42 protein-coding genes (1 of these 42 running past the window's edge) are annotated in these 57,671 nt (G+C 49.6%); 27 read left to right on the top strand and 15 right to left on the bottom strand.

From position 1 onward, the window contains the following. Together QEH52_RS13165 and QEH52_RS13160 are read right to left on the bottom strand one after the other, a co-directional pair. Positions 1-925 carry the 5' portion of an extracellular solute-binding protein gene (locus QEH52_RS13165; protein ID WP_308951062.1) on the bottom strand. Its footprint begins 914 nt before the window's first position, so the window shows 925 of its 1,839 coding nt (coding positions 1-925); its start codon is at positions 923-925; its stop codon lies beyond the left edge, outside the window. A gap of 79 nt (positions 926-1,004) precedes the next feature. Next, positions 1,005-1,814: a tetratricopeptide repeat protein gene (locus QEH52_RS13160; RefSeq protein ID WP_308951061.1), complete on the bottom strand. Its 810-nt coding sequence runs from the start codon at positions 1,812-1,814 to the stop codon at positions 1,005-1,007. 441 nt (positions 1,815-2,255) lie between these two features. On the opposite strand from QEH52_RS13160, the gene QEH52_RS13155 reads away from it, so the two are divergent. The 7 genes from QEH52_RS13155 (at position 2,256) to QEH52_RS13125 (ending at position 14,562) form a co-directional block, all read left to right on the top strand. Further along, positions 2,256-2,942 carry a hypothetical protein gene (locus QEH52_RS13155; RefSeq protein WP_308951060.1) on the top strand — a complete coding sequence of 229 codons (687 nt, stop codon included), beginning with the start codon at positions 2,256-2,258 and terminating at the stop codon, positions 2,940-2,942. 346 nt (positions 2,943-3,288) lie between these two features. Continuing rightward, positions 3,289-6,411, top strand: coding sequence for a hypothetical protein (locus QEH52_RS13150; protein ID WP_308951059.1), 3,123 nt, complete (start codon positions 3,289-3,291; stop codon positions 6,409-6,411). A gap of 8 nt (positions 6,412-6,419) precedes the next feature. Next, on the top strand, positions 6,420-7,121 hold the full coding sequence (locus QEH52_RS13145; protein ID WP_308951058.1) for a hypothetical protein: 702 nt from the start codon (positions 6,420-6,422) through the stop codon (positions 7,119-7,121). 442 nt (positions 7,122-7,563) lie between these two features. Continuing rightward, the gene (locus tag QEH52_RS13140) at positions 7,564-10,407 is read left to right on the top strand and encodes a right-handed parallel beta-helix repeat-containing protein (RefSeq protein ID WP_308951056.1); all 2,844 of its coding nucleotides are present in this window, start codon (positions 7,564-7,566) and stop codon (positions 10,405-10,407) included. A gap of 118 nt (positions 10,408-10,525) precedes the next feature. Next, on the top strand, positions 10,526-12,202 hold the full coding sequence (locus tag QEH52_RS13135) for a glycoside hydrolase family 3 protein (RefSeq protein WP_308951054.1): 1,677 nt from the start codon (positions 10,526-10,528) through the stop codon (positions 12,200-12,202). A 14-nt stretch (positions 12,203-12,216) separates the two neighbouring features. After that, positions 12,217-13,101: an HAD family hydrolase gene (locus tag QEH52_RS13130; RefSeq protein WP_308951052.1), complete on the top strand. Its 885-nt coding sequence runs from the start codon at positions 12,217-12,219 to the stop codon at positions 13,099-13,101. Between the two features lie 129 nt (positions 13,102-13,230). Beyond that, entirely contained in the window at positions 13,231-14,562 is a 1,332-nt protein-coding gene (locus tag QEH52_RS13125; RefSeq protein ID WP_308951051.1) for a Gfo/Idh/MocA family protein, read from the top strand. A gap of 41 nt (positions 14,563-14,603) precedes the next feature. On the opposite strand, the gene QEH52_RS13120 is transcribed toward QEH52_RS13125, so the two are convergent. The 3 genes from QEH52_RS13120 to QEH52_RS13110 form a co-directional block, all read right to left on the bottom strand. Next, positions 14,604-17,096, bottom strand: coding sequence for a beta-mannosidase (locus QEH52_RS13120; protein WP_308951050.1), 2,493 nt, complete (start codon positions 17,094-17,096; stop codon positions 14,604-14,606). A 22-nt stretch (positions 17,097-17,118) separates the two neighbouring features. Next, entirely contained in the window at positions 17,119-20,304 is a 3,186-nt protein-coding gene (locus tag QEH52_RS13115; RefSeq protein WP_308951049.1) for a sulfatase-like hydrolase/transferase, read from the bottom strand. Between the two features lie 122 nt (positions 20,305-20,426). After that, positions 20,427-21,140, bottom strand: a complete 714-nt coding sequence (locus QEH52_RS13110; RefSeq protein WP_308951048.1) for a hypothetical protein — start codon at positions 21,138-21,140, stop codon at positions 20,427-20,429. A gap of 98 nt (positions 21,141-21,238) precedes the next feature. Between QEH52_RS13110 and QEH52_RS13105 the strand changes: the two genes are divergently transcribed. Next, positions 21,239-22,276 (top strand): LacI family DNA-binding transcriptional regulator, encoded by a 1,038-nt coding sequence (locus tag QEH52_RS13105; RefSeq protein ID WP_308951064.1) that lies wholly within the window; start codon positions 21,239-21,241, stop codon positions 22,274-22,276. Positions 22,277-22,380: 104 nt separating this feature from the next. After that, positions 22,381-23,826 (top strand): sulfatase family protein, encoded by a 1,446-nt coding sequence (locus tag QEH52_RS13100; protein WP_308951047.1) that lies wholly within the window; start codon positions 22,381-22,383, stop codon positions 23,824-23,826. Between the two features lie 57 nt (positions 23,827-23,883). Here the strand turns inward: QEH52_RS13100 and QEH52_RS13095 are convergent, their stop codons facing one another. Then, positions 23,884-25,392 carry a sulfatase family protein gene (locus tag QEH52_RS13095; RefSeq protein WP_308951045.1) on the bottom strand — a complete coding sequence of 503 codons (1,509 nt, stop codon included), beginning with the start codon at positions 25,390-25,392 and terminating at the stop codon, positions 23,884-23,886. An 85-nt stretch (positions 25,393-25,477) separates the two neighbouring features. Continuing rightward, a complete protein-coding gene (locus QEH52_RS13090; RefSeq protein ID WP_308951044.1) occupies positions 25,478-27,829 on the bottom strand; it encodes an alpha-L-rhamnosidase-related protein in 2,352 nt (783 codons plus the stop codon). A 153-nt stretch (positions 27,830-27,982) separates the two neighbouring features. Between QEH52_RS13090 and QEH52_RS13085 the strand changes: the two genes are divergently transcribed. From QEH52_RS13085 to QEH52_RS13040, 10 genes are all read left to right on the top strand, one after another. Beyond that, the gene (locus QEH52_RS13085) at positions 27,983-28,798 is read left to right on the top strand and encodes an AraC family transcriptional regulator (RefSeq protein WP_308951042.1); all 816 of its coding nucleotides are present in this window, start codon (positions 27,983-27,985) and stop codon (positions 28,796-28,798) included. Between the two features lie 129 nt (positions 28,799-28,927). Continuing rightward, complete coding sequence (locus QEH52_RS13080; protein WP_308951040.1) at positions 28,928-29,605, top strand: polysaccharide deacetylase family protein; 678 nt, start codon at positions 28,928-28,930, stop codon at positions 29,603-29,605. A gap of 83 nt (positions 29,606-29,688) precedes the next feature. Further along, complete coding sequence (gene lpxA, locus QEH52_RS13075) at positions 29,689-30,477, top strand: acyl-ACP--UDP-N-acetylglucosamine O-acyltransferase (RefSeq protein ID WP_308951038.1); 789 nt, start codon at positions 29,689-29,691, stop codon at positions 30,475-30,477. Continuing rightward, on the top strand, positions 30,470-31,423 hold the full coding sequence (gene pdxA / locus QEH52_RS13070) for a 4-hydroxythreonine-4-phosphate dehydrogenase PdxA (protein ID WP_308951037.1): 954 nt from the start codon (positions 30,470-30,472) through the stop codon (positions 31,421-31,423). The genes lpxA and pdxA overlap by 8 nt, the downstream gene beginning before the upstream one ends. A 29-nt stretch (positions 31,424-31,452) precedes the next feature. Next, entirely contained in the window at positions 31,453-31,824 is a 372-nt protein-coding gene (locus QEH52_RS13065) for a HesB/IscA family protein (RefSeq protein ID WP_308951036.1), read from the top strand. A 174-nt stretch (positions 31,825-31,998) separates the two neighbouring features. Further along, a complete protein-coding gene (gene infC / locus QEH52_RS13060) occupies positions 31,999-32,667 on the top strand; it encodes a translation initiation factor IF-3 (RefSeq protein WP_308951034.1) in 669 nt (222 codons plus the stop codon). A gap of 114 nt (positions 32,668-32,781) precedes the next feature. After that, entirely contained in the window at positions 32,782-33,711 is a 930-nt protein-coding gene (locus QEH52_RS13055; protein ID WP_308951033.1) for an N-acetylmuramoyl-L-alanine amidase family protein, read from the top strand. Positions 33,712-33,714: 3 nt separating this feature from the next. Then, entirely contained in the window at positions 33,715-35,406 is a 1,692-nt protein-coding gene (locus QEH52_RS13050; RefSeq protein ID WP_308951031.1) for a TIGR03790 family protein, read from the top strand. Positions 35,407-35,527: 121 nt separating this feature from the next. Continuing rightward, a complete protein-coding gene (locus tag QEH52_RS13045) occupies positions 35,528-36,418 on the top strand; it encodes a ParA family protein (protein ID WP_308951030.1) in 891 nt (296 codons plus the stop codon). A gap of 23 nt (positions 36,419-36,441) precedes the next feature. Continuing rightward, positions 36,442-37,386: a hypothetical protein gene (locus tag QEH52_RS13040; RefSeq protein ID WP_308951029.1), complete on the top strand. Its 945-nt coding sequence runs from the start codon at positions 36,442-36,444 to the stop codon at positions 37,384-37,386. Positions 37,387-37,399: 13 nt separating this feature from the next. Here the strand turns inward: QEH52_RS13040 and QEH52_RS13035 are convergent, their stop codons facing one another. After that, positions 37,400-38,698, bottom strand: coding sequence for a 3-deoxy-D-manno-octulosonic acid transferase (locus QEH52_RS13035; protein WP_308951028.1), 1,299 nt, complete (start codon positions 38,696-38,698; stop codon positions 37,400-37,402). A gap of 97 nt (positions 38,699-38,795) precedes the next feature. On the opposite strand from QEH52_RS13035, the gene QEH52_RS13030 reads away from it, so the two are divergent. Next, positions 38,796-39,821, top strand: coding sequence for a metal-dependent hydrolase (locus tag QEH52_RS13030; RefSeq protein WP_308951026.1), 1,026 nt, complete (start codon positions 38,796-38,798; stop codon positions 39,819-39,821). Here QEH52_RS13030 and QEH52_RS13025 read toward each other — a convergent pair. Beyond that, entirely contained in the window at positions 39,818-40,351 is a 534-nt protein-coding gene (locus QEH52_RS13025; protein ID WP_308951025.1) for an acyloxyacyl hydrolase, read from the bottom strand. The two genes, QEH52_RS13030 and QEH52_RS13025, sit on opposite strands and share 4 nt — an antisense overlap. A gap of 110 nt (positions 40,352-40,461) precedes the next feature. Beyond that, entirely contained in the window at positions 40,462-41,553 is a 1,092-nt protein-coding gene (locus QEH52_RS13020) for a GntR family transcriptional regulator (protein ID WP_308951024.1), read from the bottom strand. A gap of 113 nt (positions 41,554-41,666) precedes the next feature. Between QEH52_RS13020 and QEH52_RS13015 the strand changes: the two genes are divergently transcribed. The 7 genes from QEH52_RS13015 to QEH52_RS12985 all read left to right on the top strand — a co-directional run bounded on the left by QEH52_RS13015 (position 41,667) and on the right by QEH52_RS12985 (position 49,376). Beyond that, positions 41,667-42,587, top strand: a complete 921-nt coding sequence (locus QEH52_RS13015; protein WP_308951023.1) for a carbohydrate kinase family protein — start codon at positions 41,667-41,669, stop codon at positions 42,585-42,587. 38 nt (positions 42,588-42,625) lie between these two features. Then, a complete protein-coding gene (locus QEH52_RS13010; RefSeq protein ID WP_308951022.1) occupies positions 42,626-43,588 on the top strand; it encodes a sugar ABC transporter substrate-binding protein in 963 nt (320 codons plus the stop codon). Positions 43,589-43,688: 100 nt separating this feature from the next. Continuing rightward, the gene (locus QEH52_RS13005; RefSeq protein ID WP_308951021.1) at positions 43,689-45,167 is read left to right on the top strand and encodes a sugar ABC transporter ATP-binding protein; all 1,479 of its coding nucleotides are present in this window, start codon (positions 43,689-43,691) and stop codon (positions 45,165-45,167) included. A gap of 12 nt (positions 45,168-45,179) precedes the next feature. Beyond that, a complete protein-coding gene (locus QEH52_RS13000) occupies positions 45,180-46,148 on the top strand; it encodes an ABC transporter permease (protein ID WP_308951020.1) in 969 nt (322 codons plus the stop codon). Positions 46,149-46,184: 36 nt separating this feature from the next. Further along, positions 46,185-46,838, top strand: a complete 654-nt coding sequence (locus QEH52_RS12995; protein WP_308951019.1) for a cytidylate kinase-like family protein — start codon at positions 46,185-46,187, stop codon at positions 46,836-46,838. Between the two features lie 98 nt (positions 46,839-46,936). Then, positions 46,937-48,151, top strand: coding sequence for a carbohydrate porin (locus QEH52_RS12990; protein ID WP_308951018.1), 1,215 nt, complete (start codon positions 46,937-46,939; stop codon positions 48,149-48,151). A gap of 73 nt (positions 48,152-48,224) precedes the next feature. Further along, a complete protein-coding gene (locus QEH52_RS12985; protein ID WP_308951017.1) occupies positions 48,225-49,376 on the top strand; it encodes a PfkB family carbohydrate kinase in 1,152 nt (383 codons plus the stop codon). A 167-nt stretch (positions 49,377-49,543) separates the two neighbouring features. On the opposite strand, the gene QEH52_RS12980 is transcribed toward QEH52_RS12985, so the two are convergent. The 5 genes from QEH52_RS12980 to QEH52_RS12960 all read right to left on the bottom strand — a co-directional run. Beyond that, positions 49,544-50,695 carry a DUF3322 domain-containing protein gene (locus tag QEH52_RS12980; RefSeq protein WP_308951016.1) on the bottom strand — a complete coding sequence of 384 codons (1,152 nt, stop codon included), beginning with the start codon at positions 50,693-50,695 and terminating at the stop codon, positions 49,544-49,546. After that, entirely contained in the window at positions 50,682-54,047 is a 3,366-nt protein-coding gene (locus QEH52_RS12975) for an ATP-binding protein (RefSeq protein WP_308951015.1), read from the bottom strand. Before QEH52_RS12975 ends, QEH52_RS12980 begins: the two co-directional genes overlap by 14 nt. After that, a complete protein-coding gene (locus QEH52_RS12970; RefSeq protein WP_308951014.1) occupies positions 54,040-54,783 on the bottom strand; it encodes a DUF4194 domain-containing protein in 744 nt (247 codons plus the stop codon). Before QEH52_RS12970 ends, QEH52_RS12975 begins: the two co-directional genes overlap by 8 nt. Then, on the bottom strand, positions 54,780-56,357 hold the full coding sequence (locus tag QEH52_RS12965) for a DUF3375 domain-containing protein (RefSeq protein ID WP_308951012.1): 1,578 nt from the start codon (positions 56,355-56,357) through the stop codon (positions 54,780-54,782). Before QEH52_RS12965 ends, QEH52_RS12970 begins: the two co-directional genes overlap by 4 nt. Before the next feature lie 182 nt (positions 56,358-56,539). Next, positions 56,540-57,671 (bottom strand): MFS transporter (locus tag QEH52_RS12960; RefSeq protein WP_308951010.1); only part of this gene is annotated, 1,132 nt, incomplete at its 5' end.

The raw sequence follows: 57,671 nt of genomic DNA, 5'->3' as shown, positions 1-57,671 counted from the left end.
TTCTTTTAGTTTGTTGTCTATTGAGCCCAGAGAGGAAGCCTTGTTTGTATTCATCTGCGAAGTCATTGTGGGGATAATTACTACTGGCGATCGGCACGAGGTATTCATTGTCAGTCGCTAGCGCGTATTGTTGGACGGCATTGCAATAGAGATAAAATTGCCCAAGTGTTTGTGGGATGCTAGAGTCTTTTAACCAGGTGATCCCACTCTCTCTCGGAAGATAGCCTTGTTTGTTTGTATCAGTGCGCCAGAGCTCTTGAAGCCATTCTGGGTCATTGCCAGGGGCGCTGTGGGATAATGTAAAAGCTTTAACTTTATGGAGTAAATCAACGTTGTAGAATATACGTAACCCGCCTGTGGCAGTGATGGGGATGCCGTAATAATCACTGAGTGAAGAATCATATCCACCGATGAGTCCATCGAAGAAAGTGTCGCGCCACGGCGAATTGCTGAGGAAGTTTGCGGTATCTTCCTCTAGGTCAGGTGATAAGTATTCAGGTGCATTGTATGGATTGGGATCTTCGACGTAGCTGCCGAGTGGCGCATAGAATTTGGCGAGAGCACTGCCCTTGATGAGTTCCGTGCCTCCCTTAACTGCGATGTCTGGAGCCGTGCCACTGATTAAGTGGACATTCATAAATTGATTGTAAACTGGCTGGGGTATCGGAGCTTGCATGACTCGCAAACCCGCTGCTTCGACTTTAGGGAGTGAGTTATACTCATTGATTACCCATTCAAGCGCCTCTCGAAATCCAGGTTCGAGCTGCCAATGGGTAATTCTTATAATTTTTTGGCCATCTGCGCTGTTGTCATTTGAGAGTTCCTGGCTGATCACGTAAAAACGAAAAGCGCTATAAACAAAGGCGGAAAAAAGAATGCCAACTGCGATCCAGTTAGTATTGAATTTTGAAAACAAGACTTTCATTTAGTGGGTGGCGCAATGGGGGTTATAGACTGAGTGGAAAAGTGGTGTTCTATCCTGTGGCAGGGGCTGTGGCTGGTCGTTATGCATCTGGCTGCTTCATTTGTATTTTACGGATGCGTTCCTGGCTTACACTTCTAAAGACTGTGCGCGGGTAATCGTTGATGATGCGCTGATAAGCTTCCAAGGCCACTGAATCGCGTCCTGCTTTTTCCGCCAGCATGCCGATTGTCCAGAGGTGTGAGTCGGCTGAAGAAGGGCGCGGTAAACCGGATTTGAATGCTAGCATTAGAGGGTCCACTGCATCATCTGGCTGATTTAGGTATGAATTATAAAGTTCACCAAGATAGAGTGCGAGCACTCCAATCCATTTTTCGTTGGTTTCTTGCAGGATGCAGGCTTCCAGGATGGAGATCGCTTTATTGATCTTGTCTTGCTCTAGGGTTTGAGCATAGGTCTGCGCCAAGAAGAGTGACGCGCGAGTCGACATTTCGCTATTTGGAAATTCAGTGCGGACGCGCTCGTAGTATATGCGTGCTTGCGTCACGTCAGTTGGGTCCCCTCGGAAGTCCGAGACTTCGGCGATTCGTCCTAGGTCTAGCAGAGCTGCTGCACTATAAATCGAATCGGGATATTGCGCTGTGACTGAGCTTAGTAAGTTGATGGCAAGCGTGACGTCTTCTGCAGTCGTTGGTGTTCTTAGCCATGCGGAAATGCCATAGTTGTACGTAATGAGTGGCCAATCTTTGTCTTCATGGCTGCTTGTAGCATACATGTGTTGAAACAGTTCGTAGGAGCGATTGAAGTCAAATACTCGCAGAGCCTCGATGCCCGAGTCGAGCGGGGGCTTTGTCGACGTGTCCTCTGTGTGCGCACCTTTGGAGCAAGCCATGCTGGTTAGCATCATCAGTGTGAGGGGGAGTATGAGCAGGTTGTGGAATGGTTTGGAGTGTGGGGGGATCACGTGAATCTGGGTTGATGAGGTCTTCTGGGTGCCTTTCCGTTTTGAGGGGCGGGGGCTTTGTTTGCTCGCTGCATTGCTACGGCGATATGTTTTTGTGAGTTGCTGACTAAGTCAATTAAAAATTTATTCAGTTGATAGTATGGATTTCAGGAGTGCTTGTTTTATTTGGTATTCGTTTTCTATTTATCTGCGGGTTTTGGGGTTCTATTTTTTTAAGAATCGGATTTTGCAGAGGGGCTTGGCTTGTGCGGAGTGTCGCTTCTTCTGGCGGTGGAGTAATTGTGTCTGGCGTTTTTTTGGGGGGCGGGGATAGTCCTTTTGTTCATTATTTTGTTGACTGAGTCAGCGGTTTTGTGTGCTCTGAAATTTATGAACCTAAAATGTCTATACCTACCCCTTACTGTTTTATCTTCTGTAGTCGCGCTGGATGCGTCTACTTTATTTACTGACAATTTTGATGATCGAACCGTGATTGGCAGTGGCACGACTACATCAGGTTGGGCAGTGTCGACCGCTGATCGTGTTTATGTGAGTAGCGTTGAGGCGAGTTCTGGCGCGAACAGTTTGTTTATGCGTCATAGCGGTTCTCGTTCGGCCGCATTGTCTAGTTTTGTTGCTATTTCTGATGTGAGCCAAGATCTAATTTTTTCGTTTGATTATTTTGGTGTGAATTCGTTGGAGTCTAGTGATGACTTTGCCTTTGAGATTGATTTTGGTTCTGGCTATCAGTCAGTCTTAGTTGATTCAGGAATGCCTAATGGTTACGAGAGTACCGATTTGTCTTCTTCCTATACGGGGACTGAGATTGGGTTGGCGAGCGACGCTGGCACGAGTGCAGGGTTCGTTAATTATTCTATTGTGGTTCCGTCCAGTTATTATAACGGTGTATTGGCTGCGGATGAGTTCAAATTGAGATTTCTATTTAAATCCTCTAACGATGGGGAGAATGCATATATTGATAATGTGAGTGTGGTTGCAGTCCCTGAGCCATCTCAGTGTGCTGTAGTGCTTGGTGTGTCAGGTCTACTTCTGGCTGTGCGTCGCCGTCGATCATAGCTGGACCTTCAATCGTCACCTTCTAGATTTTAAAATCTAGAAGGTGACTTTTTTGACTAGTAGGACAGATGTCTTGCTACTTCGTGTAGTTCTTTTTTTTTTGGGGGGGGGGGCGTCTTGCTGGCATTCGCTTTGTTTAGTATATCATCTTAGAATGAGTTATTTCCAGCATCGGTTTGCGAGGCAAGCAGGGGACTCCAGTTCCTGCCAAATCTGTACAGGCGCATTCGAGCCTGAGCTGTAGTTCGATGATAATTTGGCTTTTCGCTTTGGTATAATAATTTGATTTATTTGAATTTAAATACAAACTCTGGATCCAGTTGTTGTACTTCTGCACTTATACTCTATGCTGTCGAAATCTTATAACTCCTGTCTTGAAATCGAAAAATCTCAAGGTTTCGCCTTAGTTATCGCGCTAAGTTTGATGGCCTTTGTGCTCTTGTTAATCATCAGTCTGTCTTCATTTATTACGATTGAATCGGCTGTATCATCAAACCGCAAGGAGCAGTTGAGTGCACAGGAGAATGCGCTGCTGGGAATGCAGGTGGCACTTGGACAATTGCAAAAATATGCCGGTGCGGATCAACGGAGCACCGCTCGCGGTGATATCATGGCTGATAATCATCAATATTGGACAGGCGTATGGCATAGTATGCCCTCAGGGCCTGGTTATGATTCGACTCAATGGCCGGTTTGGTTGGTTTCTGGAGAGGAGGATTTATCCTTAAATAATCCTGCTGAGGCATTGGACGTCGCCGCTGCAGATGTAGTTGAAATGTTGCCAGCCGTGGCTAGCGCTCCAGCTGTATTGGCGAAGACCATGGATATTGATTCTCCTTCAGGGACGGGGCGGTATGCCTATTGGGTGGGGGACGAAGGCACTAAGGCAAAATTCAATAAACTCGACCCCTATGCGCTGGCCTCCAATTCGAGTGCGGATAATCGCCGTATTACTGTGGCACAGCGAAATGGTATTGAAACGATCGCTCCAACTTATCCCGTCAATAGCCCTAAGATCGAGCATGTTCGCAGCAGGGCACAGTTCGAGAGTCTGACCAGCGTCGCGATTGATGATTTTTATCATGATTTAACCGCCTCGTCGTATACACTGTTGACGGATCCGGTGAATGGAGGGCTGAAGCGAGATTTGACCTCTGTTTTTCAAGCGTCAAGCTTACCAGCTGAATTTGCTGAACACACGGTTTTTGTGACACCCGATCTGTCTATCTATGGGCCGCGTTGGGAATATTTGAGTGATTATTATAATGCGTCTGAACTACTCAGTGCTGCCGGTGGCAAACTGTATCCGCGACCGCCGTATGATGCTAAACCTGGTCGAACCAGTGCGCTCGATACGAATGGAGGGAATGGTAATGCGACTAATCCATATATAAATATTAATTCGCAGGACGCAGTAACTGCTTGGGTGAATCAGCCTTATTTTGCTCTGACAACGGAGTTAGGGCTAGTGCTGTCTGTTTCCAGTGATAGCGCTGATTTTCCCGTGATTCGCATTCACCCTTTTGTTGAGCTCACCAACCCATATAATATTAAATTAGAGGGGGGATGGTATGAATATCATATCAGCAATTTTAATCCTACGATCACCCTGACACTGTCCAGTAGTGATGACAGCGCGCCGACAACGGTGTTCTCTAAAAGATTTATGACTTTCCTTAAGAACGACATCCCCGCGGGGAATGTCATGCGTATGTTGATACATGGGGATCAGACATCGATCGAGCCTGGGCGTTCGATTCGTTTGTTTCCCGCTGGCATTTTCAATGCTTCGAACATTCGCAATTACACGGATACGGAAATGCCGATGGCTGTCGCGACGGAGGTTTCAAATTGGAGTGATGGCTATCTTGAGATTCGGCCGACGTGGGATTCCGGGTCTCGTTGGCCTGCGAGTGTGGCTAATTATGATAGGCTTTCCATCGATATATCCTTTGCGAGTTCAGTTGAATCATTGAGCTTAGCTTTTTACATACAGCGTTATACACCCAATCTTATTGTATATAATGACAGTGCCTATATACGTGGAGCTGCAAATGTTCGAAATGTAAATGCTGCAAATGATTACAGTTATGATATGAATTGGCCTGTGGACCCCTCTGTGAGTCAATCATTTGCGATTGTTCGTGGGAAAGTTAAATCAGCAGATGAGTATGATCCCGCTGATCGCGCTGATTTTCTAGGTGTATTTAATCCACGCTCTCCGCTCATGAGTACGCGCAATGGGAGTTCGTCAAATAAAACAGTCAGTGCCTGGGATTGGACTTTTGAGTTAGGGGCAGTGAATCCGGATTTCGATACGCCGGGTGGGATTCATAGTCAATATGGTTATTGGGGGCCATCAAGTACGGTCGGCGAGGGGGACGGTTTTGATCCGACACGCACGGTGTTATATGATGTACCACGAGAACCGTTAATCTCTCTTGGTCAGTTTCAAAATGCCCTATTATCTTTGTACCCACATGAACCATCCTATGCCTTCGGGAATTCGTATGCACCGAACGATACCTTAGCAAAAACTAAATGGTATGACACGGTCTCTGGTGATAAGCTACTTGATGTGTCGTACGCATTGAACACTGCCCTCTGGGATGGTTATTTCTTTTCATCGCTACCAGAGGGAGTTCAAGTGGCTGAGCTTTCGGATCCGTTGCCGAGTAGTCATCTTGAAATCGCATCGTATCTTCAAGGTGCTACGCTATTGGCTGAGCTTCAGAAATATGATCAGGCGGCTGCGCATCTTCGAGTTGATGGTGGCTTTAATATTAACTCAGTGTCTGAATTGGCATGGGCTGCACTCCTGGGCAGTATGGCTGGATTGCCAATTAGAGATCAAGCCAGTGGGGCTGAGACTACTGCTGAGAATGCTTTTTTGCGCAATGCGATGCCTTTTAACGGAGCGGGCAATGAATGGTCTGGGTATAAAGATATCTCGACTGATAGCTTGTACGATGCGGATTCTGCGTCGCTAACACTGGCACGCAGTATTGTGAATGAGATTAAACGGCGTGCACGTTCCGCTGGACAGGGACGGCCATTTATCAGCTTAGCGGAATTTATTAATCGCCGTTTAAGTAACGACGATTTTGGTGATATGGGCACGATTCAACATGCAATTGAGCATTCTGCAATCAATGATGACTCCAATTTATTTGCTCCGGGATCAGTAACGCAGGCTGACCTCTTGAGTGCTTTGGGCCCCAAATTAAGTTCACGTTCTGATACCTTTGTGATTCGTGCTATGGGAGAAACGGTTTCGCCGGTGACTGGAAAACGGATTGCATCGGCGATGTGCGAGGCGGTCGTCGAGCGGCAAGTTGAGTATGTAGCAGGTAGTGATTTAGCCGGTGGTGTGGGAAATCTTCCATCTGATAGTTTTAGTGAATTAACAGCGTTGAATCAGCAGTTTGGTCGTGCATTTAAGGTTACATCTTTTCGTTGGATCAAGTAAGACATATTATGGTTAAAGCACACATTTGTTGGTTCTGTATTACACTAAGTGTACTCTTCGCGGTGGATCCATTACAGACTCAGGCATCTGAAGAGCATGTCTCAATTAGTTTTCAAACAATCAGTTGGGGGCAGGCAGTTAAAGATGTCTTTTATGCATCCGCGAATGGCGAAGAGCAGATTTTTAGTCCTAATGCCAGTTTTTCGAAGACGCAGCGTTACACTGGACCCGCCACTTTACAGTTTTACCGTAAGGAGAAAACTGAGAATGGTTATAGCAAGACGCCCGTGGCACTGACTACTCTTACGACAGCTGCGAAGGGGCATTACATTTTTGTATTTATCAAGGATGCACAGAGCTCCGGGGAGCGTTACCGCCTCTATCCCATTTTATTTGATGCGAAGATGGGGAAGCCTAACCAGGTAACTCTGGTTAATTTGTCTTCAAATAAAATGATCGGTCGCTTGGATGATGCAAAATTTGAGTTGAATGCAGGTAAGATGCGCATGGTGGACGTGCATCCCAATTCAGGAGGAAATGTGCTGGCGCAGTTTTTATTAGAAACCGATGATGGTTGGAAGCCGCTTTACAGTAATAATTGGAGAGTCTACGAGGGGAAGCAGATCTTTGCGTTTATAGCACGCAAAGATGTTAACTCTAGCAAGATTAACGTGCGATTGATTTTTATGGAGGATACAGAGTTTCAATAAAAGTAGAGCGAAGCGAAGAGGCTTATTATTCATTTTAAATACGAGAATTCAACTTGGTCTCTACCATTGTGCTCAATTGGATAATCAAAATAGGCACATTGACTAAGTCACGATGCGGTGCAGGATATCGTGAATCTTATGGTAATCAGCTTTCTGTTTTTATCTTCAACTTATTGTCATTGCGAAGCTACCAATTGGTCCAAGTCGATTCGAACCTGTTAAATCTTATGGTACGTATTCGGATTTTATTATTCTGCTGAAGCGACACACTGGGTTTAGGGGACGTTCTTTGAGCTCAGGCATAGCTCTCGATGAATTAGATAATATTTATAGTGACTGTTTAGATTTGGCTATTGACTAAGTCAGTTGTAGTTGCTGATCTTATCAGATGTTTAGTCTACAATTCCCCGTGTTGAGGATGCTTCGTCTGCACTTCTCTAATTTGGCATTTATAATCGCCGCTCTATTCAGCCTAGCAGTTCAGTTGCCCGCTCAGTTAGGCGCTTCAGAATTAGTTCGGAATGGAGATTTTTCGAAGTGGAGCGAAGGTTCTGCTGCTGGTTGGAAGCTGGCGAGCTCAGGGAAGGCATCGATTCATTATGATGTAAATGAGAAGCCTGAAGGAGCTAAAGGTAGTTTACGTATTGATATTGAAGGCTCTGGCGCCGGCGAAGGGCAGGTAGTTGCATCTAAGTTTAAGGTGCAGCCGAATAGCATATTGTTTCTAGAAGGTTGGATGAAGGCTCAGAAGGGATTTATTCAAATTAAACTCTATAAGGGCGGGAAAGAATACCAGCGTATCAGTGTGAACAGTGGTCAGCGTGGAGAGTGGACGAAGCTTGAAAAAGAGTTGGATGTTGGTGATGCGGATGCGCTGGCCGTGCTTTTACGTTATAATCAGGGCTCAGGATATGTTGGGAAGTCGTTGTGGTTTGCTGATATCTCGGTTATTCCAGCTGCGGAGCGCATCCGTTCTGCTCCGACTATTGCCAAGTTAGAAGGAGTCGCAACTTTCAGTTCGATTGGTATTTATGCCGATATTATAGGGGATATGAGTCAATTCACGAAGGGCTATTCTGTATTTAGGAAAAAAGGTGAACAAGAATGGCGTGCTAGTTTGCCGATGCAATGGCAGGACAAGACGAAGCAGTTGCGCTCCAGTTTATTAAACCTCGAAGAAGATACGGAGTACGAAATAAAGACTTGGATGGAAGATCCAAATCTTACAGAGAAGATGGAACCCGCTTTTATGACTGTTAAGACGTGGTCGAGTGAGGTGCCGATTGCTAGGACCGTTTATCTACCAGCAGGGGAAATTACGGAGCCATTGCTCATTACAGAGAGCGGTTCTGCTGAGGGCTGGGTTCGTTATACTGGCGATCCTAGCGGTACGACAGTATTAAACGTTGGTATGAACGGTGCAAACGCAGTTAAGTTTGAAGCGGTGCACCATGTTATTTTGGACAACTTAACGATTCGAGGTGGTGTTAAAGATGCAGTTACACTGCGTTCCTCAACGGATGTTCGTATTATGCGTTGTGATATTTCCGAGTGGGGCCGGCCTGGTGAGTTATTGCCTTCCACTAATCCCAAGTGGGGGCGCGGTCCATTTTATCTAGATGAAAATGGAGAGCGTATTAATTTGGAAGGTGGCGTTCGCATTGGTCGATACTCTTCGCGCATTGTTGTTGAGGATTGCTATATCCACAATCCTCGTGGTCGTGCGACTTCATGGAAAAATGGCCACCCATTGGGGCCCACTTCGATTATTTTGTTTAATTCAGATGGGAATTTGGTGATTCGCAATAATTCACTAATTGGAGGCGAAGAGCATCGTTTCAATGATACAATTGAGGGGGCCTATAATAACTATATAACTGGCGGGCCTCATCGTGATACCGACTTTGATGGGAACACTATGTTTTTTAGTAACGATGATGGTGTCGAATTGGACGGTGGGCAGATGAATGTACGCTTTTTTAATAATTGGATTCAGAGCAGTTACTGCGGGGTTAGTACTGCACCGACGATCCTTGGACCATCGTATATCTATAATAATCTTATTGTTCTAGAGGGCGAAGAGCGTGGACAAACTAATTTTGCTTTTAAAGTGGGAGGCAATAAGGTGGAAGAGCCAGGCATCAATTACTTCTTTCATAATACTATTTTCAGTAATAGTATGGCACTTCGAGGTGGCAATTGGGGCAAAGGTCCGACGCCATTGTTCACACGGAATAACCTGTTTGCTTCCGGTGTATTACTCTGGCCTCAAAAATCGAAGGCTGACTTTGATTACGATATGGCGCGCCCGAACTCGATTGATCCACCGTTGCCTGAGTGGCAGCAAAATGGAGTGACTGGATTGGAATCGTTCCGCGATCGTGCAGCTGGTGACTATCGTTTATCGGATGGATCACTCGCAATAGATCGTGCTCTTGCATTGCCCATGATCAGTGAGGAATACCAGGGGAGTGCTCCAGATATCGGTGCCTTTCAAGTGGGCGCATCTCCACTTTTCCCAGTTAGAGAAGACAGTGTATCAGCACTTCCTATGCAGCTTCAAATTGAGAAAACACTGGCTACTAGCAACGAGAAAGCTGATACGCTTTATATTACCGCACCAAGTTCTACAGGTAAGCGTTGGCGGATCCTGAGTGACGAAGCATGGTTGCAATTCAGTCCAAGTAATGGTCCATGTGATGGCAAGGTACACGAAGTGACAGTCTCACTGAAACCTGATTTTAAGCGTGAAGGCCTGCGTCAGGGCTCTATCACTGTTCGAACTGATTTCGGTTATAATCGTACTTCATTTGTTAAAGCCAAAGTGCGTCTTGCAGATCCAGGCATTCAGATGTTTGTAGCTGCGGATCTCGAGCAACGCGGAATGACTGTAGTCGAGAGTGATCCTAATGCGCCAGTGGTTCCATATTTAGCAGCTCCCGCGACTCGGGCCGCATCTTCAGAGGCGTATATCAAATTTGATTTCGAAATCGAAGAGGCAGGAGTGTATTATCTACATGGTTTAATGAGCGTTCCTGGCCCAGGTTCGCCCGGGCACGATAGTTGCTTTGTGCAAGTCGATGATGGAGAGCCTGGTTATTGGGATTTCCCTGTTACGGCCCCTGGGCGCTGGGAGTGGATGATCAATTCAATTCAGCGCAAAGAGTATCCCCGTAAGATGCAACTGTCGGCAGGGAAGCATACTATATATATCCGTGGACGGGAGTCTCTTACTCGATTTGCTAAATTTGCTGTGAGCCGGAGTTCTCTGCCTCCTCAGGACTAAGTGACATTAGTAGTTTTTTGCATGGAAATACCGTGGCAATGCAGATCCTTGCCCCGAAGGGTGAGGATACGAGTGCAGTGTAGCTGTATCATTTTCAATTTATTATTAGATATTTAACATGAAGTGCACTATCACAGAGAAGGAGATATTGGATTTACCCCTATCTCATAAAGTGGGGCAGGTCTGCAGTCCTATTTTCCAATCGAGTTCGGTGACCCCAGATATCAGTCGTTTTATTACAGAATATGGTATCGCGTTTGTACGATATTGTCCGAACGCTTTTTATGATAATCATAGTAAGGTCGTCGGCAGTCCCAATTCATACCTGACTCCAGCAAGTAATGCATCCTTATTGAATTCCTTGCAGACACTTTCTATGACGAAGGGGAGTGGTTTTCCCTTAATATTCGGAGTGGATCAGGAAGGCGGAACTCGCAACGATATCAATAGATACGGTGCACTTGTCTTTGGTAGTCATATGAGTTTCGGGTGTGCTAATGATCTTAAGCTAACTGAGGAAGCCGCCTATCTGACAGGCTGTCAGATGCGTTCGCTCGGGATTAATTTAGTTCAAGCTCCGATCACGGATGTCTTTTCCTTTGCTGGTCGTCACACATTGAAAGCAGCGTCTTTTGGTGAGGACCCTAAGTTGGTCACCGAACATGCACTCGCCATGATGCGGGGATACCAACGTTCAGGACTTGCCGTGATGATCAAGCACTTCCCAGGTTATGGAGCGACTGCTGTCGATGCTCATAAAGGAATGGCTGAAGTGACCAAATCATTTCAAGAGCTTGAATTGCATGACAATTTGCCCATACGCAGCTTATTGCAGTCAGGCGCTGAAGCTGTGATGACTGGACATGTCATTGTGGAAGCTATGGATTCCTCCCGTTTGCCAGCGACTTTGTCGGCTCAAATTATACGCGGATATTTGCGCAAGACTTTGGGTTTCCAAGGTGTTGTAGAAACTGATGCGATGCGGATGAGTGCGATACAAGAGAAATACGGAACTGCACAGGCAAGTATTATGGCACTTCAGGCTGGTTGCGATGTATTGCTCTTGCGTGGCGATAGTGAGCATTTTCTTGATGGGTATCGTGCCGTATATGATGCTGTAAAGACGGGTGTATTGGACGAGTCGCTTCTGAATGAATCGCTTTTGCGTATTCATCGTTTGCGAAAGAAAATTAATATTTACGATAATGCACTAGTTCCGAATGAAATCGCAGCTCGTTCTTTTCGAACGAAAGAGGTATCAGCCTGTGAGCAAGCTGTGGCCGCGCAGTCGGTTGTCGTTTTAAAAGACCGAGAGAAGCAATTACCGCTAGTTTCGAGTCCAAATACTAAGATTTTGGTCATACAGCCTAAGCCTCAAAAGCTCGATGGTGCGAATGATTCAGAGCAGAGTGAAGACATGTTGATTCAAGAGGTTGTCGAGCAATTTCCCGGTGCACAATCACTCTTGACGGAGCTCGTGCCGACTGTGGACAATATTACCTCTGCTAAGGAGCTTTGCGCAGAGAGCGAGGTGGTGATCGTCGGGAGTATCAATGCGATCAATTTTGACCATCAACTTGAACTCGTTCAGGTATGCTTGGCTTCTGGGAAGCGTGTCATCGTAGTTGCGATGGAGTCTCCCTATGACTTGAGCCTTTACTCTGGTGCGAGCACCTGTATATGCAGCCTAGGTGCCAGCCGCGCTGCGATGAGAAATGTGGTTAATATTATTTCCGGAAAACTGACTCCGAGTGGACGTCTTCCGATTACACTTCAATTCGAACCGCCTTGTTGAGGTAATGTATCAAGATGACTGAACTTAATGCAAAAATTAGCTACGAGTCGCTACATACCAGACTCATTGCCTGCGATAGCGACGGGTGTGCTTTTGATGTTATGGATATCAAACACAAGGAGTGTTTTTGTCCTGCTTTTATAAAGCACTTCGGCTTACAAAACTGCGCAAAACAAGCACGAGAGGTCTGGGAATTCGTTAATTTATACAGCGTGACGCGTGGTAGCAATCGCTTTCTAGCAGTTGGCATGGCTTTGGAATTATTATCCGAGCACCCCGCAGTCCGTGCAGCTGAAGTCAGCTTTATGGATTTTAGTCAGCTTTATCGATTTTTGAAAGAAGCAGAAGCCTTGGGAGAACCCAGTTTGCAGCGCGCGGCTGCGCTTACAGATGATGCAGCCTTAAAAGCGATGTTGGCTTGGACTCGCGAAGTGAATATATTGGTTAAAGAGATGTGCCATGGAGTTGCCTCATTCGCCGGGGTTGGTACTGCATTACAGCGGGCTGCGGAGACATGTGATGTGGTGGTTGTCAGCCAGGCTCCTCGGAGTACATTGGTCTATGAATGGGCTCAGGCTGGATTGGATTCGCATGCTGTATTCATCGCGGGTCAAGAATTTGGGACTAAGGCGGCCCAAGTTAAACAAATTCTGGAGTCGGTTGATACGAACTATGAGGTGCTTGTGTTGGGCGATGCTTTAGGGGATCAGTTCGCGGCAGAAGCGGCTGGTGCTAGGTTCTTTCCGATCATTCCCGGAGACGAGGTTGCTAGTTGGCGGCGATTCGTTGAGGAGGGCTTACCGCGGTTTAATGAGGGGCGTTTTGACGATTCCTATCAAGCAAGTTTATTGCATGCATTCAGTCATGCATTGCCTAAGGATCCGCCTTGGCTCGCTTAGGTGTCTTTTCTGAAAATTATGCTTTTTATCAGATTTTAATTTGATGCGATTTTTGACTAAGTCGGTCTGATGGCCGTCTATCTTGATCGCTGAAGTTATTTCTCAAAAATTATTTATCTCAACAAATACATGATGTGTAGAAACAGTGAGCAGGGTGTAAAATCATCAGCGAGTGAGAGAGTTCGAATGCCTTCTAGGGCTCTTAGAGTCGCTCTTGTTGGTTTGTCGGGATTTGCGAAAGTGCATTATCAGATGATTCAACGAGCTGTCGCATGCGATCGCATTTGTTTGTTGGGGGCGACAGTGATCAATCAAGAGGACGAATTAGAAAAGTGTGAATGTATTCGTGCGGCAGGCGGGGATATTTTCGACGACTATGAGAAAATGTTTCGTGCTTTAAATGGGCAACTCGATTTATGTTTCATCCCCACAGGGATTCATTTACACGCGCGTATGGCGATCGCAGCGATGGAAGCGGGTGCAAATGTGTTCTTGGAGAAACCTGCGGCGGCTACAATTCAAGATGTGCGAGCGATTCAGGCAACAGAGCGTAAAACAGGACGTTTTGTTGCTGTAGGCTTTCAGACTATTTATGCTTCTGAAACGCTTTGGATGAAGCAGGCAATTTTAGACGGGCGAATTGGTAAAATAAGATCGATCCGGTCGATGGGACTTTGGCCAAGAGATGATGCGTATTATGCTAGAAATGATTGGGCGGGTCGTCTGTTGGTCGGTCAAGATTGGATGTTGGATTCCCCATTTAATAATGCGATTGGGCATCAGCTCAATATGATGTGCTTTCTCGGCGGTATCACAGTTGAGAAGTCGGCTGAACTCGCTGGGATTCGAGCTGAGTTGTACCGCGCGCACTCGATTGAGAGTGCTGATACCGCTTGCATGCGTATTGAAACCACGACCGGCTTGCCTTTGTATTTTTATGCCACTCATAGTTCTTCGACTCAGGTTGATCCAGAGATTATTATAGATGGCGAGCTAGGATCGATTCATTGGACCTTTACGGAAGTCGCGCTGAGTACGGATCAAGGGGAAGAGACTATACTAGCTTGTCAATTCGGTGATGAATTGCGCGAAGTTATTATTGAACGTCTGCTGGCTCGAAGTGTGGATGATTCTGTCTTTATCTGTGATCTTGAGATCGCTGCAGCTCACACCATTTGCGTCAATGGTGCTCACGAGTCATCTGAAGTGCATAATATTCCGCCTGACTTCATTCAGCGATTGGCTGATGAGTCGGGAAGTGTTAAAACAGTTGTGGTCGGTTTAGATCAGTCACTCACACAGGCCTTTCAACAGGGGAAATTATTGTCAGAAATTGGTGTGAAGTGGGCTGTGCCCGGGCAGTACATTGATTTGTCCGATTACAGCTACTTTCCGCGGTTTAGGCAGTTTGAGTGTTGGGAGGGTTCTAAGACCGAGCCTGAAATAGAAGTGGTTCGTTAGCGTAGTTTGAGAAGAGGGTGGGTCTATACGCTTCCATTGTTTCACTTTTGATAGCTATCGCGATAGCTCATTACTTCTAAGTTGTTACGAATCTCGGAGGTGCTTCGCGGCTCATGCGTAGAGAGGATTATGCGCTTAGTCTCGCCTGGAAATAGGTCGAAAAAATTATCGCTGACACGATGCGAGATCGCATTTGCTAGATTGATATAGATCTGATAGGCAATTGTATTGCTGCTGACTTCGATTTCGTGAACGCCTTCGGCTGTACGTTTTACTTTGGTGCTGATCTGTGGAGTCGCGAACTCGATGTGCTTGGGAGCTGTCAGGAAGGTGGTGTTCTCACTCTCGATAGCTCCTTCGGCCTTAAGTCGCGTGCGTAAAACGAGGTCTTGTTTACCATGTTTCTTTATGAGTTTTTTAAGTTTAAGCGATTTATGGCGGACGGATCTTCCAGGTAGAAGTCGTTTCACATGATGGCCGCTATCCAATTGTTGATTCAGGCTGACGCTCCATAATTGCCACTCGAGCTTAGCCTTAGTAGATTGTGGGCCATCGAAAACGGTATAAATCTCGAAGCCAGAGACATCGCTGAAAAGAGTATTTGTGCTCCTATGCGTCCACTCGCCACCTATGACTTTGACAGAAACCAACGCCGGCGCAAAGAAGCGCTTGGCTGCATAATGTAGTGCCTTCCAACGACCGCCGAAGTCAATACTGGACCAGGATGCGACGGGCCAGCAATCGTTGAGCTGCCAATATAGAGCTCCCATCGTGCGTGGCATGTTGCGTCGCATGTGTTCGATTCCGAAGCGCAGGCAAAATGCTTGCATTGTTTGAGATAAGTAAACTGTGGATTCGTAGTTCTTGGGGAATCGATACAGCTCCGAAATGTAGTGAAAGATGGTTTGATTGCCACCGCCATTTTTTTGATGATTATTCATCTCGGGGCCAAATAGATTGGACGAATCTGTAAAGGTTCGTGCGGTTTCAACATGCGGGTAAGCCTGCATACCGAACTCTGAGAAAAAACGGTGTAGCTGTTGCTCGTAGTTACTGATGGGCGCACGATTGTGCCAAACGCCCCAGTAGTGTGCATCTCCAGATTCTATATTCCGAGTGTCACCATAGCGATCGTCCGGGTTATGTTCTGAACTGGAAATGTAATTCGCATCGGGCAGCAGGCCTTGCAGAGCGTTTGGGAGGGTGGTGAGGAAGAGCTTCTCGTAGTTGCGTCGTAGTCTTGCATCCTCACGCAATTGCTTAGTGAACATTTGCTCGTTCTCATTGTTGCCGCACCACAATGCGATGTGGCTATAATTACGGAGTCGACGAATTTGATGCTCGGCTTCGAGTTTTACAGATTTTACAAAGCTAGCATCTGCTGGATAGAGAGCACAGCCGAACATGAAGTCTTGCCACACGAGCAGTCCGCGTTCGAGGCATCCTTCGTAAAAATTTTCCAGCTCGTAGATCCCCCCTCCCCAGACGCGGATCATGTTCATATGGGCGTCAACGGCTGCATCGAGTAGGTCGGGGATCAAGGATTCACCTTCGTTCACAAAACTGTGGGCTGGTATCCAGTTGGCCCCTTTAGAGAAGATTGGCCTGCCATTTACCAGAAATTGAAAACTGGTGCCCCATTCGTCTGGGTGCTGGTCTAGTTTTATTTCGCAGAGCCCGATTCGTTGTGTTTGAGTTTGGATGACTTCACCTTCCTCGAGAAGTTCGATGCTGACTTCGTAAAGTGGTTGATCGCCGTGATCGTTTGGCCACCAAAGCTGAGGTTTGTCGATTGCGATCGCAATCTTCTCGGATAGGGGAGCTTCGTTGGAACCAATAAAAGTTCCAGCTTGCCGAATTGTTGCTCGTGTTCGATAGCGTTTACCCTTTCTTGCCGTCTCTATCTGTGCGGTCACGATGCACTGCCCCGCTTGGTGTTGCTGAGTGATTAAGTAATCGGTGATCCGGTTTTTGGACCAAGCTTCGAGTCGAATTGGGCGCCATATACCACTTGTTGCGAGGCGTGGGCCCCAGTCCCAACCAAATGAGCACTGTTGTTTTCGTAATTGTGTGCGACCTCCAATGTGATCGCATGTGATAGGCCGTAGTTCGGGTTGGCGAATTAGCATCGCTTCACGAGGATTGTGGAAAAAGATCTCCAGTCGATTTCGTCCAGCCTGTATGAGTTTATTGACTGGGAATCGGTATCCGACAAACATGTTACTTGTTTGGGCGACTTGGACTCCGTTGAGCGTGATAGTTGCTATGGTATCAAGCCCATCCGCGACTAGCTCGATGTGTTGTTCCTTTAGCAAGTTCTGTGGGCAATCGAATTCGAGCCTGTATTCCCAGTCCGTGCTCTCGATCCATTGTAAGTCCAGCTCGTTCGTCCCATGAAACGGATCAGCGATCTGTCCGTGCCTTAGCAGGTCGGTGTGGACACAGCCTGGGATTTCTGCAGATCGCCAGGTTCTATTGCCTGCTTTTCTGAACTGCCAGTTGCTGTGTAACTCGAGAGTGTGCTGCGTTTCCATTCTTATTACGGTTTAATTTAATCTAATATTTTTCAAGTTGTAATCGCATGAAACCACGTCCGCCTATTTCTCTTAGCGATGGAATCGAGCGCACGGTGACAGATTCAGTGCCATCACCATTTGGGCTTGGCGTACCGACTGCTTTCACAAAGGCGGCTCCCGATTGCCATTGGTCGTGAGTGAGCCCTTGGTTCAGCTCGACGGAATAAATAATGCCGTCGGCAGCATAGTCGACCCCAGTCGTGCCGCTACCGTTGCTGCGCTGACGATAGTTAAGTTGCAGATAATCTGTGGCGGTGACCTGTGGTAGATATGTGTATATTGGCTGATTACTACTGGATATAAATGCGTAATCGAGCAAGTTGTTGATTCCATCTTTATTGGGATCATCTTCTGGGGATTGTTGATGACTTGGGATGTGGCCTTGTTCTTGTATCCATACATCAAAAGAGTTCACGACCGGGAGATCAATCTGCAGCTCGCTGCTGCGTTCTTTCAACTCGACTGTATCCAATAGTCCGCTCCAACTAAGTGATTGGGTATTCTCAATATTTTTGTGTGCGCCGATGTGGAAGACGCCTGTGTTGTTTTCCAATGTTCGGGTGGACGCTGCGACTTGCTCGTCATTTATGAAAAGCCTGAGGGACGCTTGACTACCAGACGTGATACTCACAGCAACTTTTTGCCAGGTTCCAGCTGTGACAGCGCCACCACTCGTACTTTGATTGCCGATGAAGCTGGCTAGTTGACCATTGGCATTTACAAAAAGCCAAGTGCGCCCTGTAGGGCCCGCTTGCTGTAGGATCACTCGGTTTTCACTGGTAGGTATCGCATTGAGGTAGATCCAGGCGGAGGCTGTCCATGATTTATCGTTGGAGATTGTGACGCTAGGAGTCATGACAAAATCATCGATGCCATCAAAGCTGAGACCTCCATTTTCATATCCAGTGGACCAAGTTGGTCCTTGTGTCGCGCTAAAGCCGTTTTCAGTGAGCATCGCGTTTCCCGTGCTGCCCACATTGTCATGAGTCGAGGTGCCATTTGACTCGTTAAAATTGTATTCGAAGATAATGACATCTTCTATACCTGTAGGGGCGGGGCCTGCGTATACGGATAGGTCGACGCTACGGGTGTAAATAGAATCACTGACTTCGGCCCGGAGCAGGTAGTTACCGCTGGCGTTGAAGCTGATGAAGGTTCTTGCGGTATCAGGTGGATCAAATGTCGCAGTGCCCGGGCCATCTAGTTGTGACCATCTGTAGATTAATTTATTCCCCTCCGGTAGCCCATCATCTGTAGCGCTGACTTCCGCCAGCAAGCGACTACTTTCGCTGGGGAAGTGAAGCCTTGAAAATGGAGGCGCGGTTAGAGAAATATTTGGCGCAGAGTTGTAGATGCCAGTTTCGCTTTCGAAGGCGTAGATTTCTCGTATGTGTAGCCCCGGTGCGCTGACACGAAAGGTAGCCCCGCTATTCAGTTCGTCGCTGTCACCCGCGGCAGCAAAGGTCACCGTTTGCCATTGGTTCCAATTTGTTGCGTTGAAGTTGAGAGTTGATCCGCTACTCACACTGAGATCGTTGTCGCCGGAAAAATGACTAATTGTGACTGCTTTGTTAGCTGCGCTGGATAAGCGTATTCGTAAGGTGTTGTAGCCGCCTTCGGCTACAACAATTTTATCCGTTTCGAGTTCAATTTGCACCGCGTTACTCTTAGCCCCATCGCGACTGTCCATAGCATGATTCCAAGCCATCATTTGGGCTTCTAACTGCGATTTTATAATTGGATAAGTATTTGAGACATCCGTACTTTCCTGAAAGTCGCCACTGAAATTGTGTCCTAGGCGATAGAGTTTATTGTCCTCTAAGCTAATTTTAAATGCATCCTGATTTGTCAGGTCGATGATGCCTGCAGCCTTGCTTGCGTTGCTATCGTAGTAATAGAAATAGTCATGCGGTTGCTCGGTTGTGTTTCCTTTGAGTAGTTCACTGATGTCCACACTATCAAGAGTGCGATCGGTCGGCATTTTTGCACCTGTGAAAGCTGCAATAGTCGCGTAAATGTCGAAAGTGCTTGCAGTCTGAGTAAGTGTGACGCCAGCAGGTATCATGTTAGGATAGCGCACTATAAATGGCACGCGATGCCCACCTTCCCAGTCGCTATGTTTTCGTCCTCTAAAAGGGTACGCGGATCCTGCACCTTGATAGAGGTCGCCCGCGTTGGGGCGATTTTGCCAAGGCCCATTGTCGGAGGTAAAGATGACAATCGTATTATCGGCTATACTATCGGCAGTGTTGCCACCATTATTGGGGGCGTCGAGAGTGTCGAGGATTTGGCCGACGCGTGCATCGATTTCTTGAATCAAGTCTGCGTAGCGCGCTTCGTCATCGATTTGACCTGAGTTGGATAAATAGTCCGGGTGCGGATGAATGGGCACATGGGGCGTGTGGGGGCTGTAGTATATAAAAAAAGGCCGTGACTCGGCGACTGCGTCGTCAATCGCCGTGATGACATTCTCTGTCATTGCTTCCAGTAAATAGGATTGCTCTGTATTGGTATCTAAGTTGCCGCTGAATATTCCACCGGTTTGGGTGATATAGCTCGCAAGCGGCTTTTCGTTCTGCATGAGTTTTAGATCCTGCCACGCGCTATTATGAGGGTTCTGAGGCCACATGTCGTTACTGTAGAGAATGCCGAAATAGCGTTCGAAACCGTGTCGTGTGGGGTAGAAATCTACTTTGTCGCCTAGGTGCCATTTGCCGGCCATCGCGGTTAGATAGCCGTTTTCACGCATGAGCTCGGGGAGTGTCACTTCGCTGGGATTGAGGCCTTCATTACCTCCAGCGGAAAGTACCTTTTTTATGCCAACTCGCGTGGGGTAGCTGCCTGTCATGAACGCCGCGCGCGAGGGGGAGCAGACTGAAGAAGTTGAGTAGAAATGGGTGAAGCGAACGCCGTCACGTGCGAGGCTGTCGATGCGAGGAGTTAAGTTTTTTGCAAAATTGGGATTATTAGATTGGCCGTTGTCGCTCTCGACTGCTGAGGGGCTTAGAGGAGGTCCCGCGTTGCTCTTACTTGGATAGGTGTAAGCTCCAATATCGTTATATCCCATGTCGTCCATTAGCATAATAATGACGTTGGGGGGCGTAGAGCTGCCTAGTGCCGTGTGTAGAGCAAGTAGCGACGCGACGAGAAGTGTGCGAATTTCCATTTTAAACATTAGTGTATTTATGCTTTCAATACATATATAACCCGGGCGGTTTATAGCACGGTCCGTAAAGATAAAAGGCCGCCGCAGATTGCGGCGGCCTTATTTAGATGATTCTTAAGCGCCTAGCTGCGGCGGCGCAGCATTACTGATCCGAGTGCCAGCACGCCCGCGGCGAGTGCAAAGCTACTTGGTTCAGGGATCGCGGAGACAGTTCCCGTCGCACTGAGAGCATTGATATGCAAGTTGCCGCCACCATCGACTCCAATAGCACCGACGGGAGCAAAGCGGATTACGATCTCGCTAGCACCTGTTATTGTTTCAGTGAAAGTGAAGTTGGAAAAGCTTCCGCCGCCTGCTGTATTATCCTCTTTGTAGGCGTCATATATGGTATATCCTGCGCCATCGATATTGACTTGAAAGCCGATGTTTGGGGGTGCAAAGGCTCCATTGCGCCATTCGCTGATACTGATAGAATCTAGGTTAATTTGGAAGTTTTCAGCTGCAGTGATGGTGAACTCGAAATAGCCATTCGGCGTGCCGTTTGAAGTTCCCGAGCTACCGTTGCCATCCCACCGCATTAGGTTTAGTTCGCCCGCAGATGCAGAGCTACTGGTGGCTGTTGTCGATTCTAGGGTGCCTCTTCCGAATATGTCAGTCGTCGTTAGATTCGTGATCGCGTTGTTCTCTGATGCAGCAAGCAGGGATTGGTCTGCGAGGTCGCTATCGGCCGTTGGTAGAGGCAGGCCGCTGAAGTCCCAGTCAAAGAGTGTGTCTGCATGAGTTATGGCAGTGAAGCAGAGAGCCAGGGAGCCGACGATGTATTTTGAGTGTTTCATATGTTTTGTTTATTTATTATTAGGGTAAAGCTTATAAAACGTAGTTAAATCTGCACTTTTGCCTCGCTTCAAGTTAGCTTTTGCTCACACAGTTGAGCATGGAACGTCGAGTTAGGATGAAGGATGTTGCGCAATGCGCTGGGGTGCACCCATCCTCGGTGTCGATGGCGTTACGTAATCATCCTCGCATTAGTCGCGCGACTTGCGAGCGGATACAAAAGATCGCTGAGGAAATGGGCTATCGTCCAGACCCTAATTTGAGTGCTTTAGCGGCTTATCGTTCGGCTGTTCAGCCGAAGACGAGGTCAGGTGAGATTGCGATTTTAACCAGTGGTATTTCAAGATTGGGCCAAGCTACTGGAACCACTCGATTGATTTTGCAGGCGATGTCTGAGCGTGCGGAAGCATTAGGGTATTCGCTTGCGCTGTTCAATATGCTGCAGCAAGATCTCAAGCCGGATCAGGTTAATCGAATTATTCGCGTGAGGGGGATTCAAGGTCTGATTATTGGGCGTACGGATTATCCGAACCGTACCTTTTTGAAGGGAATCGATTGGGGGCAAATCTCTGCAGTTCGTGTTGGTCGTCGTCCGCAGTGGCCGCCTGTGACACGAGTGGATCATCATCAATATGCTACGATTCAATTAATTCTGGGCAAGATGTTGTTGAGGGGGTATCGACGCATTGGGTTGTATCATCAACGCAGTAATTTGCGAGCATTGGCATTTTACCCCGAGGCTGCTTATCAGCATTTGCTAAATCGTGTTTCTAGAACGAGAGCGTATCCCACCTTTTATTCCGATTGTAATCGTGGAGAATCGCTGTTTGAGTGGGCTGAAAGGTATCAGTTTGATGCTATTATATCGAATCAAATGCCGCAAGTGATGATTCCTGATAGCGCAGCGCGAGAAGCTTTTTTTGATGCGCGTGGTTTTGCCTTAATGAATTTGCTGGATAAGTCTTCGGAGCTTGCCGGGGTGTATCAAAACTTAGGTAAATTGGGTGAGCGTGCCGTGGATGTGTTGGTGGCGCAGATGCATCGCGGAGAGCGCGGTTTTCCGAAAGTAGTCAGCAATACTATGGTTGAAGGCGAATGGAGTGAGGGGAAGAGTTTACCACGTCGACGCTCTGAGTAGCGATTGATGTACGGATATTGACATTTTTCCATGCGATTGAAAGTTTGCCTAATTGCTACAGTGTCGAAGGCTGCGCGTATTATCCCAACATATGATTAGACAAAATGAATATACTTTTTCTAATGACAGATCAGCAGCGCTACGATTGTATCGGTTATGCTGCTAATTCCAAAGTGCCGACGCCAAATATGGATCGTATTGCTGAAGGGATGGTTTTTAGCCATTGCCAGACGGTAAATCCAATTTGCCAGCCTGCTCGAACGGCTTTATTGACCGGTCGTTACCCGCATCAAATTGGAACTGTTCAGATGTCGGGTGATTTGAATTTTGATACGCCAACTTTTCCACAGGCTTTACAAGCTGCGGGTTACTGGACCGCTGGAATCGGGAAGTTTCACTACCTGCAAACCTGGCCTTGGAATACGCCTCGCGGGGGTGGGGTTGCTTTGGCTGATATGCGTGCTGATATGCAGGCACTCGGATATCATCATGTCTGGGAGACGTCAGGTAAACAGCTTGCTTGCAGGAATTATTGTGATTACTGCGATTATTTAAATGAGCGGGGACTCTTGGAGCCTTTTCGCGATTGGGTGGAAGCACGGGGAACTAACAGTAATTTTCCAAACTCTGAACTTGCGAAGGATGGTGTGCCTTGGCCCTTCGATGAGGAGACCCACATTGATAATGTAACGGGGCGGAAAATTCGCGAAGCGATCGATCAGCGGGATTCATCGAAACCTTTTTTCATTTTCGGATCTTTTTGTAGCCCGCATAAACCGTTTGATCCACCGCAACGGTTTCTTGATATGGAGCCTGATGAGGCGGTCGATGATTTTATTCCAGGTGAGAAGGGCAGTTTGAGCGAGACACATAAAAAGGTTTTATGGAAGCTTCGACGTTCGTATAAGGCTACGATTCGTTTACTGGATGAAGAGATCGGTAAAATTCTAGATCAATTGGAATCGGGTGGTTTATTACAAGATACATTGATTATTTTAAGCTCTGATCACGGCGAAATGATGGGGGATCATGGGCGAGTTCAAAAATCAAGCTATTATCGGGAATCACTGAACGTGCCGCTTGCGATACGACATCCGCACTTTCTAAATCGAGCTTGTAATGAGAGTCCTGTTGAGCTGACTGACATTACTGCTACAATTTTAGAGGCAGCGGGCCTGGATCCCAGAAGTGCCCTGTCGAAGAGCTGGCCAGCGTTTAATAATTTGATTCCCTGTGTGTCATTGCTGCCTGTGCTTGCTGGAGCTGAGAGCTCTGTCCGCGATTATGCTTTCTCTGAGTGTCAACATAACTGGCAATGTATTACTTCTGCGAGATACAAGTATACGAAGTTTCTTGCTTATGACGACCCGGATACTGGCCCGAATGAACAATTCTTCGACCTAGATAATGATCCAAGTGAATCGTGTAATTTAATTTTGAATACTAAATTTGCTGACGCAATTGATTGGCACCGCCGTCGTCTGCAATATGTCTTAGATCAAACTCCTCCCATTCAGCATCGATGGGCACCCCTGATGGGGGAGAGTTGAAATCTTTAACTTAGCAATATTCTTTGGGGCTGAGACCTTGCTGGCGACTGTATGGTATCAGGATTTGAACTTGTTTAGTTCTGTGGCATACTTGTTACGTAACGCTTCGGCACCGTCCTTGCGGTCTGTGACTTCAAGATATTCCATGTAGTGGTCGAAGCCTAGCCGTCCTGGGCGTCCGCATGTAAGTGAGGCGTGGAAGGGACCGCCTTCTTTAATAACAGTCCAGAGTGGATCCACGACATCGTTGCTAGTCAGGGCCATCTTTTGCATCTGAGCGTCGTGCCAGCGTGAGAGGCGCCATTGACCTTGGTAGCACAATTCCGGCTTTTGGGAGGCTAGGTTATTTTGTTCGTGTGGATCAGTTTTTAGGTCAAATAGCATCTCCTGTGGGAAGAGGTGGAAGCCGCAATGGTATGTGCGCATGTAGAGCCATCTGTCCCAGCGGACGGAACGTTGAGCTACGTGACAACATTGGCTTATTGTGACCTCTTCGCGCCCTATATCCTCTCCCTTTGTGATTGCTTCAGCGTAAGATACGCCATCCCAAAGGTCCTGCTTCTTACCATCAATTAGATCCATGAGAGTCGGGGCTAGATCTAAGTTATAATGAAATTTGGTATTATGGATTCCTTGTGCGCCGCCTGGGTATTTGATGATCAATGGTATGCGGCAGGTGATGTCGTCTGCGGTGCCGTGTTCCCCGTATAGCCCCAATTCACCTAGGTTCTCTCCGTGGTCGGCAGATATTATGATCATGGTGTCATCATAAACTCCAGCTGCTTTGAGGTCTGAGACAATCTTTGCGACCTGATCATCGACATAGCGCACTCCAAGATCATAGCCGTCGATCACCTGACGCACTTCTTCTGGAGTCGTTGCTTTACCGGGTTGTTTGGGGAATTTGGGGTTCCCTGTGCCTGTATACATGTTAACCTCATGTGCGCAGTGGGGGCCCACTTTTTGCTTGTTTGCCTGGATGACATCATCGCTCAGCCATGCTGGGAGGGGTTCGTTGGCAAAGATGTTTTCATAGTCCGTGGGTGTTCGGTATGGGGTATGCGGATCCCAGTAATTAATATGTAGATACCATTGATCTTTTTTCGCGTTTTCGTTCATCCATTGGTCCACCACCGGCTGAACCACTTCCGCGGATTCCATGCCGCCCTGGCCGGTGTTGTGGATCTCGTTGAAACCGGCGTAGAAGTGCCATGCTGCGTGCCGTTGTCCAAACGGGCTGATCATGGCAGTGTGATAGCCACATCTTTGAAGGCGACCTCCGAGACCTTTCCAGTCGAAATGATCGCGGAAGCCGCGAGTCGGGCCTTCAATTTTAGGTTGAGCGGCTGTGCCTCCGTGGCCCACTACACCAGTTTGTATACCGAAGCGACCAGAGTAGAAGGCTGTGCGTGATGGCAGGCAAGGGGCATCGGGGGTATAGCAATTGTCAAAGACGATGCCTTCGGAGGCTATTTGATCAATCGCTGGGCTGGTATTGCGATGGTAGCCGTAACAACCCAGGTGATCCGGTCGTTGGCTGTCGATGTCGATGTATAGGATTCTCATGCGTTTGTTTTAGTTTTTGCGTGGATGTTTATTTTTATCTGTAGGCGCTTAGTTGTCTCACTACTTAGGCGGGCTGAGGGAAGCTTTAGAAGCACTCGTATGTGTGGAGATCGGATATTTTTATAGGATTTTGATTGGGAAGTATGAGTCTCGCGACGACTCCTTTAGGTAATGTCACCTTCCCAACTATTCGATCGTTGGTTCGTTTCCATTTTGACCTGATTTTACCTTTGGGACTCGGGATGCATATTTCTGCACTGTCGCCGTGAAATGTTGGTTGGATAGAAACTTCGCTCCATTCGGGGGCGGTTTGCCTGACGCCGCCGATGATTTGCATGCAATGATAGAGGGGGTGGGCGGCCCAAGCATGGGAAAAGCTATCTTTAGCGATAATCGGGTCGAATTTTTCCCAAGTCGTGCCATGTGGGATCATTGGTTTCCAGTGCTTGCGGATGTCAGCGAGGACTTCGGCACCATAGCCACGTTCGGATAAAACGGTATAGACATAAGTCGTCCAATAGGCGGAGGGCGCGCTGTCGGTTTTTAACTCGCCGCGTACAAATGGTAGGAGGCGCATCTCGATCATTTCTCTTTCTTGTTTGGCTGAGGCCAGATCGGTGAGTAGACAGAGGGTTTGAGCGTGAATGGAGGTTTCCTTTACTAGCTTGCCGTTTTCATCGTAGCCGCCCTGCATGAGCCCTTCTTCGTTTATGAGTTTCTGAAGTTGTCTGCGCAGTCGCTTGGCCTTCAGTTGGCAAGCCTGGCTTGAACTTGCGTCCTTGCTTAATGCATACATTTGACTCAGCCGGTCGAGTGCATGCAAATACCATAGACTGTAGACGCTGGAGCAACCTTGCTTGTGTAGACCCGTCCAGTCGAGGAACAGCCAATAGCGATGGTCGTATTGGAGTAATCCGTTATTGAGGTCTGTCCATTCTTCGAAGTAATGGAGGGCCTTGCGTATGGTTGGCTGATGTTGCTCGAAGCTTTGTAAGGAGCCGGTTTGCCAATAATCATCCCACAGCGTCAGTATCCAGATGAGTGTGAAGTCTGGCAGTATACATCCGTGCGCCATCGTGGGGGCATGGCCATAGGTCACTCCATCCGGTGTCGTTTGGGTCGCGATTTGACGGATTCCACGCTTTAGTAGCCGAGGGTCTCCGCTTAAGTGAAAGGTATTCCAGGCTTGTACTCGTGCATCCCCCCACCATTGAGCTTGCTCGCGGTAAGGAGTGTCCACGTAGGCGTCGAGACTGCAAATTTGTTGTGTCCAAGCGCAAATATTCCAAATTTCATTCAGTGTCGCGTCTGAGCTTTGGAAGGTTCCCTCTATCTTATGTGGATAGGTTGCTGTACGTAATCTCGGGTGCAGGGTTAAGTCACTGTCCGAATCCCTCACTAGTAGGATCATATAGCGGAATCCGAAACTATGGTAGAATGCGTGGCTTTGCTTTCCTTTCCCACAGGTTAGGCGATTGCTAAATGCCATGCGACAGTGGGCTTTGGGTTTATAGTCGGGGCAGAGTTTTGCTGCGTCTATAGTTTCGTAGTGGTGAGTTTCAATGATTTCACCACCTTTAGCACTTTCAATTTCAATTATTGTGCTGCCCACGTAGGTCTTACCTAAATCAATTAGTACGCTCCGCCACTGGCCTCGTCCGGTTCCTTCAAAGTGGATGTCGGCGATACTCGCTTGGCTGGCTTTGTGGGTGAGGCCTTCTTGGAAATGGGTGATACTCAAATTACGTGTCTGCAAATATTCTTCATGGTTTTTACCCTTTGCCTTACCGATGATTTGGCCGACCCGGAGGATGCGTTCATCGAGTAGGGGGATGTCGCGTTCTTCTAGGCTGGTCCATGGTAAGCAACCGAGGGCGAGTTCGACAGGGCGACCTTCCCAGTGTGTGTCGTCGTAATTGGGCTGCATCCAGTCTGGATCTTCCTGGCGTAGGTCGATTTTTTCCTGCGGAAAAAGCTGTAGGCTGGTTTGGACCATTGAGCGGTCGAGGCCTGATTGGCGGCGACAAGTCCAAGTTGCATTACTGAGTAAGTTGGTGTCTCCCCATTGCGCCGCGACCAAGAGCCCGGCGTAGCCTTTATGAATATACTGAAAGTTACTAAAGCCCGGGGTATGCGCGCGTATGGCAATGAGATTCTTGCCAGGCGTTAACCATTTACTGACTTCGATTGTGTCATAGGGCCAAGTCTCTTGAAAGCCACGCGCAGGGCCGCGGCCTATGTAGGCTCCGTTTATGTAGAGTTGGTAGGACTGATCGGCGGTAATGTAGAGAAGCGCTTTAGGGGGGACTTGGGGGAGTTGGAACTCTTTTCTGAAAAGTGCATAGCAATTACGAAGATCCCAGTGGGGGCTATCCGGCCAGATCCATTTTGCCTGTTGGAGGATGCGAGGTAGCCGGTTTGTGGGGAGGTTTTGCATAGCTAATTACAGCATTTTATGGGGGCAAAGTGTTACTTAAATTTTGCTGTAAATACTCTCATTTATTGACATGTTGGGGATGTGCCAGCGATCGAATATATTAAATCCTCTGACTTTGCTCATCTTAAAGTCAGCCCGAATATATGGTTTTATATGAACCATCAAGTGGATCAGAGTGCGCATGAGGCGCACACGCATAATTATTTGGAGTTGGCTTTCATTCTCGGTGGCAGTGCTCGTCATATTACGGTTCAAGGCGAGTCTTTATGCTGTCCGGGGCAACTGGTGGTTGTGCCAGAGGGGGCATGGCATGCTTATGCAAATTGTCAGCGCTTAGAGCTGGTGAACCTGTTGTTTTCGCCACGTTTATTAGGACATGAGCTTGCTTGGTTAGAGGAGGATGCCGTGATGCGTCGTCTATTGGGAATTGAGTTGAATCGTCATGTTAAAGAACTATTTAAAATTGATTTGTTAAAGAGTGATATGGAGCGGCTACGTGCGAGTTTGGCTGCGCTGGAATCCGCTTATCGTGCGGGAGCGAACAAGCCTAGCATGGTCGCAAAAATACTAAACGTCCTTGAGGCCGTGCGCCCTTCTTTCGTGCACAATGCTCCAGCTCCGATGGCTAGCAATGGGATGCATCCAACGGTGATGCGGGGCATGGATTTATTGGGGCAGCAGATTGGGGACGAATGGACATTGTCGAATCTAGCCGAGTGTTTAAATTTGAATCCGAGTTATTTAGTTCGCTTATTCCATGCCGAGACTGGACAACCTCCAATGAAGTATCTGGCTGAGCGTCGTGCAAAAATGGCGGCCAATCTCTTGCTTTCGACCCGCCTGCGGGTGGGGGAAATCGGTCAGCAAGTTGGCTGGTCAGATCCGAAGGTCTTTTCGCGCAATTTTCGAAAATACTTTGGGATGAAGGCCAGCGACTATCGAAGACGTATGTTAGGAGTGCTGAATTGAAGGGGCGGGCTTTCGCTAAAGCGAATCAGTTGATTGTGTTTGGGTGGAGGCGCATTATGATTTTCCGAATGAAGTTGTGTGAATTACTCGCTTGAAAGTAGCGAGAGAGCCACGTTATATCGCGTTTATATGCTTAAAGTCGTTCAATGCTGGGATGATGGGGTGAATGATGATATTCGCTTGATCGAGATATTACGTAAACATGGTGCAAAGGCCTCCTTTAATTTAAACCCAGCGACGCATGGTGATTTGCGTCAAGGTGGCTTTAGTGATCGATGGGGCAAACAAATCGATCGTTTGGCGCGGTCTGAGTTGAGCGAAGTATATGAGGGCTTCACGATCGCGAACCATTCCATGAGCCACCCGTGGCCGACACGCATTGCTCTGGATGATTGGCGCAGTGAGGTCGTGGATGCACGTAAGATTTTGCAGGATTGGTTCCAGCAAGCAATCTTAGGCTTTGTGTATCCGTTTGGGGATTGCGACCAGGCGACTGCAGATGTGGTGCGCGAGGCAGGGCATATGTATGCGCGCACAACGAAAAATGTGACGCCTTGCCTGCCAGTCGCGGACCCGATGATGTTTCACGCGGACTGCCACTTTCATAATGAGAATTTCTGGGATTTGTATGCGAAAGCCAAAGCCTCGGAGGCTGAAGTTTTTTATTTCTGGGGGCACAGCTACGAGATCTGCACGGAGGCGAAGTGGGCGGCCTTTGATGAGAAGATTGCACGTATTAGCGCGGATGCAGAGGCCGAATGGGCGGAGTTGCCGGATTTGTTTGTTGGCAACTTGAGCGAGTCTTGATTTATAAAGCTGCTGCTGTCTTACGAGCTACGTTGAGCTGTCACGCATTGACAATTTGAAAGCGGCGTGAATTTGTTTGAACTATGAATATTCATGAAACTGCGATCGTCGATCCATCGGCAGAAATCGGCGAAGGCACCTCGATCGGTGCGGGTGCTTTGGTAGAATCGGGCGTGCGTATCGGGCGTGATTGTAAGATCGCAGCTTATGCGATCATTCGTAAGAATACGACGCTTGGCAATGAAGTGCAGATGGATTCTTTTAGCGTCGTCGGTGGGGAGCCGCAGTCGATCGCGTTCGACCCGATGCTTGAAAGCACGGTGGTGATTGGTGATCGGGTAGTGCTACGCGAGGGGGTGACTGTGAGTCGTCCTGAAACCGCAGGAGCGCAAACTGTGATTGGAGATGACTGCTTTATCATGGCGAACGCGCATGTCGCTCACGACTGTCAACTGTCCCAAGGCGTCGTGATGGTTAATAATGTGATGTTAGCCGGTCATGTGAGTATAGGTGAAAAAACGGTGATCGGCGGCGGCGCGGGTATTCACCAGTTTTGCCGCATTGGAGCTTACTGCATGATCGCTGGAAATGCCTCCATTACGGCTGACGTGCCGCCCTATGTGATGGCTGCAGAACGTAGCCAGGCGCATGGTTTGAACCTTGTCGGTCTACGACGTGGTGGCTTTAGCTCTGGCGAGATTAAAGATTTAAAGCGCTGCTATCGCGCTGTGTTTTTTGGCGGAGGGAATTTGAAGAAAAAAGCGGCTGCCGCCGCTCGGGAGACTGAGTTTGGCACCACTGCTCCAGGAGCGCGGTTTTTGAGCTTTTTTGAGTCGGGCAAGCGTGGTTTTATCGTTTCGACACATGATTAAGTCTGCTAGCTCTTTACCGCTGGCAATTACATGTGGTGATCCAGCCGGGGTCGGACCTGAGGTGATTGCAGCGGCACTGGCGGCAGACCCTTTGTCGGGAAGTGATTGTGTGGTGATTGGCCCCGCGGACTGGGGGGCCGCGCTTTCGGCTCAGCTGGGGTTGGATTTTGAGCCAGTGTCGACTGGCGATGATGACGACTATGTCCACGCGGTGCACGTGGGCAAACCCTCTTTGGCGGGGGCACGTTTGGCCTTGGCGGCGATGGAGCAAGCGGCGGAGGGTTGCCGCGAGGGGCGCTTTCGTGGAGTGGTGACAGGACCGGTGAGTAAGCACTGGTTGCAAGAGGTCGGCTTTCAATTTCCGGGCCAGACGGAGTTCTTTGCGAATGCTTGGGGCGGTGATCCGACGATGGCTTTTGTGGGGCGTGAGTTGCGCGTGATTTTAGCGACCTGGCATATTCCTTTGCGGGAGGTTTCGGATGCCTTGGATGCGATTTGCCTCGAAAAAGCGGTGCGCCGGGCGCATGCGCTGGCGCGACAGCTTGGGGTCTCCGAGCCGCGTATCGGTGTGTGTGGGCTCAATCCACATGCCGGAGAAGGGGGCATTTTAGGTACAGAAGAGTTGGAAGTGCTGGATCCGGCGCTGGATCGCTTGCGCGAGACGATGCCTGGGCTTTCAAAATGTCTGCCAGGGGATACCGTGTTTTATCGTCAACGTCAGGGGGACTTTGATGTGGTGGTCGCGGCGTATCACGACCAGGCATTGGCCGCGGTTAAGACGCTGGAATTCGATGCCGCGGTGAACTTAACCTTGGGCTTGCCCTATGTGAGGACCAGCCCGGACCATGGTACCGCCTTTGATTTGGCTGGTAAGGGGCAGGCGAACTCCGCGAGTTTTGCGGCTGCGCTCTCAGTTGCACGTGATTTGACTGGTAGCTTGACCTGAGCTGCGTTTTGCATACCGCTCTTTACAATATGGTAGATACTGTAGAGGTCCCGGAAGGCGTGCGCTTTGGTAATGAAAAACTGGTTTTGGTCACGGAAGCAGCGGGGGCCAAATTGTGCTCGCTGATCGAACGAGAGCAGAAGGGCGATTATTTACGAGTCAAAATTACCGGAGGAGGCTGTAATGGACTCAGTTATAAAATGAAGTTTGTGGCCGCACCTAAGCGGGGGGACATCTTAGTGCGCTCTTCGGGGGCGCAGATTTTAGTGGATACCAAGAGTGCACTTTATTTGCGCGGTACCCATTTGGATTATTCCGATAAAATGGTGGGGGGCGGCTTTAAGTTTAGTAATCCCAATGCGAAATCAAGCTGCAGTTGTGGCGAAAGCTTTAGTATTTAGGGTTGAAACACAGAGCAGAGGTCATAAAGCTAGTGTTTCTTGAATGGTCAATCAACCAAAACTATGACGGTATAACGCGATGTAAAACGAAGTAGCCAACGCTACGCTTCGCTAATGCTTGGGGCTCTCCTATGTTGCACTCACTTTCAAGAAGTTAATACTCAGAATCAATTCATGCCAAAATACCCGAACTCTCGCGGCAAATATCAAAACCGTAACCGTGGCCCTAAAGGGCTCAGAAGAAACGATCGCATTCGCGCGTCTGAAGTGCGTGTGATTGGCCCCGAAGGCACTAACCTCGGTGTGATGCCTCCTCGTAAAGCGCTGGAACTCGCCAAAAAGGTGGGTCTCGACTTGATTGAAGTCTCTCCATCGGCCCGTCCGCCAGTCTGTCGTATTCTTGACTTTGGTAAATTCCTCTATGAGGAAAGTAAGAAGGCCAAAGATACGAAGCAAGCTAGCACCAAGCTGAAGGAAGTGAAGTTCCGTGTTAGCATCGGCGAGCATGACTTTGTGACGAAATTACGTCGCGCCGAAAGTTTCCTCGACCATGGCAATAAGGTGAAACTGACTTTGCAATTCCGTGGACGTGAAAACGAGCACCGCGAATTGGGCTTCGAGCGTGTGAAACTCGCCGCGAAAGAGCTCGAAGGGGTGGCAACTGCGGATTCCCCTCCAAAGTTAGTGGGGCGTCAAGTGACTCAGATTTTATCACCTCTTCCTGAGGCTAAGCGTGTATTGAAATTCAATGCGCCTGATCATCAACTCGATGACAGCGAAGATCACGATGAAGATGATTTCGGCCCCGAAGACGAGGAAGAATCCGAAGCAGCACAATCTTAGAGCACAGCGAGGAGTGGAACGATGCGGGGCGGATCCCTTCAGGGAAGATGTTTCCAATGCGCCGCGTTTGTTCCGCTAGTTGTTCTCGCACTGTGGCTGACAACTCCTCTGGAGTTGTCAGCGCAACGTGTTGAAATTCAGCACGAGGGACGTACTTATATAGACTTGGCCACCGCGGGCGGGCAGCTCGGGATGAAGGCCTACTGGTTGAAGGGATTTAAAACTTTCCGGCTCCGTAGTCAGTGGACTAACGTTGATGTTGGTAAGGGGAAGCGTATCCTTTATTTGAATCAGCTCCCGATTTATCTGGGCTTTCCTACGCTGGAATCGAGCGGTCGACTCTACATGGCGAAGGCCGATTATCAACATGTCCTGCAGGCGATTCTCACGCCTCAAGCCTTTTCGGGGAAGCCTGGCTTGCGCCGTATAGTGATTGATGCGGGGCATGGTGGAAAGGATGTCGGCGCGAAAAATGACGCCTACCGCTTGTATGAGAAAGACTTGAACCTGGACGTGGCGCGCCGGCTTCAGTCTTTATTGCAGCGAGCAGGTTTTGAGGTGGTCATGACACGTGATAGTGATGTGTATATACCGCTCGAACGCCGTCCGCAAATTGCGAATCGCGAGCGCGGCGATCTTTTTATCAGCATCCATTTTAATGCTGCGGGCTCGTCCACAGCCGAGGGATTTGAAACTTTTGCACTGACGCCGCAGTATCAAGCCTCCTCCAAATATTCTAAACCTGGCCGCGGAGATAGTATTCGCTACGATGGTAATGAGCAAGATCCCTGGAACACACTGCTGGGCTACCACGTGCAACGCTCGCTGGTACAGGGGGTGGGAGGGCCTGATCGAGGGCTGAAGCGAGCACGCTTTCTAGTGATGAAGCATTTAGATTGCCCTGGTGTCCTGGTTGAACTTGGCTTTGTTTCGAATCCTGGCACTGCTCAAAAATTACGCACTACAGCTTTTCGGCAAACGCTTGCCCAAAGCCTGTACGATGGCATTGTTCGTTACGGAAAACGCCTCCAACGCATCCCATAGCCTATGTTTACAGTAAAAAAATACCTCTCTCTACGAAGCTCAGTTGATCTTCTGAGTCGATTTTTCGTGTTCTTATGCATATTCAGCCTAAGTGGACTCTCTGCGCAAACGAATCAAGTGTTGGCAGAGAATATGGTGATCGTTGTAAATGACAACGATCCGGATTCGCTGGCAATCGGGAAATATTATGCGCAGCAGCGCGGGGTGCCGGAGTCGCGCATCGTGCCACTGAATATGCCTACAGAAGAAACGATCACGGTGACGCAATACGTCGAGCGCGTGGCCAACCCGCTGCTTAATGAGCTCTTGGATCGTGAGTGGGTCAAAGGTGTCAAGGACGGAGCCAAAGATCACTTTGGTCGTGAGCGTCTCGCGGTCTCGATTCATAATATTTCCTATGTGGTTCTGATCAAGGGCGTTCCCCTTCGCATCGCCAACGATGCGACTCTTCTTGAAGAGGGCACGGACAAGCTGCCAAAACAGTTTCGAGTCAATAATGGCTCCGTTGATGGCGAACTGGCACTACTGTTGGCGCCTCCTAGCACTTCGATGACGGCTTTGATTCCCAATCCCTATTTTGGGAAAAGCTCGATTTCCTCGACGGATGCCAATCGCATCTTACGCGTTAGCCGACTCGATGGTCCCAGTAAAGCAAATGTGATTCAGGTGATCGATCGTACGCTGGAGGCCGAGCAGACCGGCTTGATGGGCCGTGGGTATATCGACACCGGAGGACCTCATGAAAAAGGAGATGCATGGATACGTGCTGCGGGCGAAATGGTCGAAGCCGCCTACTTCGATACCGATTTTGAAACCACCAAGCGCGCCATGGATTACCGGGATCGGCTCGATGCGCCCGCAATTTATATGGGCTGGTATCGTCCTCGCGCTCAAGCCCAATGGCTTGCGCCCAAATGGTCTGTGCCCGCGGGGGCCATTGGTTTTCACCTACATAGTTTTTCCGGCACATCGCTACGCACGACTAAGACATGGTTGGGCGCATTGGTGGCGCAAGGCTACTGCGCCACTGTGGGCAATGTGTATGAACCTTATCTGGAGTATACGCACCGCCCGCAAGTTTTGTTAGCGCATCTTATGTCCGGGGGGAATTTCGGTGAGGCGGTCGCCGTGAGTATGCCGGCACTCAGCTGGCAAAGTGTCGCACTGGGCGATCCGCTCTATCGTCCGTTTAAAGTGAGTTTGCAGGATCAGCTGACACAGTCCCAAGATTCAAATTTTGCTGCCTACGCCAGTATTCGTGAGAGCAACCGTTTACTGGCCACTGAAGGCAGCGATGCGGCGATCGCCTTTGCGCGGTCCAAATTCTTGAAACAGCCCTCGCTGGCTCTCGCCTATCGCTTGGCGCAGCTCTATGCGGGAGCAGGTCGTGAGCGCGAGGGGGGCGAAGCATTAAAAATTATTCGCTACATTTCCAAATTCTCCGTGGATGAATTCGTCTTAGTGCAGAAGATTGCTAATTTCCTTCACAAGTATGATGAGAGTCCCTTGGCATTGCGTTTGTATCAAAGCATTTTAGAGGAGCGCGATTTAGATAAGCGCTTGAAGATTTCTCTTTACGAGGGCGGCGCTCCGGTGGCACTTGCATGCGGCGAGGCGACGCTGGCCTCGCGTTGGCAGCTCGAAGCTCGCACGCTTAAGACGCCTCCGACGCCCAATCCCGCGAAAAAGAAGTAGTGCTCAGCGCTATGCGAAAGCATGCTACTGTCTTTAATTGCACTACTATAAGTGCTTTTAACTCATTTTTGATCAGATGTAGGTTGTCTCTGTGGCAAGTTCCGCATTGGATCTCTTCGTAATGCCTCGAAAAATCAGCTTTATTAATTACAAGGGAGGAGTTGGAAAGACTTCTCTAGTCGTGAACATTGCCGCTTCGCTTGCGCAGGCTGGCAAACGAGTGCTCCTTGTGGACCTCGATGCTCAATCTAATTCCAGTATTTGGCTGATGCGCTTAGACCGATGGAATCCTTTAAATACTGCCGATGCCGGGCATTTGTATTCCATCTTTGAACCAGGTGTCTGCCGCTTGCGTGATTGCATTGAAAAAGATGTGGTGCGCGGCAAAGAGGGTGAAGCGCTCTTGCCAGGTTTGGACATTGTGCCGACGACTTTCACCTTGGTGGATCTAGAGCATGACTTCGAGTCGGCCGATGGGCGCCCTGCGTTTGCAATTTTTCAAGAACAACTGGCAGAAGTTGAAGATGAATATGATTTTATACTCTTTGATTGCCCGCCCAATGTGCTCTATTCCGCGCAGTGCGGTGTATTTTGTAGTAGCGAAGTTTATGTGCCCGCCAACCCTGATGCGCTCAGTTTGATTGGTTTCACCCTATTAGTGGGTAAATTACAGCAATTTCACCATTTGTGCGCCAGTTTTCGAGTGGCTGGTATGCAACCGCAAGCGCAGGTACGTGGGGTTATTTTCAATTCTATTAAAAACAACGTCGATATCGACGTACCTAAGATGCGCATGCAATTTCGTATCAACCAATTTAAGAATCAAGGTCGAGTGGCCAAGGATTGTCGTATTTTTGATGCCAATGTGCGCGACGCGATTGTTGTTCGCAGGGCAGTGACCTTAGGCTTGCCTGTTGGTTTGGTCGGCAATGTAAAGAAGGAAGAGTCTGTGCGCGACGATTATACAGTCCTGACACAAGAGTTACTCGACACCCCGGAAACTTCGGTATAACCGTATCACTATAGGCAATAAAAATGAGCGAAGCATCTTTTGAAAAATATTCCGCTGAAGAGTGGGAGCACATCCGTAAGCGGTTCTTTAATTCGATCTTAAATGATACTGAAATTGCCAAACTAGGGCAAAATGTCGGTGTTTCATGGCCGTTTAAGGGCAAAGGGGAAACCGCGGAGAAGTACATCGAGTATGACTTTGAAGAGCTGAAGTCCGTGCCAGGTCTTGTTGGCAAGCAAAGTCGTATTAAAACGTTAATGGACATTCTTCGCGAGACGCTCGCTTTTGATGATCCATTTTCAGATATGGTGGATACTGTAGAGTCTGAGAGTGAAGTGGATGACACTTTCGAAAGAATTTTAGCGAAGCTCGAAATCCCGCCCAGTTATCCATGTGAATTTGTGCATTTCGAAGCAGGGACCCGCGAATTATTACGCGATGAGGGAGTTAACACTCTGATCGAAGTTGTTCATTTTGGGCAAAAGCTTGCGCGTAATGTCGTCGTGGGGGGAGATTTAAAAACTTTCCTAAATGGCCTCGCTCATAAGGATGAAGTGGGCATTACCAAGCACTTGCCCTATCGTCGTGGGATTCGAGGCTTGCACTTGCCGGAAGCGATTGGGCTGATTGCCAATGATCTGCCGGAAGCGGCGCAACTGCAGCTGCTTTCGCAGTCTGATATCAGTTTGACCGATGCCGAGACCGCGCTTTTAGGCAAGGCTAGCGCACTCAATGTTGAAGCTGCCATTAAGACAGCCGTGGAACGTGTGCGGAAGGTGAGTGAATGGTTTACTGCCGAAGCCGCCGATTTGCAGCAGGTCTTTAATACCGGGGGTTCACCGGAGCGTTACTTTATTATGATCAATGACGCCCGTTTAGAGCGCATGGCGATTGAACTCGCGAAGCTTCAGCTCGGCGTCGTGGATGCTAAGAAATCTGGTTTCTTTGGTAAGCTCTTTGGCCGCTAAATTACGTTTCCGGCTAGCTCTGTAGTTTGGCCAATAGATGCTGAGCGATACGCTGGCTACTGCCACGATTGCTGGCATGCCATCGTAGTCCTGCTGCTTGCATATTGGCTAGCTGTGCTTTGTCTTGCGCGAGCTGCCGGGTTTTTTGACGGAGCTCTGTAGAGGTCTGAACATGTTTGGCGGCTCCAGCACGCACTAGTGAGCGGGCCACATCTCTAAAATTGTTCATGTGAGGACCCATTAAGATCGGAATTCCGAGGCCTGCGGCTTCAATCGGAGTCTGTCCACCCGTGTTAGGAGCGAGGCTCTTGCCTATGAAGGCGAGGTCCGCTGCTTGCGTCAGTTGTGTGAGCTCGCCTGTGGTATCTGCTAGATGGATACGCAGCCCCGTGGGGGCTGCCAGTCCCATGGAGCGCTGGTGCCAGGACAGTTCCTGAGCCGCGAGCAGGGCGACGATTTCTGCTGCGCGCTCTGCGTGGCGCGGCACCAAGAGTAGCCGGCAGTCGATCCCGCTGGCGATCATTGTGCGTTGAGTTTCGAGTAGCGCGGCCTCTTCACCTGGCCAAGTTGAGGAGCCTAATAGAACAAAAGGACGCTGATTTTCGGCTTGGAAGCCTAAGCTTGCGCGTAGTGTTTCACGCTCTGAATCCGAGGCGCGCGCGCCAATGCTCACGTCAAATTTTATGCTGCCGGTGGATTGGATACCTTCTGGGGGGCTGCCGAGTTCCAGTAGACGGGTGCGATCCAGTTCGCTGGCGGCATAGGTGGCGCTGAATTTTTTAAGCATACGACGCGCCAGGGCGGGGACTTTTTGATAGCGTCGAAAACTAGTGTCAGAGATACGTGCATTGACTAAAAAGGCCGGAATGCCGCGTTTGCGGGCTTGATGCAAATGCTCGGGCCACAGCTCGCTCTCGGTCAATATGACGGCGCTGGGCTGTATGCGCTGCCATGCGCAGCGGCTAAATAGCCAGAAATCGAGAGGGAAAATACCTATGCGTAATGCGATGTCGCCGTAGCGTTTACGTGCTTCCGCGTAGCCGGTGCTGGTCGTGGTGGTCAGCACAATCTCGACAGTCGAGTCTTGCAGTAGCGCTTGAATTAGCGGACCAATGGCCAGCACTTCACCCACGCTAACTGCTTGCAGCCAAATGCGTTGCTTGCCGGCCGCTACTGCGGATAACTTATGAAATCGGCCGAAGCGGTGCTGGAAGCTTTTACGATAGCCGCCACGTCGCCACATTCGAAGAATGTAGTAGGGCAGGGCGATCAAGAGCCCAGGTAAATAAAGCAGCCGATAAAACCAAATCATGTAAGTGCAAATATGAAGCGCCTTCCTGGTTCATTGAAAGGATAAAAGAACGGCTGCTTCGACTTGCAGATGCAGCAGCTCGTGCCAGCATTGCCTGATGGATCCTTTAACTCAAGCCAGTGTTGGCGCCGCAGTTGCCGCCATCGCTGCGCGCAAATCAGAAACTAGACGTGCCATACTGCTTGGGGCACTGGCGGGAGCTGCACCGGATGTAGATGTCTTGATTCGCTCGGATGAGGACCCCCTGCTAGCGCTGCAATTTCATCGTCATTTCACTCACGCGCTGCTAGTGGCGCCGCTGATCGGTCTACTGGTCGCGGCTCTGTTTAAGGGGCTCTTTTTTTGGAAGCACTGGTCCTATCGACGCCTTGCCTTGTTTGCTGTCTTGGGAGCTTTCACGCATGGTTTGATCGATGCATGTACGAGTTATGGCACTTTACTTTATTGGCCGCTGAGTTCGCATCGTGAGTCTTGGGATGTGATTTCGATCATCGACCCAATCTTTACTTTGCCCTTGTGCGTACTGATCGTGATCGCTTTTGCTTTCAGGCGACCTCGTTTTGCGCACTTCGGGGTGGGGCTCTGCTTATTGTACCTTGCGTTTGGTGCCTATCAACGCGGGCAAGCGGCAGAGTTTGCCAAGCAGCTCGCGCAGGCGCGCGGTCACGATCCGCTGGAACTCACCGTTCGACCTTCCTTTGGTAATACATTGTTGTGGCGTATCGTCTATCGTTCGGGTGAACGTTATTATGTGGACGCTGTACAAACGCTGCCATTTGCTTCCCCGCGGCATTACCCTGGCAGCTCCGTAGATCGGTTTAATCTGGAGGCAGCAGCGTCTCTTTTTCCTGCTGCGAGTGTGCATGCTCGTGACGTGGCGCGCTTCCGATTCTTTTCACAAGAGTATCTGTTTGTGCATCCCATGAAACCTGATGTTGTGGGGGATTTGCGCTATGCCATGTATCCTGACTCGGTCGAGCCGCTGTGGGGCATTCGTTTGGATCCTGAGCGCCCCGAGCAGCACGTAAGTTTTGAGCATTTCCGTGATCCCTCACAGCGAGCATTTAAGCGCCTATGGCAAATGATCCAGGGGCAAGCTGTCGAGCCTCTGAATGCCAATTAAAATATGTAGGCGACACTTAGAGTGTGCATGTCCAGGCCGGGGTTTGGACTGTCTAAGTCCGCATTGGATGTATGCTGAAATCGATAGCCGATCTTCCATGCTTTATCGACGGTCCAATTTAGTCCCAGACTACTGGTGAAATGAAAATTTCCACCAATGTCATATCCACTAAAGCGGTCTTCTGAATAATAAGAGGGGCCGGAGCTGAATTCGAGGCTCACGGGAAAATCTCCGAATTGTAATCGTCCTAAAGGTGCGATACGCGCATACACTGCATCCTTGTCCTCGCCACTGAGTCCACCGAGGGCAGCTTCGACTGAGAGCGCAAGGCGTATCTCCTGGCTTAGCTCCCAAGACCAGTCCGTGTCTATGACTGAATACAGCTCGTAGCTTTTCAGGTTGATTTGTTTTTCCGCGTCTTGGCCTATGCGGACGCCGACTTCAGAGAGTAAAGTGCTTGGGTCTTGCGCAATTAAGGGGGCGCTTGCAATTCCGCAGGCTGTCATGAGTGAGATTATCTTCGCTTTCATATTGTCTGGGTCATTCTAGTTGAATGAGTCAATTAATAGGTGATTCCTTCGGCTTAGGTCAAATTGATAGCATCATTTTTTTTAGGATTAGTTACCGTATAATGAAGCGTCTAAACTGGAGTCGAAGATTCACGCACAATCAGTCGACCCGCTAGTGATACGCGATGTGCGGGCGTATCGGGATTCTTGATTCGATTAATCATTACACGAGCCGCCACTTTACCAATTGCGCGGCAAGGTTGGTGATAGCTGGTGAGAGGCACACTCAGTAAGGAGGCATATTTGACATCGTCGAAACCGCATACACGAATTGATTCGGGTATTTTGGCTCCTAGGTCTAAGAGTGCGCGCAGTAGTTGTGCGGCCGTTGCATCATTGGCGCAGAGTATACCGTCGACTTTTTTATCTAGTAGTTCCTGGGCGGTCTTTTCGGGCGCCTCGGGGTGGAAGCAAATGTCGAGCATCTCACGCGTATCACGGCCGAAGTGCGCCAACGATTCACGGGCACCGATACGGCGCAGACGCACTGTCATCGCGGGATTGGGAATCGATACAAAGGCAGGAGTCTTACAGCCATTGGCGATGAGATGGCTTCCAATTGTGTAGCCCGCTTCGATATTGTCGATGCCGACTAGGTCGTGGGGCGTCTGTTGGGGCCACGCATATACATCACGGTCAAGTAGCACTATGCGTATGCCTGCCTCATCCAGTTTGCGGAGGATGCCGCGGTTAAATCGCTCTTGGTTTGGAATATGCTCCAGGGGAGAGAAGAAGACGCCGTGCACTTTTTCATCGATAAAGCGCTGCGTTAAGATTTCGGCTAATTGGCAGGGATCTTCGGTTGGAATCTCTAGTTCTAAGGGGCGCACGATGCGCATGGCTTCCATTCCCGCAGCTTCGGTGAGGCTGGCGCAGATTGGGGTGAAGATTTCTGTGCTGTGCAGGTTGGGAATCAGTAAGCCGGCAGTGATGCTCGACTTGCCTGGAGCCAGCACCTGCGTGCCGAAGCCAGCTCGTCGTTTGACGATCTTTTCCTTGGCGAGTAAGCGCAGAGCTTTGGCAACGGTTGGACGCGAAGTGGCATGTTTTTTACATAAGACTTCCTCGGTCGGGAGTAGGTCTCCAGGGGCATATTCTTGGTTTTTGATCGCATTGGCGATTTCGCTGTAAATTTGTAAATACTTTGGTTTTGAATGACTCACGCGTTAAATGCAAATGATTTGTAAAGTCATGTAAAGTATTAATTGTTTACAAATTTAAACTTTATGTCATTTTATTGGCAACCTTGATCAAACTTTACCCCGTTTGCCCCTAGATGACTACCGAACCTATTAGTGAAAAAAAGTATGCTGTTGCTGGCATTGGAGAACTCCTCTGGGATGTGTTTCCTAATCAAAAGCGTATCGGTGGTGCTCCCGCAAACTTCGCATATCATGTGCATCAGTTAGGTGCCGATAGTTGGCCTGTTAGTTGCTTAGGAGCAGATGCTTTGGGGCGTGAGCTTCGCTCTCAGTTGTCGGGCTCTGCTTGTGACCTTCGCTATGTCGCGGAGAGTGATTTGTATGCGACGGGCACCGTCGATGTGCGCTTGAGTGATGGTAAACCCAGTTATGATATCCATATGGATGCTGCTTGGGATTATCTCGAGTTTACGCCGCAGTTGCAGGCTTTGGCTAGTGGTTTAGATGCGGTCTGTTTTGGCTCTCTTTCGCAGCGTTCACAAGTCTCTAGGCAGAGTGTCCATTCCTTTTTGAGCGCTATGCCCGCCAAGTCGGTCAAGATTTTTGATGTAAACTTGCGTCAATCTTTTTTCTCGAAAGAGGTACTCCGTCGCTCCTTAGAGCAGGCTAATGTTCTGAAGTTAAGTGACGAGGAGTTGCCTGTTTTACTGGATATGTTCGACTTAGAAGGGGGCATTCGTGAGCAACTCCTTCAGCTATTAGAACTCTTTGATTTACGTTTGGTTGCTTATACTCGCGGCTCACGTGGGAGTTTGCTGCAGGGCGTCAATGAGTTGCATGATTTCCCCGGCACAGAGGTCGATTCAGTGGATACGGTGGGCGCGGGTGACTCATTCACTGCCGCTCTATGTATGGGACTTCTGAGAGATTGGAAGCTGAGCGGCATAAACTTTTTTGCCAACGAAGTCGCTGGATATGTCTGCACCCAGCAGGGCGCGACTCCAGAGATCCCTGACACAATCAAAAATTTCGGCAGTTTGCACTGCTGCTTCTAACCAAAAATAGAATCATAAACATAAACCCCATGAATCATATGAAAAGAATAATACTAGGCCTACTCATCTGCTTTACATCACTCTCTATAGTTGCTTGTAGTGGTGGCGGAAAAGAATCGGACAACAACGCGGATGCCTCTGTTAAAATTGGCATGACGGTACAATCTTTAAGTAATCCCACTTGGGCTGGCTATTGCCAAGCGATCGAGAAGGAAGTTAAAGCCCAAGGGGGCAGCATCAACTACGTGGCCTGTGAAAGCAATGTGGGCAAGCAGATCACTCAAATCGAAAACTTCATCTCTGGTGGCGTCGATATTATCATCATTCACCCCGCAGATCCTAAAGGGGTCGAATTCGCGCTCAAGCAAGCTCGTTCGGCCGGTATCAAAGTGATTGCCTGGGATGATAATCTTCAAAATGCGGACCTGGCTTGGTTGATCGATAATCACGACCTTGGTTACACCATCGGCACTCACGCTGCGAAGTGGATCAACGAGAAACTCGGTGGCAGCGCTGAAGTTGCGATCTTGAACTACCCCCAACTTCCAATCCTCTTAGAGCGTGGAAATGGTATCCGCGATGCCATTACCGAATTGGCTCCCAAAGCTAAGATTGTCGCTGAAAGTAGCGCAATCGATACCAAGGAAGGCATTGAGAAAATGGAGACTATTTTCCAATCTAACCCGAATGTAAAAGTTGTTTGCTCGATCGGTGGCGGTGGTTCCGTGGGAGCCAACGAAGCGGCTAAAGCTGCTAATAAAGTGACTGCTGATTTTGGCATCTTCGCCGCTGATGCGACTCAACCGGAATTATCGGCTCTGAAGAATAACGAAGGCGTGCGCATGACAGTGACTGTGACTGGCACCAACCAAGACATCGCCGATGAGATCTGGGGCATGGTGACATTGCTGCAATCGGGTGCGCCAATCGAAACAAAAGAAATTTATCGTGAATTCATCCCCGTAACTGAAGGCAACGTGGACGAATACCTCGGTAAGTAGGCATCAACAGTTGAAGGTCCAGGTTGGCGCATCAGTTAGCTAGCCATGCGCCAACCTGCGACCTTCTTTCCCCAACCATTCTACCCAGTCCCCAATCTTTATGAATATTCTAGAATTAAGGAATATCACCAAAAAATACCCCGGTGTCATCGCGTTAAATGATGTCAGCATCGAGTTTGTTAAAGGAGAAGCCCATGCCCTCGTGGGTGAAAACGGCGCCGGCAAATCGACCTTGATCAAGAGTTGCACGGGCGCGGTCAAACCAAATGCCGGTAGTATTGTGATCGAAGGTGAGGCGTTCAGCTCGCTGACGCCGCAGATCTCCGAGTCGCACGGCATCGGAGTGATCTACCAAGAATTTAATTTAGTCGGCGAGCTCTCTGTCGCGGAAAACATTTTCCTAGGCCGAGCCATTCGTAAAGGGCTGGTCATTGATAAAAAGGCCATGGTCCGTGAGGCCGCTGCAATCTTCGAACAGTTCAATATCGATATCGATCCCAATCAGTTGGTCAGCAGTCTCACTGTTGGCTACCAGCAGTTAGTGGAAATTGCGAAAGCCTTGTCGCAGAAGGCGCGTGTTTTGATCATGGATGAACCCTCTGCGCCGCTCACTTCAGCTGAAGCGGAGCGCCTCTACGAGGTGGTGGAAAAACTCAAGGCCAAGGGCGTGACGGTGATTTATATCTCTCACCGCATGGAGGAGATCTTCCGCCTAACCGACCGCATCACGGTGCTGCGCGATGGGCAGAAGATTGAAACCGTCAAGACCAGCGAGACGAACATGGACGACTTAGTGAAGTTGATGGTGGGCCGCGAACTGAAGGAAACCTATCCCCAGCGCAAAGCCTGCATCTCGGACGAGGTGCTGCTGGATGTGCAAAACCTATCCGGAAATGGGGTGCAAGATATCAGCTTTCAAATCAAGAAGGGTGAGGTGCTCGGTTTTGCGGGTCTGATCGGAGCTGGACGCACCGAGACGGCAGAACTGCTATTTGGAGCCGCGAAGAAGACTGCTGGCACTGTTCACCTTCATGGCAAAGAGGTGAACCCTAAGACTCCGCGCGACGCGATCGATAGCGGTATCGCGCTGGTGCCCGAAGACCGTAAAGGCAAGGGAGCCTTGTTGGACATGACCATCCGCAGTAACACCAGCATGGCGGTCCTGGAACGCATCTCAAAGTTCTTTACCGTCGACCAGAAAGAAGAGCGTCGATTGGCCGAAGGTTACAAGCAATCCATTCGAATTAAAACCCCGTCCATAGAGCAAAAAATTAAGAACCTCAGTGGCGGAAACCAGCAAAAGGTGATCATCGCCCGCTGGTTGGCTTCCGAGCCGGAACTGGTGATCTTCGATGAACCCACACGCGGGATCGACGTGGGGGCCAAATCGGAAATTTACACATTGGTCAACTCACTGGTCGAGGACGGTAAGTCCGTGCTGATGATCTCCTCTGAAATGGAGGAAGTCATGGGCATGTCCGACCGTATCATTGTCCTCTGCGACGGCAAAGTGTCGGGCAGCTTGGACCGCAAAGATTTTAATCAAGAAACTATCATGAACTTCGCCTCTCAAAAATAGGAGCACAACACTATGGGACATTTAGAAAATTTAAAAGGCACGGCTAAGGCCGTCGATTTCGCAAAGCAAAACGGCATCTACATTGTGTTGTTCGCCCTCATCGGTTTTTTCTCATTCGCCACGGAGAATTTTTTGGTCAGTAATAATTTAATGAACGTGGCCCGCCAGGTCTCGATGCTTGGCATCGCAGCAGTCGGCTTCGCATTCGTATTGTTACTTGGAGGCATCGACCTCTCGGTGGGCTCCGTGATCACCTTAGTTAATGTGGTCTGCGGATATTTCATGGTGAATGCGGGCATGAATCCTGTGCTCGCCATTGTGATCACTCTGGCCATGGCCACTTTCATCGGCTTCACCAACGGATGGATTATCGCAAACATTCAAATGCCACCACTCATTGTGACTTTGGCAATGATGATCATCATCGAAGGTATCGCCTTCCTGATCAGTAAGGGGCTACCGATTTATGGATTCCCAGATTCATTTGCTGTGATTGGGCAAGGATACATCGGACCGATTCCGATCCCCGTCGTCATCATGATCGCAGTATTGGCACTGGGGGCCTTTATTCTGAATAAGACATTCTTCGGACGCTACTTCTACGCCGTCGGTGGGAATGAAGAAGCCGCTAAGCTTTCCGGTATCAAAGTCAAAAATGTCAAATACCTCGTGTATTCGCTTTCCGGATTTTTCGCCGGCGTCGCAGGCATTGTGATTCTTTCCAGAACCAATTCGGCCACGGTGACTGCGGGTAAGATGCTAGAGCTCGAAATTCTGACCGCTTGTGTGCTGGGTGGAATCAGTGTGACCGGCGGTGTCGGTCGTGTCTCCAATGTGATTGCCGGTGTATTGATTCTCGGCGTGCTGAGTAATGGCATGGTCTTGATGAATGTTACGGAGTTCACCCAAATGGTGATTAAAGGCTCAGTGCTCCTGATCGCGGTCGCTTTTGACTGCCTGCAAAATCGCAAGGCTAGCTAAAGCTCAGCCCTTCACACTCAATAGGAGAAAAGCAGTATGAAAACAATCGCAATTTCCAGGTTAGTCGGCAGTCAAGCGGGCGAAATCGCACAAAAGGTCGCTCAATCACTGGGCTATGATCTAGTCGATAAGTCGGTTCTGCAGGACACGCTGCAGCAATACGGAATGACTCGTTTTGGTGAGCTCTATACTTCACCACCCAATCTTTGGGATATCGCGAACTCGAAGAATCTCGAAATCGTATCGATGCTCAATGAAACCATGCAGGCATTGGCGCAACGCGGACGCACCGTGATCCTCGCCCGTGGTGGTTATGTGGCTCTGAATCAATACGCCGACGTGCTGCATGTGCGGCTACATGCACCCTTCGATGTTCGAGTGGAGCGCGTGCAGGCGCGTGAAGGGATCGCCGATCGAGCTAAAGTGGAAGCGATGGTAAGAGCCGATGACAAGGCGCGCATCAAATTCGTCGAGCGCTTCTATGGCACAAAGTGGCATGATGAGAGTGAATTCGATTTAATAATGAACACTGATATTATTGCTAGCAAAAGTGCTGAAGCCTGGATCGTCGATGCCCTCCGTATGTTGGAGGCCAAAGAAGATCGTCCGAGCGCAAAGCTCGCGCGGCACAGTGAAGTGGACCCTTTGTTAATGAGTGCCATCGAAGAGGCCATCAAGCGCAGGGCATAGCGATGAATCGCTACCGATCTTCTGCTTTAACAACGATTCCCTAAAATAACGAAAATTTACTTAACTAAGTAATACTAAACCTCAAACAAAATACATATATGAATAAACTGACTACATCCTTGTTGTTAACCTCAACAGCATTCATCGCTGGCAATGTAGCGATGGCGGCCGACTCTGGCTCTCTCTTCGAGCGTGAACGCTTGACCGGTGATTGGGGGGGCGCCCGCACCGACCTTGAAGAATATGGCATCACTCCCTTCTTCTACTACGATGCCATTGTCGGCGCAAACGTCTCTGGTGGCATTCAAGACGACGAAGAGTTTACCGGCCAGATTTACGCAGGTCTGGATTTCGACTTTGAAAAGCTATTTGGCTGGGAGTCGACCACGATGAAGCTCTCCGTAGTCAATCGTCATGGAGACAGTGTTTCCAAAAACGTCGGTGGCGTATATGACCCTATGACCATTTATGGTGGTCCAGACGGTCAAAAGACCATCCTGTATCAGATCGCCATCGAGACCTATTTAAATGACAGCCTGTCCTTGAAATTTGGCCGCGACAGTCAGGACTCTGATTTCGCCAATGACGATCTCTATCGCTATTCACTCAGCACCTCTATCAACGGCCCGATCCGTGCGATGATGCTGAATCAGCCTCAAATCGTTTCATTCCCGCTAGGCTTGTGGCATGCTCGTCTCAAGTATGAGCACAGTGAAGAGCACACCTTCAAGTTTGGTGCTTACCAAAACAGCCAAGACATTTGGGAGAACATCCCTGGCACAGATTTTGGCTGGGATAGTGATGAAGGTATCACCTTCATGGCACAGTATGACTGGACGCCAACCATTTATGACCGTCCGGCTCAATTGTATGTCGGCGTCGCGCATGCGGAAGTGGATTACACTAAATTCAGTGGCGGTGATGCTAACAGCTCCTCACGTCTGTATGCTCACTTCGATTTCCAACCAACAGAGGATCTCACACTCTTCGCATTTGGCGCATACACGAGTCAAGATGACCTCGCCATGATGCCACTGCAAGTGAGCGTGGGTGCAAACTACAAAGGCTTGATTCCTGGCCGTGAAGATGACCGCACCGTGGCCTTCATCACCTATGGTGAGCTCAGCGACGAATACGGCGATTCCATCGGCCAAGATCTCGACTACGAAATGGTCTATGAAGTCGGTCATCGCATTCAATTGACACCCGCCGTCTACATTCAGCCAGCCGTGCAATACATCAACAACCCCGGTGGCACAGGGGATATCGATGACGCAGTGGTGATCGGCGCATGGATCGGCGCGTCTTTCTAGACAGATTCACATCTATGCTGTATATTCTCGCTTCTTAGTCACTCGATTCCATTTCACCATTCGAAAGAAGCTTATGAAATCCACCATTTATTCCGACGTCTCTGAATTAACTGACTTAATTAACGGCATGGCACGGTCGTTTTCACAGTCGAATGTTCCAGTGCCATCCGGAATCTGTGGTTTTGATGGATTTATTGATACCTTCATTCGTATGGAATCGCCTGAGAGTATGGCAGCATTTGGTCCTAAGGTTGCGGAGGCCGCTGGCATAGCGGCCTCCTATACTTCTCAACATCAAGGCGATAAGTTTGGGGGCAATGGCCCCTTACTTACCGCCGCGTTGAGTGATCTACATCAAGCGGAGATTGATCTGCATTATATTGGAGCTCTGGGCGATCCAGAAGTGCTGCCCATTTATCAGCAAGCGCTGGGCGCTAAGACGACGCAACTCTATACCCTGGCACAGCCGGCGCATAGTGATTGTTTAGAATTTACTGACGGTAAAGTCATGCTGTGCGATTTACGCACTTGCAGTGATATTACCTGGGAGCGATTGATCGAGCGGGTCGGGCTTGAGCGCATCGACCAACTACTGCTCGCTGCCGATTTTGTAGCTGCAGTCAATTGGGGGAAATTACCCTATGTGGGCGGCATCTGGAAACAATTGGCCTTACGCCATCAAGCACTCGGACGCCCCGCCAAGCAGTTGGTCTTTTTCATGGACTTAGCCGAATTTGAGCAGCGTCCTGCACAAGATCGAGAAGACTTGATTCGTCTAGTGGCTGAAATTTCCCAACACTGTCGCACCATGCTTAGCTTGAATCTCAAAGAAGCATGGCAATTGGCAGAGAGCTTTGGCGGAGAGTTTCGCGGGCAGAAAGCGCCCGCACAAGTGGCTGAATTGGCTGGCTTTTTACGCACAAATGTTGCGGCGGATCGTATTATTATTCACCCCAACGATGGAGCCGCCTGTGCTTCGGCTGAGGGCCTGTCTTATGTTCCCGGGCCTTATTGTCGAGAACCGCTGATTTCAACTGGGGCCGGTGACAATTTTGGGGCTGGCTGCATCGCAGCGGCTCTTATGGGCTTAGATGATGCTGGTATGTTGCTATTGGGCAATTGTACCAGCGGTTATTTTGTTCGCTCAGGGAAGACACCTGGCAAGGCGCAGGTCATTAATTTCCTGAAAGCATGGCAGGATGGTAGCTTGCAGGAACGCCTGTAAGCTTTAACGAACTGAAATATCACGATAAGTCGTTCGTTCGATTTTGCGGACAGTGATCTTTATCGCAATGTTTCCAGCCTTATTGCTTTCGTACCTCATTTCTGTGCGCAGAGCTTGGTCAGTCGCGGGCGTAAGGGAAAAACCACGAAAGAGGGGAGGGTTTCCTCTTAGATCGTTTGGTTTCGCCAGGTGGTGACTGCCCCGTGCACGCTTGCTTCTGTGAGGAACTCCTGCTCCAATCGCCCTTTTTCCATTAAGGTCAGTTCATTGAACAGCTTTTGTTCGGTGCTGGTCAGTCCATCTTTCACGGACACGGCTCGTAGTGGTTCGACGACTGCGTTTGGTGCATGTGCGGCAAAGGTCGCGGAGTCCATTAATAAAGGCCGAATTTGCGGGAGATGTGCGCGTGCTTGGGCGAGTAACTTCAGCCCCCAAGTGTCGAGATCGCCCCAGTAGGCTACGTGCTTAGCGCTGAGCCAACTGTTTGCTAGCCATTTCAAATTGTTGCCGCTGCCGAGCACTACCAAAGTTTCGGAGAGTGGTGGCAGTAAATGTAGCGCGCGTTCATTTTCGACGATCAAGTAATGACTGCCAGGCATCTCAGGGCGGCTGGCCAGCTCGGATGCACGCACGCGTTGTTGTGCAAAGGGCAGTAGCTCACCGTCCAAATCTGCAACGAGTAACCAGTGATCATTTTCAGGAGCCGCCTCTAGTAGCGTTTCTAAGCCTAGGTCGCTGGCAGCGCCGTCATATCGCACATCCAGCAGTTGAATGATTAACGTGCGGTGACGTTCGAAAAATTTACTATCGATCCCCGCATAGGACAGTGCACGTAGTGGACGCCCATCCGCGCAGCCCGGTTTGAGCGAATTGGCCAATCGCACCGCGCGCAATACTTCCTCAATCGGCTTGTCGCGCCATAAATGCCGCTTGCGTATCCATAACGAGTGATCGCTCGCCGGACTTTCGGCACAGAGCTGGGCCATTGTTTGATACTCCTGGTAGACACGTTCATCCTCACTTGCCTGTGCCCAGTCAGACGGACGCTGTAGCAGCCATTGCACTGGCACCTGAATCGGCTCTGCGGTTGAACGATAGCGCACCGATGTCCATTCAACCTGCTCAATCGGCATTGCCTGCCATTGCTGAATATGAGCTCGCACGGCATCTAATTCAAATTCCACTTTGTGCGCAGTTGGCTTGCCGATGCTGAGTCGGATTGGCCAATTGACCTCCGGATTCAGCAAGCGCTCTTCTCGCAGGCTTGCGTTCTCCCATTGCCGAATCAGCTGTGCGCGTAGTTGATCAGGCGTCTTCATCTGTCAGGGGAGTGGTTGTTTCCGTCTGTGCCAGTTTAGCCGCGATACTATTTTCCAGCACTTCCCAACTAATCGAGGTGAGCGTGGCGCGGAATCCTTTTCGATGCACATAGATGACCGATTTGGTATGCGTGCGCAGCAATCGCATCTCCTTGTTGGGTGTCACAAAAATCGGATGCAATTTGAATTCGCGCAGTGCTTGGATGATTCGATTCGCCACGGTGCGAGAGCTTTTGGAAAAGGCTTCATCCAGCACAATCGTGCTGTGCAGTGGGAAATCGCCGCCCTCGGGACTGAGTGCGTAACACAGCGATGCGGTTAAAATATAACTGGCAATGATTTCCTTTTCACCGCCGGAGCCCCCTTGGGAACCTTTGAATTGATCCTTGGTTGTTTCGGTGGCGCGCTCGATTTCGACCGCGTGAAATTCGACTCGGTAGCGTGGGTCCAGCAGCGCACGCGCGCCGACGGTGTGCTTCTTGTCTGCCGCTTCTCGAATGAGCTGCACCACGTGTTGCAAGGCTTTGTAATGACGCTCGCCATTATCATTGTTGGCCTCTGTCGTTTGTAGCGCGACAGCTCGCAATTGTTTACGCGCGCGCTCTAAGGTGCGCAAACTCTCGTGCGTGACATCCTGCACCACCAAGCGTAAGTAGCGACCGTTTTTAAAGTCCACACTCTGCAGGCTGCGATTCAAGTCCTCGATGCGCTCGCGGATCTGACTGACTGCTTCGCTGATTGACGTGAGTAGTTGAGTCACGCCTTGATCCGATGATTGATTCAAATACTCCAAGAACTTTCCGAGTTGCTTGGGTAAGGCTTCAGTCGTGAGCAGATCCAGGCGTTTTAAATAGGCAGGAATATCGACGATCTCGGTGCCGACTTCGGCCAATGCGCCGGTATCTTCTGTTTGTGCGTGTTCCATTGCGCGCACCAGATCTGTCTGCAGCTTACTGAACTCCGCTTGCCGTTTGGTGATCTTTGTATCTAAGACTTGCTGTTGGCGGCGCTCAAATCCTCCGATGTCTTTAGCGGTGATTTCCGCGGGGAAGGGCAAGTGTGTTCGCACCAACTCAGACTCTTTGATCGTCATTCCAGTGCCGACTCGCGCACGGAAGCCATCGAGTTTAGCCATGGCTTCCTCCAATTGCCCCTTGGCCAAGGCTTCCTCTCCAATCGCTTGGCGCACCCGCGGTTCCAGCGCTTTGCAGCTTTGATCCGCTTCTTGATAAAGCGCAAAGACCTTAGCGGTGTCGGACTCGGGATCGAGTAAGGCCTGCAAGCGTTCGCTCAGTTGGGATAAGCTGTCCTGTGCCGTCGCCACATCGATCTCTTCGAATTTCAGATTCCGTAATTGCTCAATAATGACCAGTTTTCCGGAAATCACTTTCTTCGCCGCATTCGCCGTTTCAAAGGCCTGCTTCGCCGTTGCATGGGCTTCGTTGGAGGCCACGCGTTGTGCCTCCAACATCTTGAGCCGATCTTTATTATCAAAACCAGTGAACCAATTGTCCTCTAAACGCTGACCATCTTTCTTCTCAAAATAACCTCGTTTACCTGACTGTAAGCCCTCGCGAGTCATCGCGTGAGGTGTTTCGGCTAACAATTCTGGCGCATCGACACAGTGCAAATCATGCTCCGCCAGAAACTTTTTAAGCGCTTCGCGAAGTGGGTGTGGCTTGAAGTTCAGCTTACGCGTGAAGCCATCTTCCATAAACTTCGCATTCGCCTGAGACATCGTATCGGCCTCCAGTAAGCGAATGTGAATCCGGTGTTTGTTCTGTTGATTCACCCAGCGCAAGGCCGCTTTGATGTGTGAACTTGGCACTAGCATGCGTAAACGATTGCCGCCAATTGCTCGTTCGATCGCGCCGCGCCATTCCGCGTGCTCGGGTTGCACCTCGATCAGCTCCGCCACATAAGGCAATTGCTCTGGATCGAGCTCAATCGCATCTGCCAAGGCGGCACGAAAGCGCGGGAATTCACTCGGCAAATTGGAGTCTGGTCGCGACTTGGCCTCTCGATAGGCTTGCTCAATGTCGTCCAGTGTTTGTTTGCGATTTGCCGCTTCAGCACCGGCTTTATTTGCGATCGTTTCGGCGTCCGCTTCGTCCGCTTTAACTTGCGCATCCAGTTGCTCTAACTGTGCATGCTGATCCACGAACTCCGTGCTCTGCGCCACCGCAGGCACTGTTAAATTTTGGCACAGCTGTTCGTATTGTGCGCGACTGCCGCGCAGGCGATCTAATTCTTTTTGCTTCTGAGCGATGAGTGCCTGTAAATCCTCAATACTACGTCCGCCGGCTTGCAAATATTGTTCGTGGTAATTGTCCCTGCGACTGGTCAATGCGCTGAGCTCATTTTCCAATGTTGCTAGCGCTTGTTTTTTCTCACTTAGAGTTTGTTGGTTCTGCGCGACTTGTTGCTTCCACAAGCGCACACCATTTTCAGCAACCCATACCGGCAGTAAGCGCTTGATACTTTGTTGTAGTTGCAAATCTTCTTCGCACTTCAGATACGCGTCATGCTTGCGCGCGACGGGTGTCAGTGACCGTTGCTGACGTTGTGCGGTCAGCAGTTCTTCGTGTATTTCCGTCAGTCGATCAAAGTCGCCTGCTACTTCAGCGGCACGGTCGAATTTCGAATGGTCGTCTAGGACTAACTCACGAAAAATATCGTCGATACTGTTGAGCTGCTTCAAGCCCGCCGCGCGATTGAGCAAGGCAAAGGCATTGTCACTGACTTCAAAAAAGCTGCGCACGCGTGCTAAATAATCACGCTTTCCACCGTTACTGGTATCAAATACGCGGGCCTCTTCCTGTCCGTCGTGGATGACTTGTTTGAGACGACGCACGCCGCCCTGATCCAAAAGGCTCAACCAGTGTTCTAGTGATTGCTGTGGCTCGCGCGAAAAGATCCAAGCGCGTTTCAGATCGCTCAACTGAAAACTGTTTGCGTTGATCCAAAACAGTCCGCCGATACGCACTTCGTTTTCACCGTCCGTATAAGTTGCGCATAGTCCTGTAGTTGTTTTTCCCTTACGCGCAATGTGCGCTCCATCTCCGCTATCGTTGCCCGAACCGACGACGCCACGAATGTAAGAGAGCAAATCGCGATCGCTTTCGTGGCCACCTGTTGAGGCGAGATTATACTTCGGTCGCTCGTTGACTAAAGTCATGAACGCATCGACCAAGGTCGTTTTGCCGCTGCCCGTCATGCCGATAATGGCGGTGCCGTCCGCATCGATTTCAGCCGTATGCATGCCTGAGAACGGGCCCCAGTTAAAGATCTCTAAGCGGCACAGGCGGAAGGCTGCGCGTTCGAGTTTGAAGAGTTCGGTTTCGTTAAACATCGGTATCGGTGCTCACTTCAGGTGACTCGACGGGTTCGGCATCACTTGGATGCGCTACGGCCAGGGTTTTAAAATGCGCGAGTAGGAGCATCAGTTGATCGGGATTTGCCAGATGCACGATGATCGGGCGTATCAGAATTTGATTCTCTTTGTCCGGCGGAGATACGATTCCGTGTTTATGCAATTGATCCAGCACATTCGATAAACGTGTTTGATTGCGCTGTTCACTACCGGTCTCGCCCAGATACAAATCAAACTGTGCCTGCAAGTCTTCAAAGTCCACCCGTGCCCCTTCGGCGCCGATGCCGCTGGCCTGTTCATGTGCGATAAAGTAATGCCGCAAAATCGCCACCAACAGGGATTGCTCCGTCGTTAATCGCAATCGCCGCAAGAGCGGATGCTGCCACGCTTCATCGCTGTCGCCAGCAACACAGCCGGCGATGCCTAAGAAAATCAGTCCGCGCACATCATCGACGCGCATTTGTAAATCCAAAGGTTCCAAGATTGCTGTGACTGCGGCATGTTCTTGCTGGAGTGTGCGATAAATATTCGGCTTGGCCGCATGTTCCACTAAACCGTATTTCAGCAATTCTTGCACCGCCGCTTTGATACTGGGAGCGGTGCCGTCGTCTGTTGGCAGTGCTTCGGGGATCGCAACCTCTGGCTCTGCTGTCTCGGGCTTCGCAGTCTCGTCCAATTCGTCGGAGCGGACTTGTTGATCAAAAAAATCATTCATTCGAGTTCTTGGTAAGTGATGTTTTCAATGTTGGCTGCGTTCAGCGCGACAGTCGGTAAGCGGAAACGTGTTGGCTCGGGATTTTCCTTGGAGCTTAAATCAATGTCTTCCTTTGCCCGTTCAAATTTACAATCAGACTCACGTGCTAAAGTGATCCAATAGGCCAGGGTCTCCAAATCATATTCGGGCGGCAAGTGCTCTGAAAGTTCGCCAAGTGTCAACGGACGATCCTCTGTGCGCAATACAGCTAAGGTTTCTTGAAAGAGTGCGCTACGATCCAGTTCATTTAGATTTTCCAAATAACTGTCTGCTAACACATCTAGGCTGCCATGCTGTTGCTCCAAATTTAAACGTGTCTCTTCTGGATCATCCAGCGCCTTAAAGTCCAGACGTTCAGGAAAGGGAAGGTTTGGCAGCGCGGGCGCAATCGGGGCCAAAGGGCTCGGTGCTCGTTTGACTGCTTGTTTACTCCAATCAATTTGCAGCACGGTTTCAAAAATCTGTTGTAGTAAATCACCCACGCGATGGTGTTCGCCCGCCAGTCCGGTTTTGATGAAGCCACGCACGTCTTTCTCGCTGCGAGATCGCGCCTGCATCACGTTTTGCGATTCATCAACCAGCCGTGCGACTAAGCCGCGCATTTCTTTGGCCTGCTGCGCACTCAAGGCACCGGTGGCACTCGGGACTGCTAAGATGGTGCGGATACGTTCGCGCATTTGATCCAACTCTGTGCTGCGTGCGATTTGCTGATGGAAGCCGTTGAATACTCGTCCTTCAGGTGTGTTTAGCAGCGCCTCATTGGCTGCTAATAAGCGCTCCAGCACTTCGCCGCGATTTTGCTCTTCGCTGATAATCGACTGACGCAGGCTGCGATCTGCCTCGCGATACGAATCCTCAACACGGCGAAAGTCGTTACGCAAGCTCATGGCCAAGGTATACAGTTCGCGAATTTCCTCCTGCGCGCGTTCGCCCTCCAGCACTTCAAACTTACCTTGCTGCACCTGTTCCAATTCGCGCTGTAGGTCAGCGATCTTGCCATTCAAATACGCGAGACGTCGCTCCTTGCTTGGATTCAGTCCAGCTTCCAAGGACTCGACTTTTTGCTGCACCGTCGAGAGCCGCGATGCGGTGGACGTCATCATGCGCTCCTGAATGCCGTCGATAAACTGAAAGGCGGTTTGCAACGAATCCGTTGCGATGATGAAGCCGCCACGTTCAACCAGTAAGCCTTTGTGGATCCAGGCGCGCAGCTCCTTACGTGCCTGTGCTGCAAAATCTCCGGCGTTGATTTCAAACTCCGGGTCGTTGGCGTGGGCGCCTAGTAAGCGACTGAGTAGCATGCGTGCCTCTTCCAGTGGCACCTCGGATTGGCCCGCGTCGAAGATGGATTTTAAACAGCTGAGCACCAAAGGTCCGCGGCGCGCGGCCAAGATTTGCCAGGCTGGATGCTGTTGCCGCTTATTGATCAACTCGCTAGCCAGAATCGCATTCATTTGCACCGCAGCCGTCTGCGAGCTGGGAGACCTCACACGCTGTTGGTTGAATAGATTAGGTTCGGGAGTTTCCGCGGACATTGAAAAAGAGTCATAAGATTGAGCAGACAATCTGAGTCGGGTGCATGGTAAAAGCAACCCCGTTCACTGTTCAGGATTGAAGTCATTCAATCGCGCAGCGAGTTTTTCAAATAATGGACGATTAATTAAAAACGGGGTCGTTTCTGGGACCGGTCTGCCGCTATATTCATCTACACTATGCGCTAGGGGAGTGGAGGCTCGTCTTTAGCGTCTGATTGTAGGCTACTTTCCTGTGTGGGGGATCTGCCGCTGTGTGTGGCGCGATAGAGTGTCGCGCGGGTGGATTTACCCGTTCGGCGCAGCATTTCATACGGGAACGCTGTCATCCGCCGCATGCCCATATTGAGACCCGAGGTGCGTTGGAGCGTATTGCGGACGGAGGCAAACACCTGGTCGCGGATTTCGGCCTCGCTGACGGTTCCAGCTTCATCGATAAGTGAGAGTCGGTGCCATGCATAGAGCCCCGTAAGTGCCGCGATAAAGAAGACGAAGTCAATGCCTCGTAGGTTGAGCGCTGGGATCGCGACCGCGCCGCCTGGCAGTGCGGTGTCTGCGCTATAGAAGATTTTGATACTGATCTCTTTGATGGCAAAAAAGCTGCCGATCAAACCGCCCACGATTGGAGCGATGGTGGCGGCCAATCCCGCGAAAAAAGCATTGGTTCCGAGGTAGGCGGTAGCCTTCCCGTGTGGTGCTAAGCGCAGGGCTATGTTGGCCGCGCACAGGTTAAAGCCCGCTGTTGAAATGCCGCCTACGATATGGATCACAATTAACAGTGGAATCGTGAGGCTATGCCGCTCGGGGAGTGTGGTGAAGGGGTAGAGCAGTAAGATGAAAATGAAAAGGGGCACCGACACCGCGAGCACACTTTTATTGCTGTACCGGTCGGCGATCGCGCCCCATACTTTGAAGAAGTAAATATTCGTTATTTGACTGAGCACCGCGAGCATGATGATGCCACTCATCGGTATGCCGATACGGTTCAATATATAGACGGTAAAGAAGGCTCCTGACATGATGACTGTGAAGCTCCATGCACTGGAGAAGAACAACAAACGGCGGAAGTTGTGATCTTTGATCGGAGCCATTAGGGAGCGAAAGAAGTTCGAGCCAGCTTCTGGCTTGGGCATCTGTGGCTCTGGCACGTGGGTGAGCAGTCTAGCGCCATAGAGTCCGAACATTGCGGCCCCCATGAAGATCATGGCGTAGGCATAGGACGCTTCGCCGATGAGCGTAGTCAAACCATCGACACTGAAGCCAGCGATCAGGCTCAGCACCGCGCCTAGGGCAGTCGCGGCAGCCAGTCTTGAGGCT

The organism is Thalassobacterium maritimum (genome assembly GCF_031127805.1).
Lineage (GTDB): Bacteria > Verrucomicrobiota > Verrucomicrobiia > Opitutales > Coraliomargaritaceae > Thalassobacterium > Thalassobacterium maritimum.
The sequence above is the reverse complement of the archived record's forward strand: the minus strand, read 5'-3'. Positions and strand labels throughout refer to the sequence as shown.

What these genes read in the sequence shown, in the direction of transcription:
- QEH52_RS13120 (WP_308951050.1), bottom strand. Translation starts at nt 17,096, where the DNA reads ATGGAAACGCAGCACACTCTCGAGTTACACAGCAACTGGCAGTTCAGA.
- QEH52_RS13045 (WP_308951030.1), top strand. Translation starts at nt 35,528, where the DNA reads ATGCCTCGAAAAATCAGCTTTATTAATTACAAGGGAGGAGTTGGAAAG.
- QEH52_RS13000 (WP_308951020.1), top strand. Translation starts at nt 45,180, where the DNA reads ATGGGACATTTAGAAAATTTAAAAGGCACGGCTAAGGCCGTCGATTTC.
- QEH52_RS12980 (WP_308951016.1), bottom strand. Translation starts at nt 50,695, where the DNA reads ATGAAGACGCCTGATCAACTACGCGCACAGCTGATTCGGCAATGGGAG.
- QEH52_RS12995 (WP_308951019.1), top strand. Translation starts at nt 46,185, where the DNA reads ATGAAAACAATCGCAATTTCCAGGTTAGTCGGCAGTCAAGCGGGCGAA.
- QEH52_RS13090 (WP_308951044.1), bottom strand. Translation starts at nt 27,829, where the DNA reads ATGCAAAACCTCCCCACAAACCGGCTACCTCGCATCCTCCAACAGGCA.
- QEH52_RS13040 (WP_308951029.1), top strand. Translation starts at nt 36,442, where the DNA reads ATGAGCGAAGCATCTTTTGAAAAATATTCCGCTGAAGAGTGGGAGCAC.
- QEH52_RS12975 (WP_308951015.1), bottom strand. Translation starts at nt 54,047, where the DNA reads ATGTTTAACGAAACCGAACTCTTCAAACTCGAACGCGCAGCCTTCCGC.
- lpxA (WP_308951038.1), top strand. Translation starts at nt 29,689, where the DNA reads ATGAATATTCATGAAACTGCGATCGTCGATCCATCGGCAGAAATCGGC.
- QEH52_RS13130 (WP_308951052.1), top strand. Translation starts at nt 12,217, where the DNA reads ATGACTGAACTTAATGCAAAAATTAGCTACGAGTCGCTACATACCAGA.
- QEH52_RS13030 (WP_308951026.1), top strand. Translation starts at nt 38,796, where the DNA reads ATGGATCCTTTAACTCAAGCCAGTGTTGGCGCCGCAGTTGCCGCCATC.
- QEH52_RS13150 (WP_308951059.1), top strand. Translation starts at nt 3,289, where the DNA reads ATGCTGTCGAAATCTTATAACTCCTGTCTTGAAATCGAAAAATCTCAA.
- QEH52_RS13015 (WP_308951023.1), top strand. Translation starts at nt 41,667, where the DNA reads ATGACTACCGAACCTATTAGTGAAAAAAAGTATGCTGTTGCTGGCATT.
- QEH52_RS12965 (WP_308951012.1), bottom strand. Translation starts at nt 56,357, where the DNA reads ATGTCCGCGGAAACTCCCGAACCTAATCTATTCAACCAACAGCGTGTG.
- QEH52_RS13050 (WP_308951031.1), top strand. Translation starts at nt 33,715, where the DNA reads ATGTTTACAGTAAAAAAATACCTCTCTCTACGAAGCTCAGTTGATCTT.
- QEH52_RS13145 (WP_308951058.1), top strand. Translation starts at nt 6,420, where the DNA reads ATGGTTAAAGCACACATTTGTTGGTTCTGTATTACACTAAGTGTACTC.
- QEH52_RS13010 (WP_308951022.1), top strand. Translation starts at nt 42,626, where the DNA reads ATGAAAAGAATAATACTAGGCCTACTCATCTGCTTTACATCACTCTCT.
- QEH52_RS13005 (WP_308951021.1), top strand. Translation starts at nt 43,689, where the DNA reads ATGAATATTCTAGAATTAAGGAATATCACCAAAAAATACCCCGGTGTC.
- QEH52_RS13160 (WP_308951061.1), bottom strand. Translation starts at nt 1,814, where the DNA reads ATGGCTTGCTCCAAAGGTGCGCACACAGAGGACACGTCGACAAAGCCC.
- pdxA (WP_308951037.1), top strand. Translation starts at nt 30,470, where the DNA reads ATGATTAAGTCTGCTAGCTCTTTACCGCTGGCAATTACATGTGGTGAT.
- QEH52_RS13115 (WP_308951049.1), bottom strand. Translation starts at nt 20,304, where the DNA reads ATGGAAATTCGCACACTTCTCGTCGCGTCGCTACTTGCTCTACACACG.
- QEH52_RS13085 (WP_308951042.1), top strand. Translation starts at nt 27,983, where the DNA reads ATGAACCATCAAGTGGATCAGAGTGCGCATGAGGCGCACACGCATAAT.
- QEH52_RS13035 (WP_308951028.1), bottom strand. Translation starts at nt 38,698, where the DNA reads ATGATTTGGTTTTATCGGCTGCTTTATTTACCTGGGCTCTTGATCGCC.
- QEH52_RS13105 (WP_308951064.1), top strand. Translation starts at nt 21,239, where the DNA reads ATGGAACGTCGAGTTAGGATGAAGGATGTTGCGCAATGCGCTGGGGTG.
- QEH52_RS13065 (WP_308951036.1), top strand. Translation starts at nt 31,453, where the DNA reads ATGGTAGATACTGTAGAGGTCCCGGAAGGCGTGCGCTTTGGTAATGAA.
- QEH52_RS12990 (WP_308951018.1), top strand. Translation starts at nt 46,937, where the DNA reads ATGAATAAACTGACTACATCCTTGTTGTTAACCTCAACAGCATTCATC.
- QEH52_RS12970 (WP_308951014.1), bottom strand. Translation starts at nt 54,783, where the DNA reads ATGAATGATTTTTTTGATCAACAAGTCCGCTCCGACGAATTGGACGAG.
- QEH52_RS13100 (WP_308951047.1), top strand. Translation starts at nt 22,381, where the DNA reads ATGAATATACTTTTTCTAATGACAGATCAGCAGCGCTACGATTGTATC.
- infC (WP_308951034.1), top strand. Translation starts at nt 31,999, where the DNA reads ATGCCAAAATACCCGAACTCTCGCGGCAAATATCAAAACCGTAACCGT.
- QEH52_RS13110 (WP_308951048.1), bottom strand. Translation starts at nt 21,140, where the DNA reads ATGAAACACTCAAAATACATCGTCGGCTCCCTGGCTCTCTGCTTCACT.
- QEH52_RS13155 (WP_308951060.1), top strand. Translation starts at nt 2,256, where the DNA reads ATGAACCTAAAATGTCTATACCTACCCCTTACTGTTTTATCTTCTGTA.
- QEH52_RS13080 (WP_308951040.1), top strand. Translation starts at nt 28,928, where the DNA reads ATGCTTAAAGTCGTTCAATGCTGGGATGATGGGGTGAATGATGATATT.
- QEH52_RS13025 (WP_308951025.1), bottom strand. Translation starts at nt 40,351, where the DNA reads ATGAAAGCGAAGATAATCTCACTCATGACAGCCTGCGGAATTGCAAGC.
- QEH52_RS13135 (WP_308951054.1), top strand. Translation starts at nt 10,526, where the DNA reads ATGAAGTGCACTATCACAGAGAAGGAGATATTGGATTTACCCCTATCT.
- QEH52_RS13125 (WP_308951051.1), top strand. Translation starts at nt 13,231, where the DNA reads ATGATGTGTAGAAACAGTGAGCAGGGTGTAAAATCATCAGCGAGTGAG.
- QEH52_RS12985 (WP_308951017.1), top strand. Translation starts at nt 48,225, where the DNA reads ATGAAATCCACCATTTATTCCGACGTCTCTGAATTAACTGACTTAATT.
- QEH52_RS13095 (WP_308951045.1), bottom strand. Translation starts at nt 25,392, where the DNA reads ATGAGAATCCTATACATCGACATCGACAGCCAACGACCGGATCACCTG.